The 57,671-nt window shown below is 63.7% G+C and carries 46 protein-coding genes (2 of these 46 cut by a window edge); 24 read left to right on the top strand and 22 right to left on the bottom strand.

Features of this window, described 5'->3' with window-relative positions; translation table 11 throughout:
* The 3 genes from GE253_RS18895 to nirB all read right to left on the bottom strand — a co-directional run.
* Positions 1 to 2,191: the 5' portion of a nitrate reductase gene (locus GE253_RS18895; RefSeq protein ID WP_153205707.1), read on the bottom strand. 458 nt of this gene lie to the left of the window's left edge; 2,191 of the gene's 2,649 nt are visible here — the first part of the coding sequence; its start codon is at positions 2,189 to 2,191; its stop codon lies beyond the left edge, outside the window.
* A 287-nt stretch (positions 2,192 to 2,478) separates the two neighbouring features.
* Positions 2,479 to 2,802, bottom strand: a complete 324-nt coding sequence (gene nirD, locus GE253_RS18890; protein WP_153205706.1) for a nitrite reductase small subunit NirD — start codon at positions 2,800 to 2,802, stop codon at positions 2,479 to 2,481.
* 5 nt (positions 2,803 to 2,807) lie between these two features.
* A complete protein-coding gene (gene nirB, locus GE253_RS18885; RefSeq protein WP_153205705.1) occupies positions 2,808 to 5,288 on the bottom strand; it encodes a nitrite reductase large subunit NirB in 2,481 nt (826 codons plus the stop codon).
* 686 nt (positions 5,289 to 5,974) lie between these two features.
* Here nirB and GE253_RS18880 point away from each other — a divergent pair.
* The 3 genes from GE253_RS18880 (at position 5,975) to GE253_RS18870 (ending at position 9,205) form a co-directional block, all read left to right on the top strand.
* Positions 5,975 to 7,345: a NarK family nitrate/nitrite MFS transporter gene (locus GE253_RS18880; RefSeq protein WP_153205704.1), complete on the top strand. Its 1,371-nt coding sequence runs from the start codon at positions 5,975 to 5,977 to the stop codon at positions 7,343 to 7,345.
* A 244-nt stretch (positions 7,346 to 7,589) separates the two neighbouring features.
* The gene (locus GE253_RS18875) at positions 7,590 to 8,177 is read left to right on the top strand and encodes an ANTAR domain-containing protein (RefSeq protein WP_029013390.1); all 588 of its coding nucleotides are present in this window, start codon (positions 7,590 to 7,592) and stop codon (positions 8,175 to 8,177) included.
* Between the two features lie 2 nt (positions 8,178 to 8,179).
* Positions 8,180 to 9,205 carry a CmpA/NrtA family ABC transporter substrate-binding protein gene (locus tag GE253_RS18870; RefSeq protein WP_153205703.1) on the top strand — a complete coding sequence of 342 codons (1,026 nt, stop codon included), beginning with the start codon at positions 8,180 to 8,182 and terminating at the stop codon, positions 9,203 to 9,205.
* 142 nt (positions 9,206 to 9,347) lie between these two features.
* Here the strand turns inward: GE253_RS18870 and GE253_RS18865 are convergent, their stop codons facing one another.
* Complete coding sequence (locus GE253_RS18865) at positions 9,348 to 9,947, bottom strand: TetR/AcrR family transcriptional regulator (protein WP_153205702.1); 600 nt, start codon at positions 9,945 to 9,947, stop codon at positions 9,348 to 9,350.
* Positions 9,948 to 10,074: 127 nt separating this feature from the next.
* Between GE253_RS18865 and GE253_RS18860 the strand changes: the two genes are divergently transcribed.
* The 9 genes from GE253_RS18860 to GE253_RS18820 all read left to right on the top strand — a co-directional run bounded on the left by GE253_RS18860 (position 10,075) and on the right by GE253_RS18820 (position 22,528).
* Positions 10,075 to 10,455 carry a cyclic nucleotide-binding domain-containing protein gene (locus GE253_RS18860; RefSeq protein ID WP_153205701.1) on the top strand — a complete coding sequence of 127 codons (381 nt, stop codon included), beginning with the start codon at positions 10,075 to 10,077 and terminating at the stop codon, positions 10,453 to 10,455.
* 161 nt (positions 10,456 to 10,616) lie between these two features.
* Positions 10,617 to 11,663: an aromatic ring-hydroxylating dioxygenase subunit alpha gene (locus tag GE253_RS18855; protein WP_247878746.1), complete on the top strand. Its 1,047-nt coding sequence runs from the start codon at positions 10,617 to 10,619 to the stop codon at positions 11,661 to 11,663.
* Positions 11,664 to 11,672: 9 nt separating this feature from the next.
* Complete coding sequence (locus GE253_RS18850; RefSeq protein ID WP_153205699.1) at positions 11,673 to 12,407, top strand: GntR family transcriptional regulator; 735 nt, start codon at positions 11,673 to 11,675, stop codon at positions 12,405 to 12,407.
* Between the two features lie 36 nt (positions 12,408 to 12,443).
* Positions 12,444 to 13,418, top strand: a complete 975-nt coding sequence (locus GE253_RS18845; RefSeq protein ID WP_153205698.1) for a PDR/VanB family oxidoreductase — start codon at positions 12,444 to 12,446, stop codon at positions 13,416 to 13,418.
* Positions 13,419 to 13,853: 435 nt separating this feature from the next.
* Entirely contained in the window at positions 13,854 to 16,595 is a 2,742-nt protein-coding gene (locus tag GE253_RS18840; RefSeq protein WP_153205697.1) for a TonB-dependent receptor, read from the top strand.
* A gap of 189 nt (positions 16,596 to 16,784) precedes the next feature.
* Positions 16,785 to 17,297 (top strand): RNA polymerase sigma factor, encoded by a 513-nt coding sequence (locus GE253_RS18835; RefSeq protein WP_173012726.1) that lies wholly within the window; start codon positions 16,785 to 16,787, stop codon positions 17,295 to 17,297.
* The gene (locus GE253_RS18830) at positions 17,294 to 18,283 is read left to right on the top strand and encodes a FecR domain-containing protein (protein WP_153205695.1); all 990 of its coding nucleotides are present in this window, start codon (positions 17,294 to 17,296) and stop codon (positions 18,281 to 18,283) included. Before GE253_RS18835 ends, GE253_RS18830 begins: the two co-directional genes overlap by 4 nt.
* A complete protein-coding gene (locus GE253_RS18825; protein WP_153205694.1) occupies positions 18,264 to 21,263 on the top strand; it encodes a TonB-dependent receptor in 3,000 nt (999 codons plus the stop codon). The genes GE253_RS18830 and GE253_RS18825 overlap by 20 nt, the downstream gene beginning before the upstream one ends.
* 38 nt (positions 21,264 to 21,301) lie before the next feature.
* A complete protein-coding gene (locus GE253_RS18820; RefSeq protein ID WP_153205693.1) occupies positions 21,302 to 22,528 on the top strand; it encodes a histidine-type phosphatase in 1,227 nt (408 codons plus the stop codon).
* Positions 22,529 to 22,606: 78 nt separating this feature from the next.
* On the opposite strand, the gene GE253_RS18815 is transcribed toward GE253_RS18820, so the two are convergent.
* Together GE253_RS18815 and GE253_RS18810 are read right to left on the bottom strand one after the other, a co-directional pair.
* On the bottom strand, positions 22,607 to 23,482 hold the full coding sequence (locus GE253_RS18815) for an ATP-binding protein (RefSeq protein ID WP_247878745.1): 876 nt from the start codon (positions 23,480 to 23,482) through the stop codon (positions 22,607 to 22,609).
* Between the two features lie 188 nt (positions 23,483 to 23,670).
* On the bottom strand, positions 23,671 to 24,420 hold the full coding sequence (locus GE253_RS18810; protein WP_173012729.1) for a response regulator: 750 nt from the start codon (positions 24,418 to 24,420) through the stop codon (positions 23,671 to 23,673).
* 125 nt (positions 24,421 to 24,545) lie between these two features.
* Between GE253_RS18810 and GE253_RS18805 the strand changes: the two genes are divergently transcribed.
* The 7 genes from GE253_RS18805 to GE253_RS18775 all read left to right on the top strand — a co-directional run bounded on the left by GE253_RS18805 (position 24,546) and on the right by GE253_RS18775 (position 34,884).
* Complete coding sequence (locus GE253_RS18805) at positions 24,546 to 25,592, top strand: efflux RND transporter periplasmic adaptor subunit (protein ID WP_153205690.1); 1,047 nt, start codon at positions 24,546 to 24,548, stop codon at positions 25,590 to 25,592.
* A 3-nt stretch (positions 25,593 to 25,595) separates the two neighbouring features.
* Positions 25,596 to 28,634, top strand: a complete 3,039-nt coding sequence (locus GE253_RS18800) for an efflux RND transporter permease subunit (RefSeq protein ID WP_153205689.1) — start codon at positions 25,596 to 25,598, stop codon at positions 28,632 to 28,634.
* A 247-nt stretch (positions 28,635 to 28,881) separates the two neighbouring features.
* Positions 28,882 to 30,270 (top strand): efflux transporter outer membrane subunit, encoded by a 1,389-nt coding sequence (locus GE253_RS18795; RefSeq protein ID WP_153205688.1) that lies wholly within the window; start codon positions 28,882 to 28,884, stop codon positions 30,268 to 30,270.
* A 240-nt stretch (positions 30,271 to 30,510) separates the two neighbouring features.
* On the top strand, positions 30,511 to 31,701 hold the full coding sequence (locus GE253_RS18790; protein ID WP_153205687.1) for a hypothetical protein: 1,191 nt from the start codon (positions 30,511 to 30,513) through the stop codon (positions 31,699 to 31,701).
* Positions 31,698 to 32,480: a glycosyltransferase family 2 protein gene (locus GE253_RS18785; protein WP_153205686.1), complete on the top strand. Its 783-nt coding sequence runs from the start codon at positions 31,698 to 31,700 to the stop codon at positions 32,478 to 32,480. The genes GE253_RS18790 and GE253_RS18785 overlap by 4 nt, the downstream gene beginning before the upstream one ends.
* Entirely contained in the window at positions 32,477 to 33,787 is a 1,311-nt protein-coding gene (locus tag GE253_RS18780; RefSeq protein ID WP_211101516.1) for a lipopolysaccharide biosynthesis protein, read from the top strand. Before GE253_RS18785 ends, GE253_RS18780 begins: the two co-directional genes overlap by 4 nt.
* The gene (locus GE253_RS18775) at positions 33,784 to 34,884 is read left to right on the top strand and encodes a glycosyltransferase family 4 protein (RefSeq protein ID WP_153205685.1); all 1,101 of its coding nucleotides are present in this window, start codon (positions 33,784 to 33,786) and stop codon (positions 34,882 to 34,884) included. The genes GE253_RS18780 and GE253_RS18775 overlap by 4 nt, the downstream gene beginning before the upstream one ends.
* Here the strand turns inward: GE253_RS18775 and GE253_RS18770 are convergent.
* Genes GE253_RS18770 through GE253_RS18740 form a run of 7 tightly spaced genes read right to left on the bottom strand, consistent with a single transcriptional unit; the run spans position 34,865 to position 42,521 of the window.
* Positions 34,865 to 35,746, bottom strand: coding sequence for a formyl transferase (locus tag GE253_RS18770; RefSeq protein WP_173012725.1), 882 nt, complete (start codon positions 35,744 to 35,746; stop codon positions 34,865 to 34,867). The genes GE253_RS18775 and GE253_RS18770 overlap by 20 nt on opposite strands.
* 13 nt (positions 35,747 to 35,759) lie before the next feature.
* Complete coding sequence (locus GE253_RS18765; protein WP_348770898.1) at positions 35,760 to 37,133, bottom strand: sigma-54 dependent transcriptional regulator; 1,374 nt, start codon at positions 37,131 to 37,133, stop codon at positions 35,760 to 35,762.
* A 2-nt stretch (positions 37,134 to 37,135) separates the two neighbouring features.
* Positions 37,136 to 38,878: an ATP-binding protein gene (locus GE253_RS18760; protein ID WP_153205683.1), complete on the bottom strand. Its 1,743-nt coding sequence runs from the start codon at positions 38,876 to 38,878 to the stop codon at positions 37,136 to 37,138.
* Positions 38,875 to 40,023, bottom strand: coding sequence for a GNAT family N-acetyltransferase (locus tag GE253_RS18755; protein ID WP_153205682.1), 1,149 nt, complete (start codon positions 40,021 to 40,023; stop codon positions 38,875 to 38,877). The genes GE253_RS18760 and GE253_RS18755 overlap by 4 nt, the downstream gene beginning before the upstream one ends.
* Positions 40,013 to 40,873, bottom strand: coding sequence for an alpha/beta fold hydrolase (locus tag GE253_RS18750; protein WP_153205681.1), 861 nt, complete (start codon positions 40,871 to 40,873; stop codon positions 40,013 to 40,015). Before GE253_RS18750 ends, GE253_RS18755 begins: the two co-directional genes overlap by 11 nt.
* Positions 40,870 to 41,817 (bottom strand): arginase family protein, encoded by a 948-nt coding sequence (locus GE253_RS18745; protein ID WP_247878743.1) that lies wholly within the window; start codon positions 41,815 to 41,817, stop codon positions 40,870 to 40,872. The genes GE253_RS18750 and GE253_RS18745 overlap by 4 nt, the downstream gene beginning before the upstream one ends.
* A gap of 17 nt (positions 41,818 to 41,834) precedes the next feature.
* On the bottom strand, positions 41,835 to 42,521 hold the full coding sequence (locus GE253_RS18740) for an HAD-IB family phosphatase (RefSeq protein WP_247878742.1): 687 nt from the start codon (positions 42,519 to 42,521) through the stop codon (positions 41,835 to 41,837).
* 301 nt (positions 42,522 to 42,822) lie between these two features.
* Between GE253_RS18740 and GE253_RS18735 the strand changes: the two genes are divergently transcribed.
* The 5 genes from GE253_RS18735 to GE253_RS18715 are packed head-to-tail and all read left to right on the top strand — an operon-like array spanning position 42,823 to position 46,983.
* Positions 42,823 to 44,166: an aspartate aminotransferase family protein gene (locus GE253_RS18735; RefSeq protein ID WP_153205678.1), complete on the top strand. Its 1,344-nt coding sequence runs from the start codon at positions 42,823 to 42,825 to the stop codon at positions 44,164 to 44,166.
* A gap of 11 nt (positions 44,167 to 44,177) precedes the next feature.
* A complete protein-coding gene (locus GE253_RS18730) occupies positions 44,178 to 44,975 on the top strand; it encodes a MipA/OmpV family protein (RefSeq protein WP_153205677.1) in 798 nt (265 codons plus the stop codon).
* Between the two features lie 46 nt (positions 44,976 to 45,021).
* Positions 45,022 to 45,345 (top strand): EamA family transporter, encoded by a 324-nt coding sequence (locus GE253_RS18725; protein WP_247878741.1) that lies wholly within the window; start codon positions 45,022 to 45,024, stop codon positions 45,343 to 45,345.
* Entirely contained in the window at positions 45,345 to 45,728 is a 384-nt protein-coding gene (locus tag GE253_RS18720; protein ID WP_153205675.1) for an EamA family transporter, read from the top strand. Before GE253_RS18725 ends, GE253_RS18720 begins: the two co-directional genes overlap by 1 nt.
* Positions 45,709 to 46,983 (top strand): aminotransferase class I/II-fold pyridoxal phosphate-dependent enzyme, encoded by a 1,275-nt coding sequence (locus GE253_RS18715; protein ID WP_211101515.1) that lies wholly within the window; start codon positions 45,709 to 45,711, stop codon positions 46,981 to 46,983. The genes GE253_RS18720 and GE253_RS18715 overlap by 20 nt, the downstream gene beginning before the upstream one ends.
* Before the next feature lie 13 nt (positions 46,984 to 46,996).
* Here GE253_RS18715 and GE253_RS18710 read toward each other — a convergent pair whose 3' ends face one another.
* The 9 genes from GE253_RS18710 to tssF all read right to left on the bottom strand — a co-directional run.
* A complete protein-coding gene (locus GE253_RS18710) occupies positions 46,997 to 47,632 on the bottom strand; it encodes a hypothetical protein (RefSeq protein ID WP_153205673.1) in 636 nt (211 codons plus the stop codon).
* A complete protein-coding gene (locus GE253_RS18705; protein ID WP_153205672.1) occupies positions 47,629 to 48,378 on the bottom strand; it encodes a hypothetical protein in 750 nt (249 codons plus the stop codon). The genes GE253_RS18710 and GE253_RS18705 overlap by 4 nt, the downstream gene beginning before the upstream one ends.
* 248 nt (positions 48,379 to 48,626) lie before the next feature.
* Entirely contained in the window at positions 48,627 to 49,016 is a 390-nt protein-coding gene (locus tag GE253_RS18700; protein ID WP_153205671.1) for a DUF4280 domain-containing protein, read from the bottom strand.
* 3 nt (positions 49,017 to 49,019) lie between these two features.
* A complete protein-coding gene (locus GE253_RS18695; RefSeq protein WP_153205670.1) occupies positions 49,020 to 49,631 on the bottom strand; it encodes a toxin-antitoxin system YwqK family antitoxin in 612 nt (203 codons plus the stop codon).
* A gap of 12 nt (positions 49,632 to 49,643) precedes the next feature.
* Complete coding sequence (gene tssI / locus GE253_RS18690; RefSeq protein ID WP_153205669.1) at positions 49,644 to 51,656, bottom strand: type VI secretion system tip protein VgrG; 2,013 nt, start codon at positions 51,654 to 51,656, stop codon at positions 49,644 to 49,646.
* Positions 51,653 to 54,304 (bottom strand): type VI secretion system ATPase TssH, encoded by a 2,652-nt coding sequence (gene tssH, locus GE253_RS18685; protein ID WP_153205668.1) that lies wholly within the window; start codon positions 54,302 to 54,304, stop codon positions 51,653 to 51,655. Before tssH ends, tssI begins: the two co-directional genes overlap by 4 nt.
* 31 nt (positions 54,305 to 54,335) lie before the next feature.
* Entirely contained in the window at positions 54,336 to 55,808 is a 1,473-nt protein-coding gene (locus tag GE253_RS18680) for a DUF4157 domain-containing protein (RefSeq protein ID WP_153205667.1), read from the bottom strand.
* 86 nt (positions 55,809 to 55,894) lie between these two features.
* Positions 55,895 to 56,971, bottom strand: coding sequence for a type VI secretion system baseplate subunit TssG (gene tssG / locus GE253_RS18675; RefSeq protein ID WP_153205666.1), 1,077 nt, complete (start codon positions 56,969 to 56,971; stop codon positions 55,895 to 55,897).
* Positions 56,935 to 57,671, bottom strand: partial view of a type VI secretion system baseplate subunit TssF gene (gene tssF / locus GE253_RS18670; protein ID WP_173012724.1) — the end only. 1,093 nt of this gene lie beyond the right edge of the window; the window shows 737 of its 1,830 coding nt (coding positions 1,094–1,830); the start codon falls outside the window, past its right edge; its stop codon occupies positions 56,935 to 56,937. The genes tssG and tssF overlap by 37 nt, the downstream gene beginning before the upstream one ends.

The raw sequence follows: 57,671 nt of genomic DNA, 5'->3' as shown, positions 1-57,671 counted from the left end.
ACGGGCCGGCATCCCGGCGCACCCAATAGGGAAAGTTGGACAGGTCCAGGGCACGGCTGGTCATCAGCAGGGCCTGCCATTGGGTGATCAGCCGTTCCACCCGCACCGACACATGCTTGCTTTCCGGCTGGCCGGAAATGGGGTCGACATGGCCGGCGAACAGCCGCCCGATCCCGCCATGGCTGGCGTAACTATCGTTCCAGTGCATGGGCAGGAAGATCTGGCCTTGGGCTTGCGCCTCCGTGACGGCAACCCGCATCAGCACGGCGCCCTGCAGGCTGGTGACGCGGGCAATATCGCCCTCCATCAGATCGGCCGCCAGCGCATCCAGGGGGTTGATCTCCAGCAGCGGTTCAGGCCGGTGCGCCGACAGGCGGGCGACCAGCCCCGTGCGGGTCATGGTGTGCCACTGATCGCGGTAACGCCCGGTATTGGCAATCAAGGGGAAGCGCAGAGAGGCGCGTTCCACCGGGGCCTGCTGGCGCACCGCCACCATGCGGGCCTTGCCATTGGCATGGCTGAACCGCCCGTCGCCATAAAGCCGGTCGGTCCCCCGCTTGGCTCCCGCCGGCAGCGGCCATTGGAAGGGGGCCAGCTGCTGGTACTCGCCGTCGCGTACCCGCGCCATGGCGCCGATATCAAAGGCACGCAACCCATCATTTTCAAAATCCGACAGGGCGGCATGTTCGCGGAAAACCTCCACCGCGGCGCGATAGGGAAAGGCCGCACCGAAGCCCATGGCCTGGGCCACCTGGGTCATGATCCACCAATCCGGTTTCGCCGCCCCCGGTCCAGCCCGGAAAGTGCGCTGGCGGGAAATGCGGCGTTCGGAATTGGTGACGGTGCCGTCCTTCTCCCCCCACCCCAAGGCCGGCAGGCGGATATGGGCGTGGCGCAGGCTGTCGGTATCATGGACGATATCGGAGACAATGACCGTGGGGCACAAGGCCAGTGCCTCCCTTACCAGATCGGATTCCGGCAGGCTGACGGCGGGGTTGGTGGCCATGATCCACAGCGCCTTGATCCGCCCGTCGCGGATGGCGCGGAACATGTCCACCGCCTTCAGCCCCTGGCCGCCCTTCAAAGCCGGTGCCTTCCAGAACCGACGCAGCCGTTCCACATCCAGCGGGTCATCAGGGTTCATATGGGCGGCCAACTGGTTGGCCAGCCCCCCCACCTCCCGCCCGCCCATGGCGTTGGGCTGGCCGGTGACGGAGAAGGGGCTGGAACCCGGCTTGCCCACCCGGCCCGTGGCCAGATGCACATTCAGGATGGCATTCACCTTGTCCGTCCCGCGTGAGGACTGGTTGACCCCCTGGCTGAACACAGTGACGGTGCGCGGCGTGGCCGTGAACCAGTCATAGAAACGCGCCAGATCATCCGGGTCCAGTCCGCAGGTCTCCGCCACATCGGCGGCATCTGCACGGGCTGCTTCCAGCGCTGCCTCCAGCCCCTGTACATGGCGCAGCGCATAATCCCGGTCGATGGCACCGGCCTGTTCCAGATGGGCCAGCAGGCCGTTGAACAAAGCGACATCGCTGCCGGGTTTGAGAGCCAGATGCAGGTCGGCTAAGTCAGAACTGGCGGTGCCACGCGGATCGATCAACACCACGCGGGTGCCGCGCTGCTGACGCGCCGCGCGCAGCCGCTGGGCCAGCACCGGATGGCACCAGGCGAGGTTGGAGCCGACCAGCACCACCAGATCGGCCAGTTCCAGATCCTCATAACAACCCGGCACCACATCGGCCCCGAAGGCGCGTTTATGCCCGGCGACGGTAGAGGCCATACAAAGCCGGGAATTTGTGTCGATATGCGGGCTGCCGATGAAGCCTTTGATCAGCTTGTTGGCGACATAATAATCCTCTGTCAGCAACTGGCCCGAGACGTAAAAGGCAATGGCGTCGGGGCCATGTTCGGCCAGGGTGGCGGACAGCCGGTCGGCCACGGCGTGGATGGCGCTATCCCAGGGGGCGGGCTTGCCATCCACCATCGGCTGGGTCAGGCGCACATCGCCTTTGGCTTCCGCCGCGACGGTATCAATAAGGGCCGCCCCCTTGGAGCAGAGCCGGCCCTTGTTGGCGGGATGGTCGGGATCACCACCCACAGCCCAGCCATCGCGCGTGGCACTGACGATCACGCCACAGCCAACGCCGCAATAAGGACAGGTGGTGCGGATTTCGGGGTTGGACATGGGGGGGCTCCGGGTTGGGGGGAAGGGGACACTTGTGCCTCGTTTTCCCGGCACTCAGTCAAAAGCCGTTCACTCCACTCCCGTCTCTCCACCGTCACCCCGGCGAAGGCCGGGGTCCTGGCTCACAAGCACCATGCTCTACGAACTGGACCCCGGCCTTCGCCGGGGTGACGGTAGATGATGACGAAAAGGGAAGCCTGCTTAAATTCGCGTCTGAGGCGAGAGCTGAGATAACGAGCAAAGCGAATAAATGGGAAAGAGGTTGTCGCTACGGAAAGCCCCCCCCCCTATCCCGCCAACCCCAGCAACACCCGCTCGCCCTCCACCCGCACCGGGATATGGCCGGTGCAGCCCTCATCCGGGCCGGTCGCCTCCCCCGTCGCAAGGTCGATCACCCAATTATGCAGCGGGCAGGTCACGGCGTGGCCGTGGACAATGCCTTCCGACAAGGGCCCCTTCTTGTGCGGGCATTCATCGCGCAGCGCGAAGACCTGATCATCGATGGTGCGAAACACGGCGATGCGGCCAGCCGGGTGTTCCACCCGTCGCGCGCCCTGCACCGGAATGTCGCAGAGCTGGCCGATATCTTTCCAATCAAGCGGACGGTGCATGATGGTCACTCCACAGTAGCAAGCGTGCGGAAGTCACGGGCGGCGGCGGCCGTGCCGGGGGCGCGTTCGGCCCAGGGGTCGACCTGGGCATGGCGCTGGCTGGCCAGGAACCGGTCATGCAGGGCACGGCGGTTTTCCGCGTCATCCACCACCCGCGCCTTCACGAAATCCAGCCCCACCCGTTCAATCCAGGGGGCTGTGCGTTCCAGGTAATGCGCCTCTTCGCGGTAGAGCTGCATGAAGGCGGCGCAATATTCCTGCACCTCCTCTTCCGTCGTCACCTTGACCAGCAGGTCGGTGCCGCGCAGCTTGATGCCCCCATTACCGCCGACCAGCAGGTCAAAACCGCCATCGGTGGCGATGACGCCGAAATCCTTGATGGTGGCTTCGGCGCAATTACGCGGACAGCCGGAGACGGCCATCTTGAACTTGTGCGGCGTCCAGGAACCCCAGGTCATGCGTTCCAGATTGACGCCGACCTCCAAGGATTTCTGCGTGCCGAAGCGGCACCAGTCAGACCCGACACAGGTTTTCACCGTGCGCAGCGACTTGCCATAGGCATGGCCGGAGACCATGCCCGCCGCGTTCAGATCAGCCCAGACGGCGGGCAGATCGTCTTTCTTGATGCCCAGCAGGTCAATACGCTGGCCGCCCGTGACCTTCACCGTGGGAATGTCGAACTTCTCCACCACATCGGCGATGGCGCGCAACTCGTTGGCATTGGTCAGCCCGCCCCACATGCGCGGCACAACGGAATAGGTGCCATCCTTCTGGATATTGGCGTGGACCCGTTCATTCACGAAGCGGCTGGCGGCGTGATCGACGTACTCACCGGGCCAGGAGGCCAGCAGATAATAGTTCAACGCCGGGCGGCAGGAATGGCAGCCATCGGGCGTCTTCCATTCCAGCGCCTGCATCACATCGGGGATGGATTTCAACCCCTGCACCCGGATCAGGCGGCGCACGCTGTCATGGTCGTGATCGGTGCATTTGCACATCGGCTTGACGCCGGCAGCCTGATAATCCCCACCCAGCGTATGGGTCAGCAAGCCCTCCACCAGACCGGTGCAGGAACCACAAGATGCCGATGCCTTGGTACAGGCCTTCACCGCATCCAGGGTCGTCAGGCCCTTCTCATTGATCGCCTTGACGATGGTGCCCTTGCAGACGCCGTTGCAGCCGCAGATTTCCGCCGTATCAGGCAGCGCCGCAACGGCGGCGGTAGGGTTTGCCGCACCGCCTTCCGACGGGGCGAACCCCTGGCCGAAGATCAGCGTATCACGCAGCGGGGAGACATCCTCCCCCGCCTTCAGCAATTGGAAATACCAGCCACCATCACCGGTATCGCCATACAGCACCGCCCCCTTGACGCGGCCTTCTTCCAGTACGATCCGCTTATAGATGCCGCGCCCAGCATCGCGGAACACGATATCTTCGGTCCCCGGCCCGCCGCTGAAATCCCCGGCGGAGAAGACATCCACGCCGGTGACTTTCAGCTTGGTAGAGGTGACGGAGCCGGCATAGCCAGCCCCCTTGCGCCCAGCCAGATGGTCAGCCAGCACCTTGGCCATGTCGAACAGCGGCTGCACCAGCCCATAGCAGGAGCCGCGATGCTGCACGCATTCACCCACGGCCATGATGGCGGGGTCGCTGGTGACCATATGGTCATCCACCATGATACCGCGCCCGACCTCCAGCCCGGCCGCCGCCGCCAGCCTTGTATCCGGGCGGATGCCCACGGCCATCACCACCAGATCAGCCGGCAGTTCGGTGCCATCCTTCAAGGCCACGCCGGTGACATGGCTGTCGCCCAAAATGGCGGCAGTGTCGGCCCCGGTCAGCACGGTCAAGCCGCGCCGTTCCAGTTCCTTGGCCAGCAGATGGCCGGCAGAGGCATCTAACTGGCGTTCCATCAGATGGCCGGCCAGATGCAGCACCGTCACATCCATGCCGCGCGCCTTCAGGCCGACGGCAGCTTCCAGCCCCAGCAAGCCACCGCCGATCACCACGGCATGGCCGCCCTTGGCGCTGGCGATCAGCATGGCATCCACATCATCCACATCGCGGAAGGTGACGACGCCAGGCAGGCGGGCACCGGGAATGGGAATGACAATGGGCATGGAGCCGGTGGCGATCAGCAACCGGTCATAGGGGCATTCCAAGCCAGATTTGGTGATGACGACCTGCCGCTGGCGATCAATCGTCTCCACCGCATCGCCGGCGTGAAGGGTAATGCCATTGGCCGTATACCAGTCCCGATCATTGATGACGATCTGGTCGAAGGTCTTCTCCCCCGACAGCAGCGGCGACAGCATGATGCGGTTGTAATTGACCCGTGGTTCAGCACCAAAGACGCTGATCTGATAAAGGCCGGGAGCCCGGTCCAGCAATTCTTCCACGGCGCGGATACCGGCCATGCCGTTGCCGATCACGACAAGGCGGGGCTTGTGGGTGCCGTCGGGGGGAGAAGAATGGTTGGTCGTCATGTCGGTCCATCCTCGCTCGCGCAAAAAATGCGCAATAAAAAAGGCGTCCGACCATGCAGCCGACCCGTTGGGGTCAATCACATGTTCGGACGCCATTATCCGGTGGGGCCCGGCCTTGGGCACCCTATGTCGCCACCCCTTCCAGGGCGGCAGGGGGTCAGCAGCGTTGCTGACCTGCCCTGCTTATAGCGAAAGCCATGCCAACCGGGATGCTAGACGCTAACCGTTTGATAAGGCTTGATCCTTAAAATAAGACGCTGAAAGCAGGGCAGTGAGCGCTGATGATTATTGCGCAAAATCAAGGCACCTGCCGACGAAAGCCTTTAATTTATGCAATGGCGAACAGTCTCCCCTTGCACCGATCCAGGGCCGAAAGCGTGATTACCCTTATCCATCAAACCCCTACCGCAGTGCGCCGGAATTGGCATGACCGTTGCTGAGAGTGCAGCACTCCCGACGCAGGGAGAGAAACGACATCGTCCAATGGCGGACGACCAGGCAATGGTGCCTGAAACCGATCACACGGCCCCCCGGCCGGATCGGCGACAGGTGCCTTATCGCATGGCCGCCCGCAGCGAGGATGATATCGTGGATATCGTGACGGTGCGGATGGCCCGACGGGTGAACTCAAGTGGCCGCGCGCAGACAATCAAGCGCCAGCGGCCCGGGACGTAGGGGCTCGCACGATGGAAATCCGGCATAAAGCAACGCGCATAGACCTGTTCTCCTTGAAGACAGTGCAGATGCGCGCCTTTCACCTGACGTGGTTAGCGTTCTTTCTCTGCTTTTTCGGCTGGTTTGGCATTGCGCCCTTGATGGCAGTGGTGCGCGAGGATTTAGGGCTGACCAAGGCCCAGATCGGCAATACCATCATTGCCTCGGTCGCCATCACGGTGCTGGTACGGCTGGTGATCGGGCCGCTTTGCGACCGGTTGGGGCCGCGCAAAACCTATACGGGGCTGCTGGTGCTGGGCTCCATCCCGGTCATGTGCATCGGTCTGGCCCATAGTTACGAAACGTTCCTGCTGGCCCGGCTGGCCATCGGGGCGATTGGTGCCTCTTTCGTCATCACCCAGTATCATACCTCGGTGATGTTCGCCCCCAATGTGGTGGGTACGGCCAACGCCACCACGGCGGGCTGGGGCAATCTGGGCGGCGGCATCACCCAGATGGTGATGCCGCTGATCATGGCCGCCATCGTTTCGCTCGGCGTGGAACAGACCATGGGCTGGCGGTTGGCCATGGTGGTGCCGGGGCTGGTGCTGCTGGTCGCCGCCTGGCTTTACTGGAACTTCACCCAGGATTGCCCGGAGGGCAATTTCGCTGAACTGAGGTCCAGCGGCGCGCTGGCCGCCGGGCGCGACGGGTTGGGCGGTCTGCACAGCTTCGCCGTGGCCGCCCGCGATATCCGCGTCTGGGCCCTGTTCATCGCCTATGGTGCCTGCTTTGGCGTGGAACTGACGCTGCACAATATTGCGGCGATCTATTTCTTCGACAAGTTCAAGCTGGATCTGGCCACTGCCGGCATGATCGCCGGCCTGTTCGGCGCCATGTGCCTGTTTGCCCGCACGCTGGGCGGCTTCATCTCTGACCGGCTGGCCACCAAATCGGGCCTGCGGGGCCGGGTCCTGCTGCTGTTCGCCGTGTTGTTCCTGGAAGGGCTGGCGCTGATCCTGTTCTCCCAGATGGGTGTGCTGGTGGCCGCCGTGGCCGCAATGATGATGTTCTCCATCTTTGTGCAACTGGGCTGTGGTGCCACCTTTGGCATCGTCCCCTTCATCAACCGCAAGGCGCTGGGGGCCGTGGCGGGTATTGTTGGGGCGGGCGGCAATATGGGGGCGGTGCTGGCCGGCTTCCTGTTCAAATCCGAAAGCCTGACCTATCAGCAGGGCCTGTTCTATCTGGGGATCGGCGTTACCGTTGCTTCTTTCGCGGCCCTGGCCATCCGCTTCTCGCCCGAGGTGGCGGCGGAGGAAAAGCGCCGGCTGGAAGCGGCATTGGCCGAACGGGATGCGGCATCGCGCCAGCCGGGTGGCGTGGTGGTGGCCGCGGAGTAAGGGGAATGGGGTGGCATCGGCGGGTGCCACCCCATACACAGATAGCCCATCGTCACCGTCACCCCGGCGCAGGCCGGGGTCCAGATTGCCAAGCACTTCGCTCTACGAACTGGACCCCGGCCTGCGCCGGGGTGACGGTAGAAGAGCCAAAATATTTCCCGTCAAATCATCCGTACCTTATTGCACCCGAAACACTCTACGATCTCCGCAAACAGCCAACCAAACAGGCACCAAAAAACCGACCATGGGCAATGCCGATCTTTCCATCCTGATCATTGATGGCAGCCCCGACCGGGCGGCAGTGGTGGAACGTGGGCTGGTGGAAGCCGGCTGGGTACGTGTGTCCACCATCGGGCCTTCGGTCAATCTGCTGGCCCGCATCCAGGCGCTGGCCCCGGATGTCATTATCATCGACCTGGAAAACCCCGACCGTGACACGCTGGAACAGATGTTTCAGGTCAGCCGGCTGGTGCAACGGCCCATCGCCATGTTCGTGGACCAGAGCGACAGCCAGATGATCCACGCCGCCATCGAGGCCGGCGTGAGCGCCTATGTGGTGGATGGCCTACGGCAGGATCGGATCAAGCCGATTGTGGAGACGGCGGTCAGCCGCTTCAACGCCTTTGACCGGCTGCGACGGGAACGGGACGAGGCGCAGGCCAAATTACAAGATCGCAAGCTGGTGGAACGCGCCAAGGGCCTGTTGATGAAAAACCGCGGCCTGTCGGAAGAGGATGCCTATACGCTGATGCGGCGCACGGCCATGAAGCAGAACCGCAAGCTGGCCGACATTGCCCAGAGCGTAATCACCGCGTTCGAGATGGAGTTGTGAGGATGCCCGACATCGTCAAGCTGGGCTTCGCGCCGCTGGTGGATTGCGCCATTCCCGTGGTGGCGGCGGAACGGGGGTTCGCGGCAGCGGAAGGTATTGATCTTGTGCTGGAACGCTCAAATTCCTGGGCGGCCCTGCGTGACAAGCTGGCCTTTGGTCTGGTGGATGGCGCGCATCTGCTGGCACCCCTGGCCCTGGCCATGCACCAGGGCATCGCCGGAATACCCGCTGTACCGCTGGTGGTGCCGGTGACATTGGGCCTGGGCAATAATGCCATCACCCTGTCGGCAACACTCCATGCCCGCATGGTGGCGGTGGCACCGGCGATCATGGCCGGCCCCCCGGCGAAGCGGGCACGCGCGTTGCAGCTGGTTATCGAAGCCGACCGGGCACGCGGGCAGGTGCCATTGTCCTTTGCGACAGTCTTCCCCTTTTCCTGCCATCATTACGAATTGCTGAGCTGGCTGTCCGACGGCGGGATCGATACACGGACGGACGTTAATATCGGCATTGTTGCCCCACCGCGCATGGTGGAAAGCCTGACCAGCGGCTGGATCGATGGCTATTGCGCCGGGGAACCGTGGAACGCGCTGGCTGTGGCGCGCGGTGCCGGCCTTGTCGTTGCGACCAAGGCCGATATCCGACCCGGCGGCGTGGAAAAGGTTCTGGCCTTGCGGGCGGACCAGGTCACGCCGCACCGGGATCGAACGGTTGCCCTGGTCCGGGCCATGGTGCGTGCGGCTAACTGGTGCCATGACCCGGCCAACCATGGGGCGCTGGCGCGACTATTGGCCGAACCCTGCTATGTCGGCCAGCCGGCCGAGCTGATCGCCGCCACCTTGGTGAAGGCAGAGGCAGCCAAGGCTGAGGATTGCCGTCCGGACCTGGTACAGGCGCAGCAACTGGTGGCGGATATGATGCGCGCCGGCCAACTGGCCCCGGATACTATGCCCGATGCCAATATGTTGGCTGCCCTCTGGACCCCCGCCTATCACGATCTGGCCCAAGGCACCTTCAACGCGGGCTGATCCTGACACATCCTATTGATCGTGACCCAAACCCCTCATTATTTCACAATAATACCAATCTCCCTTGATCGTGACCGATCCAGGGAGATTGGCGTTCCCACAGGCGCCGGGCGGGCGCATAAGGCACCCTTGGCTTACGATGTTAAGCCCCGCCCCTCCGGCTGCGCTCAATCAACCGATTGATGGCCGTTCGTACCCAAGCCTCAGCCCTTGGATCTTTCAGCAGGCGATAGGTCTGGGTGAAACCGAAGCACAGCGAAATCCCCTCAAACGCGAACTGTTCCACATCCAGGTCAGCGCGCAGATGGCCTTCATCCACGGCGCGCTTCACCGCCCCGGTCACCAGATGGCGCAAATCCTCCTGATGACGGATGATCATGTCGCGCAAGGGGCCGGGCCTGTCGTCAAACTCAATCGATGCGGCCTGGATCGGACAGCCGCCGGGCAACACTGGGGCCAGCGTCCAGGCAATCCAATTTTCAAACAGGCCCAGCACACGCGGCAACCCGCGCGGTAAAACCATCGCGGGGCGCACCACTGTATCGGCATAAAGCTCCGCCGCCCGCTCCAAGACGGCGGCCTGCAACATCTCCTTGCTGCCGAAATGCGCGAACAGCCCGCTTTTCGACATGCCCAGCCGTTCCGCCAGCGTGCCGATGGTCAGGCCGGTCAACCCGTCCGTGCTGGTCATGGCCAGCGCTTCGTCCAGGATGGCGGCGCGTGTGCGTTCCCCTTTGCTCATGAGGAAAATAATACGAACGGTCGTTCTATTGTCAATCCCCTACGCTCGGCATGGCAGCCTATAGCCAAATGCCGGTGCCGGGCGTAATGATGGCGCAGTCGTTAATCATTGCGGGAGCGCCTTGCCTATGTCCGCCGCGTTCGAACGCCGTACCTTCGCACCCGGCGAGATGATCTTCAAGGAAGGCGATCCCGGCGACAGCCTTTATGTGGTGGAAAAGGGCCGGGTGCGCATCTGGCGGGGGGAGATTGAGCATCCCACCATCATCGGATCGGTCGATGAAAAGGGTGTGTTTGGCGAAATGGCGATTTTCGACCGCAAGCCCCGCATGGCCAATGCCTCGGCCGAGCTGGAGTCGGTGCTGATGCGGATGCCGGCCAGCGTGCTGCGGGAAAGCCTCTATGGTGCCGACCCGCTGCTGCGCCAGCTGGTGCAACTGCTGATCGACAATATCCGCACCATGGCCAAACGGCTGGATGAGCTGGAGGCTAATACTCAATTGCCTTGATCAGAACCTGTCGGCTCTGATCAAGGCCCTCAGACCGCCGCGGCCACCGCCCTTTAGATTTCTGCCGGGTGAATATATCAGCCTGAAAATCATCTCTCGACTCATGCCCCGGAAAGCTGTATACAGTTATGAATAATAACATACACCCAGGGAGAGTTATGATGACGGGCTTCCCCCTTAACGCCTGGTATGTCGCCGCTTACGATGTAGAACTGGGGCGCAGCCTGCTGGCGCGCACCATCTGCAACAAGCAGGTGGTGATGTATCGCAAGCTGGATGGCACTCCGGTCGCCTTGGCCGATGCCTGCTGGCACCGTTTATTGCCGCTGTCGCTGGGCCGGCTGGAGGAAGACCGGGTGGTCTGCGGCTATCACGGGCTGAAATTTGATGATACCGGGCGATGTGTATACATGCCGTCGCAAGATACCATCAACCCGTCGGCTTGTGTGAAAAGCTATCCGCTGGTGGAACGCTATCGCTTCCTGTGGATCTGGCCGGGCGATCCGGCCCTGGCCGACCCGGACCTGATCCCCGATATCCATTGGGCCACCGATCCCGCCTGGGCCGGCGATGGCAAGGTGATTCATGCCAAGTGCGATTACCGGCTGGTGGTCGACAATCTGATGGATCTGACGCACGAAACCTTTGTGCATAGCAGCTCCATCGGCAATCAGGCCGTGGCGGAGGCCCCCTTTACCGCCACGCACAGCCAGAAGACGGCCACCATCACCCGCTGGATGATCGATATTGATGCGCCCCCCTTCTGGGCAGAAAATCTTGGCCAGAAGGAACATGTGGACCGCTGGCAGATCATCAATTTCACTGCCCCCTCCACCATCATCATTGAGGTGGGTGTCGCTCCCACCGGCACGGGCGCACCGGAAGGCGACCGCAGCAAGGGCGTGGATGGCCGCGTCATCAACTGCCTGACGCCGGAAACCGACAAGACCTGTCACTATTTCTGGGCCTTTGCCCGCAATTTCGACATTCACAACCAGGCCCGCACGCACAAGATCCGTGAAGGCGTTTCCGGCATCTTCCGCGAAGATGAACGCATTCTGGAAGCCCAGCAGCGGGCCATCGACGATAATCCGGGCCATGTCTTCTACAATCTCAACATCGATGCCGGCTCCATGTGGGCGCGCCGGCTGATCGACAAGATGATTGCTGACGAAAACCGCCCCGTCGCCTCACTGGCAGCCGAGTAAGATCCCCTCATGAGCTACAACAAGGACGCGGCGCAGACGGTGCGGGCCCTGGCCGGCATCCGGGATTTGATCTTGCGCGGGGCGGTGGAACCGGGGGAACGCCTGTCCGAACCGGGGCTGGCGGAAAAGCTGGGTATCTCCCGCACGCCCATTCGCGCCGCCCTTGCCCGGCTGGAACAGGAGGGTCTGCTGGAACGGGTGCCGGCGGGGGGCCATATCCCCCGCCGTTTCACCCTGGACGAGGCGATTGACGCCATTGAGCTGCGCGGCGTGCTGGAAGGCACGGCCGCCCGGCTGGCGGCCGAGCGGGGTGTGGAACCGCGCCGGATGCTGGCCATCAACCGGGTGCTGGATGCTATTGATCTGGTGGTTACCCAGAACCCGGCCGGCCCGTCGATGGAACGCTATATCGCCTTGAATGAGGAGTTCCACGACCTGCTCTCCGGCCTGTCCGGCAGTGTCACTATTGAGGGGGAGATTGAGCGGATCACCCGCCTGCCCTTCGCCTCCCCCAGCGCCTTTCTGGAAAAGCTGGGGGCGGAACCGGTGGTGCCGCATTCGCTGGTGCTGGCCCAGGCCCAGCACCGGGCGATGGTGGAGGCGATCAGCCTGCGCGAAGGGGCGCGGGCGGAATCCGTGGCGCGAGAACATGCGCGGCTGGCCCGCCGCAATCTGGAAACCGTGATGCAAGGGGGCAGCGAGGCGTTGCGCCGCTTCCCGGCGCTGGCACTGGTCGCCGGCTGACGCCGCACCCCACCAACAATACAGGGAGGAAATATAATGAAGAATGACGTCACCTGGCTGGATGCGCGGGTAACGCGCGTTGACGATATCGCTGAAGGCATCCGCCGTTTTGAATTTGCCGCCCCCATCGTGCTGGCGGCGTTCGATCCCGGCTCACACATTGCCATCCGGGTGGCGATCGAGAATGGCCACGCCCTGCGCACCTATAGCTGTCTGCCCGACGCCGCCCCCGGCCATGTTGCGGTGGCGGTGAAGCTGCATCCCCACAGCCGGGGCGGCTCCCGCTTCATGTTCACGCTGAAGCCGGGTGATGCGGTGCGCATCACCACGCCGGAAAACCGCTTTGATCTGTCCTGGCGGGCCACCGACTATCTGCTGATGGCGGGCGGTATCGGCGTCACCCCGATTTACGGCATGGCGCTGGCGCTGAAGGCACGCGGGGCCAAGCTGCGCATGGCCTATGGTGGACAGAGCCTGGGGGCGATGCCCTTCCTGGAACCGCTGCGCGCCGCGCTCGGCGATGATCTCTCGATCCATCCGCAGGACCAGGGGTCCATGGTGGATATGGCGGGGGAGATCGCCAGGCTGGCCCTCGATGGCGAGCTTTATATTTGCGGCCCTTTGCCCATGCTGGAAGCGGCGAAGAAGGCCTGGACCGCCGCCGGCCGCCCGATCAGCCGCCTGCGGTTTGAGGTGTTTGGCGATACTGGCCGCTTCACCGAAACCCCTTTCCAGGTGGCCGTGAAGGGCTATGACCTGACGGTCACCGTCCCGCCCGACCAGTCGCTGCTGGATGCGCTGATGGAAGCGGGTGTGGCGATGATCCATGATTGCAAACGGGGGGAATGCGGCCTCTGCGCCGTGGAGGTGCTGGACCATGACCAGCCCATCGACCACCGGGATGTCTTCCTGGGCGAGGAAGAAAAGCACGAAGGCAAGCGCATGTGCGCCTGCGTCTCCCGCATCGCCGGCGGCCATGCTGTGATTGATACCGGCTATCGTCCGGTTTGATGGATAATACGTCCCGGTAATCGGCTCTGATCACCGCCCCCGCACCAATGGTCATGATTGATGACTGTCGGTGCGGGGGCGGACTTGTTTCAGAGCCCGTCTGAGAACTTTCTCTGCTTTTCCAATCTTTCCACCGTCATTCCCGCGAAGGCGGGAATCCATACAACAGCGCGGGTTTTGGATTCTCGCCTTCGCGGGAATGACGGTGGGGAAAGGGTAAGGTTTCGAAAGGCACGATAACTTTCCAGACAGACACTCTGGGATAAACGATTGCTTTGCAGAAACCAGCATACCTGAAGATGTCAGTTTCGTTACGTCTTGATTTGATTTAAGAAAGTTCTGTGACACGCGGTTATTGCGGTGCGGGATGCGTCTTGGCTGATGAGGGGTGGTGACATCCCTCCAAACCCAAGTACGGAGCCTTTGAGGATCATCATGCATCGCCCCGCCCTGAAATCGGTGCTGCTGGCCACCGCCGTCGCGCTTGCCCCTTTCGCCGCCGCCCATGCGGATGAACCCCTTGTCCTGGAAGAGATCCTGGTCGTCGCCACCCGCTATCAGGCGAGCGACGCGCAGATGCAGTCCAAGAACAGCGTCGCCATCCTCTCCAACGAGGATCTGGAACATACCGCTGTGCACAATGTGGCCGAAGCGCTGGGCCTGCTGCCGGGCGTGACGGTGGTGAATACCGGCCAGTCCTTCTTCGGCGGCATTGATGGTGCGGCCCGTGGTGAAGGCATGTTCGCCGCCGTGCGCGGCATGAACAGCGAATATAATGTCAACATGATCAACGGCATCACCGTGGCCCAGGGGATGCCCTACAGCCGCGGCGTGAAGCTGAGCCTGCTGCCGCCGTCGGGCCTGCACACCATCGCGCTGAACAAGACCTCCACGCCCGACATGGATGGCGATGCCATCGGTGGCACCATCGATTTCCGCACCCCCACGGCCTATGATTTCAAGCAGGATGTCCATGCCAGCATGACCGTCTCCGGCCGTATGGAAAGCCGGGCGCGTGATTATGGCGATAGCGGCCTGGGCGGTGGCACCGCCGGCGACCTGGCCTTCAAGTTCGGCCAGGATGACCAGTTTGGCGTCTATGTCAGCGCCTATTATGACAAGCGCAACTATGCCAACAGCCAGATGGCCGGTGCCATGGCGGCCCGCAGCGATGGCGGCTGGGCCTATGCGCTGACCGGCGATGGCAAGGGCTCCAACAGCGCGCCGGGCCTGGACCCGCTGTCCAATGTGGTGCAGACGGGTGTGAATCTCGGCGTGTCAAATGGCAGCACCGCGCGGTACGGCGGCAACCTGTCGCTGGACTGGCACCCGGATGAAACGCTGCAGGCCTATTTCCGTGCCTCTTACGCCTTTGCCAAGACGGTGCAGAACAGCACCTTCAGCCAGATTGTCAGCACCAACAAGGGCCGCATCCAGCAGCCCAGCGGCCTCTACGGCCTGGATATCCAGAAGTTCCGCACCTCCATCTGGTATGAAACCAACCCGGAAAAGGCGGACCTTTCCACTTTCCAGCTGGGGGCGGAAAAGAAGATCGGTGCCTGGACGATCTCCCCGCAGCTTTTCTACAGCATGGGCAACAATAACCGCCCGGACCATCTGGAGGCCTCAGCCCGTAACGACCAGTTCAGCTCCAACGACCGTTGGAACTATGGCGGCGGCGTCTCCATGGGCTATGAGAATAACTTCCCCATCCCGCTGCTGACGCCGGAAATGTATAATGCGCTGGATAATGCCGGCACCGCTCTCTATGCCCGCCGCGCTGGTCAGTTGACCTCCCAGGCCAGCGGCCAGGACAAGCGCGGCGGCAAGATCGACCTGCAGCATGATTTCGATGAAGGCAGCCTGCAATTCGTCAAGTTCGGCGCCAAGTACATCGATAGCCAGCGCAAGGTGACCAACCGCGACTGGACCAACGCTTATTTCTCCGATCTGGTCGGCGGCCGTCCCACCTGGTCCAGCCTGGGCATTGCCAAGGACAGCTATGACGAGATTTTCCCCGGCAAATATGGTTGGTCGGTGCCGAAGATCGATCATAACCGGATGCTGGAACTGTTCCGCAAGTACCAGAATGCCGCCAGCTTTGACAGCTGCGGCGGTGATCGCCCCTATGTCGACAATATGAACTGCAACACCCAGAAGGGCAGCGAGGCGGTCAGCTCCGCCTATGTGATGGGTCAGTGGCAGTTGGGCGATCTGGAACTGATCCCCGGCCTGCGCTTTGAACATACCGAGATCAAGAACACCTATTGGGAACTGCCGGCCAGCAGCAAGGTCGGCGGCAACTGGGCCAAGACCGAGACGACCTATAATGAATGGCTGCCCAGCATCCACGCCAACTGGCGCCCGGATGACAGCAGCGTTTACCGCGCGGCGGTCTGGACCTCCTACACCCGTCCGGCCTTTGTGCAGTTGGCCGGTGGTGCGCGCTATGACCTGTCGGATGACGGCGTCACCACCATCACCATGGGCAACCCGGACCTGAAGCCGATCCGTTCGCTGAACGCCGACCTGTCGGGTGAATGGCGCAGCGATTGGGGCGGCTATGCCTCCTTCGGCGGCTATTACAAGCACCTGTCGGATTATCTCTACGAGAACGGCTCTGACGGCGTGAATGCGGCCCTGGGCGGCAGCGGCCGTACCCGGACCCTGACCCCGCAAAATGGTGGCAAGGGCGATGTCTATGGCTTGGAACTGACGCTGCGGCAGAAGTTCAAGGATCTGCCGGCACCGTTCGATGGTTTCGGCATCGGCGGCAATCTCACCCGCCAATGGACCTCGGTGGACCTGGGCAACGATACGGTGGGCCGTGACCAGCGCATCCAGAACGCCCCGGAATGGCTGGCCAATGCCCAGCTGTTCTATGAATATGAAGGCTTCACCTTCGACGTCATCTATAATTACACCGGCAGCTACGTCTCCGTTTACAACTTCCTGAACCAGCCGGGCACCTGGGACAATCTCTGGGTCCGCCCGACCACCCGCCTGGACCTGCATACCGGTTACCAGTTCGAAGGCGGCTTCAGCGTCGATCTCTCCGTCTCCAACCTGCTCGGCGACTACACCTATTGGTCGCATGTGGGCAAGAACAGTCTGGCGATCTCCGACGTGGTGGATAGCGGCACCACCAGCCTGCTGACCATCAAATACACGTACTGATGCCAACCCCGGTGGTCGGAGACGATCACCGGGTCTCACGCGCCGGTGCAGGGTGGTGTGCATAGCACATCCGCCCTGCACCGATGGGGAGCTGCCATGTCCGCCACCGTCATCAAACTGCAACCCACATCCGCTAGGACCACACACGCCAATATGCATGGCCGCAAGGCCCAGGCTGGATGCGGAAGAATGGCGGATAAATCCCGAACCCTGGCGGATGCCGAGCATCGATCGATGCTGCGGGCCTATTTCACCCGCCAGATCGGTGGCGGCAGCGATGTGGAAGATTATGTGCAGGACGTCTTTGTCCGGGTGCTGAGTGCGGCCCCGGCCGAACGCGTTGGCAATTGGCGTGGCTTTCTGCTGCGTGTTGCCTCCAGCCTGGTGGTGGACCGCTTCCGGCGCGACCGCGCCCGCCTGCGCGACCAGCATCAGGAATTGGAAGAAGCCGGCGAGTTGATCGACGATCAGGCAATCAACCCCGAACAGGCGCTGATCGGCCGTGAGAATCTGGAACGCCTGGAAGAGGCGTTGAAGCAGGTTGATCCCATTGCCCGCAATGTGTTCCTGCTGGTGCGTGTCGATGGGATGCGCCATCGTGACGTGGCAGAACGGCTGGGCATGGATACGCGGACAGTAACAAGGCTGGTTGACCGCACGCTGGTGCATCTGGGCCGTCATCTGGCGGAGACGGAACAGTGATAACGGGCGACCCGGAACAACGAATTTTGGATCAGGCGGCGGAATGGATGCGGCTGTCGGCCTCTGGCAAGCTAGGCCCCGATCAGCAGGCCGCCTTGAAGGAATGGCTGCGGGCCAGCCCGGACCATGTGGCGGCGATGGATATCGTGTCGCGCGCCTGGATCGCCTCTGGCGCCATCAATGACCGGGGCCGGATGCGCCCGGACATGCTGCGCGCCCGTAATTTCCGCATCGCCCGCAACAGCAGCACCGGCCGTTCCTGGCGGGGGCCGCTGCTGGCCGGGTTCGGCATGGCGGCGGCCTGTCTGCTGGCCGTGATCGGCTGGCAGGGATCGGTGACGGAGGCCGATTATGCCAGCGGCCCCGGCGAGGGGCACAGTATCATGCTGGCGGACGGCACATCGGTGCGGCTGGATGCCGGCACAAGGCTGCATGTGCGCATCGATCCCCTGTCCCGGCAGGTGACCCTGCATCAGGGGGAAGCCGAATTCGACGTGATGCATGAGAAAATGCGCCCCTTCACGGTCGCGGCCCGCGGTCTGGTTGTGCATGATCTGGGGACGCGCTTCACCGTCCGCCACCGGGCGGACAAGGTACGCGTCGTGCTGCTGGAAGGGGCGGCCGATGTGCGCGACGCCCAGAATGGCCGCGTGCTGACGGTGCTGAAACCGGGCCAGCAGGTGGAAAGCCAGGCCCAAGGCGCGCCGTTGCGGCTGTCTGCCGCCAATCTGGGCCGGGTGCTGGCTTGGCGGGACCGGCAGGCCGTGTTTGAAGATACACCCCTGACGGAGGCGCTGGCGGAGGTGGAGGCCCGCACCGGTGTGCGGATGCGGCTGGCCGATCCCGCCCTTTCCGGGCTGAAGGTCAGCGGGGTTTTCCATACCGCCGATATCAGTGGCTTCCTGAACGCCCTGACCCTGCTGCACCCGCTATCCTGGCGCCAAACGGCACCGGGGGAGTATCAGCTTGAGCCGCGCCGGCGCTGATCCCTGCCTGGGCCGCAAGGTGGCGGCCATCGCGCTGGGGGCCGCCCTGCTGGCGGCGGGTACGGCCCCTGCCGCACCAGTGCCGCAGCGGAACAACCTGTCGGATGCGCTGCTCTCCCTGGCTCGGCAATCGGGGCGCAACCTGCTGTTCCAGGGTGCCGCCCTGCCCCCGCGTCCGGCCCCCGCCATACCGGAAGGCACTGGCTTTCTGGCCGCCCTGGATCTGCTGCTGGCCGGTACCGGGCTGGTCCATCGTGAACAGCCGGACGGCACCATCGTCATCCTGCCCGTCCCATCCCGCCGCCCCAGCCTGCCGCCACCGCCCAAACCGCCGGAACCGGCAGAGGAAATCCTGGTGACCGGGCAGCGCATGCAGGACCGGTTTGCCGCCGAACTGCGCTCCCCCCTGCCCGTGCATATCCTGCCGGCGGCGGAGTTCAACCGGGCGGCCGACCGTAATATGGCGGAGCTGCTGGGCCGCCTGCCCGGTGTGAATGTGATGATGACGTCCCTGCAAGGCGATCTGGGCGGCATCGACCGGGCCGCCCGGGCAGAGGGCCAGTCCATCGCCATCAGGGGGCTGGGCGGCGCCTATAGCCAGTTGCTGATGGATGGCGTCAATATCGCTCAGAGCCTGCCCTATAGCCGCGATGTGCAACTGAGCCTGCTGCCCCCCTTCGGACCGGACGCGCTACATCTGGAAACCGCCCTGACGGCGGACAAGGATGGCGATGCCATCGGCGGCATCATTGATTTCCGCAGTGCCAGCGCCTTCGATCTGGGGGCAGAGCGCACCCGTATCAGCCTGCGCGGCAACTGGACAACACGGACAGGGGATTATCAACTCTCCGGCGCTGGTGGCGGGGGCGAGGTGGAATGGTCCCGCCTGTTCGGGCGGGATAATGCGCTGGGGCTGGTGCTGCGCGCCCATGCCGACAGCCGCCCCTTCGCCAGCCAGCAGCAGACCTATCAGAGCGGCCAGTTCGATTATGCCATCACCGATGCCGCCGGCCATAATCCGGCCGGTATGGATGCGGACCGAAACCTGCTGGCCACCTCCTTGAACGCGCAATTCGTGCGGGGGCGCACCAAGCGGGGCGGCGCCTCGGCCGCACTGGACTGGCGGCCCGATGCGCCCTACAGCGCCTTCCTGCGCGCCGGCTGGAGCCGCGCCGACACCGAACAGGATGTCTATCAGGTAGGGTTCCAGGGCGGACGGGATGCCAGCTTCACCCGCCGCATCCCGCTGGGCAACGGGCTGTACCGGACGCAGAGCATCAAGAACCAGTTGCACTACTGGTTCCAGACCAACCCGGACGAAGCCGAATTGCTGACCCTGCATGGCGGCGGGGAGATCAAGGCAGGCGCCCTGACCCTACGCCCCTATCTGTTCCATAGTTGGGGCCGTAACGACAAGCCGCGCCATATCGAAGTGTCGTTTTGGAACAGCAATGGCACCACGGTGGATGAGGGGCTGGAGGTGGTCGACCAGGGCGGCTATCCGGTGCCGCTGCTGGGGCCGAAGATGCAGGCAATGCTGGCGGATGCCGCCGCCATTCCCGCCTCCAACCTGGGTGAATATACCAGCCTGACCAGCCGGCAGCGCAAGGATGGCGGCGGGCTGGACCTGGAGACAGGGCCAGACGGCATGAAGCTGCAAGCCGGCCTGAAGCTGGTGCGCAGTGACAACAGCGTCACCCGCCGCAACCAGCGCCCGCAGAATAGCGGCGGCGCTGCTGCCCTGCCGCCCAGCACCCGCATGGGCGATCTGACGGCACTGGGCCTGTCCGATGGCACCTGGGTGACGGTAGCCAAGGGGCTGTATGATTATCAGGTGCCCTTGATCGATCAAGGGCTGCTGCTGGAACGCTTTCGCGCCAATGTCGGTGACTTCGTCTGGACCCCGGACGATTATAACGGCAACAGCATGAGCGGACATGAGGAGGTCAGCGCCGCCTATCTGCAGGCCGATCTGCAGCGCGGCCCCTGGCAGCTATTGCCCGGCCTGCGGGTGGAACGGGCAGAGATCAGCACGCGCTACTGGCTGTCGGGGAACCAGGGGGTGCCGGCGGGCGGCATAGCCTATGGCTGGAACCATGGCGAAAGCCGCTATAGCGCCTGGCTGCCGCGCCTGCTGGTCAATTACACGCCGGATGAGGATCAGCGGTACCGGCTGGCCATCTGGACTGGGCAGGTGCGCCCCGCGCTTTACCAGCTTTCCGGCAGCGCCACGGCCAACCGCGACGCCAACGGCACCATCACCCTCATCCAGGGCAATCCCGATCTGAAGGCGGTGTCGGCGCTGAATATCGATCTGGGCGGGGAATGGCGCTGGGCCGGCGGCCATGCCGGCCTGTCGCTCTATCACAAACAGTTGCGGCATTATCTTTATGATGCCGGGGCCAATTATAATGGTCTGGCCGATGGGGGCGAGACCAGCTTGCCCCTTGTCAAACCCTACAATGGCGGCACGGCGCGGCTGTGGGGGGCAGAATTGGCGGCGGCGCAGGAACTGGAATTCCTGCCCGATCCGTTCAATGCCCTGGTGCTGGAAACCAGCCTGAACAGCCAGCACAGCCGGGTGCGCCTGAACATGCCGGAACTGGCCCCGGTGGAACGGCTGCAATATGCGCCCGACTGGCAGGTGAATGGCCGCCTGCGCTATGCAGCGGACGATTGGTCCCTGTCCGTCAGTTACAGCTGGGCGGATGCCTATATCCAGAAATACGGGCTGCACGGCCTTTCCGGCAGCGGCAGCCGGATGAATGGCAGTGCCTTGGATGTCTGGGTCCGGCCGTCGCAACGGCTGGACCTGCAGGGCGACTGGCAGATATCGCCCAGCGCCACCCTGGAATTCTCCATCCGCAATCTGCTGAACGACCTTGCCTATCGCGCCACCATCGGCCGGCAGAGCGATGCCGTGCCGGAAACCATTTCCAGCGGTCGCAGCGCCCAGTTGGTGCTGCGGCTGGAATTCTGATCCCCCCATTTTTCCCTTAGCTCAAGGAAACTCTTGTCTTGAAACGCCTTGTCCTGGCCGTGCTGGCCACCCTGCTTGCCGCCCCTGCCCTGGCCGCCAGCGACCCCGCACCAGGGCCAGACTGGAAACTGGAACGGTCGGTGCTGCTGCTGCGCCATGGGCTGCGCACGCCGCTGGAAACCGAGGCCGCCATCACCGGCCTGAACGAAAAGCCGCTGCCAGCCTGGAAAGAACCGCCCAGCCTGCTGACGGCCCACGGCGTGGCGGCCACCCGGTTGCTGGGCAGCTATCTGCGCGGCTGGGCCGCCAATGGCCAGATCCTGCCCACCGCCGGCTGCCCGGCGGACGGCACGGTCGATATCTGGACCAACAGCGCCGCCCGCACCATCAGCACCGGGGAGGCGCTGGCCGACGGTCTGGCCCCCGGCTGCAAGGTCAAGGTTTCCCATCTGGAACCCGGCACCCGCGACCCGCTGTTCAGCCCGCCCAATGAGATGACGGGCTTCACCCCGAAGGCAGCCATTGCATCCATCCGGGCGGAAAAGGGCGACCCGCAGGGCATCACCGCCCCCTACAAGGCGGAAATCGCCTTGATGGAAAAGGCGCTGGGCTGCGACCGCCGCAACCCGCCCTGTGATATTGCCGGCAGCAAGGCCACCCTGTCTTTGTCGGCCGATGGCAAGGGCATTGATCTGCTAGGACCGATCTACATCACCTCGGGCACGGCACAGGTCTTCCTGCTGCAATATCTGGAAGGGATGCCGATGAAGGATGTGGCCTGGGGTAAGCTGGATGCCGCCGAACTGGCGCGGATTTCCCGCCTTCACGCCCTGCTGTTCGAGGTCTATGCACGGCCGCACTATATGGCCCGCCACACCGCCTTCAAGATGGCACCGCGCGTGCTGGACGCCCTGTCGGCAGACAAGGGGCCGGCCCTGACCCTGCTGATCGGGCATGACAATAATGTCGCCGCCCTGTCCAGCCTGCTGGATGTGCATTTCCAGGTGGATGGCTATGGCCAGGATGATCCGCCCATCGGCGGTGGCCTGCGCTTTGAACGCTGGCGCGATCCGGCCGGTGCGGTGTGGGTGCGGCTGGCCTATCTGGCGCAGACGCCGGACCAGATCCGCCATTTGGCCCCACTCTCAGTAGCCCAGCCGCCTTTCACGGAAATCCTGCCCATTCCCGGCTGCGCCGATACGGGGGATTTCTGCCGGCTGGACCGGCTCACCACCCTGATCAATCAGGCATTGGCGAAATCCTGATCGGCCAGCTGACAGCCCCTGCCGGCGCCACTGCGCCGACAGGGGCTAAGCGGCACGTCGGCAGACACGGGCGGGCCGTCAATCGGGCAAGGTCAAATCAAAGATCGTACCGCCCTGGCCGGATGGCAGGCAGCGCACATCGCCGCCATGGGCCCGGGCAATGGCACGCACTACGGCCAGCCCCAGCCCGCTGCCCTGCCCGGACCGGGATTTCTGGCCCCGGTGAAAAGCATCAAACACGCTTTCCCTAAACGCAGCCGGAATGCCCGGCCCCGCATCCTCTACCTGCAAATGGTACAGACCATTGCGGCGGAAGGACCGGATATGCAGCGATCCGGCTTCGGCATGATTGATGGCATTGTCCAGCAAGGCCATCAGGGCCTGGCGAATGCGCACCGGGTCGCAAACCACCTCGTCCGCGTCCATTTGCAACACCGGGACCAGCCCGGCGGCACGGAGATTGGGCTCCAGCGTTCCCACCGCATCGCGCAGGCTGGCGGCCAGATCGCCTTGTTCCAACTGGATATCCAGCCGCCCACTCTCCCCCAGACCCAGCACGCGCAGATCTTCCACCAGCCGGGCCAATCCTTCCACCTGGCTCAACAAGCCCGCCAGCAGGGCGGGTGTGGGCTGAAAGACCCCTTCGGTCAGACCCTGCAGCCGGCCGCGCAGCACCGTTACCGGTGTGCGCAGCTCATGGGCGATTGCGGCGTTCCAGAAGGCCCGGTCGCGGGCCATGCTTTCCATCTGTTCGGCCAGATTATTGAAGTCCAGCACCAGCCGCGTGGCTTCCCCAATGGGGCTGCCATCCATTGTCGCCCGGGCAGAAAGGTCGCCCTCCGCCACCCGGCGCAGGCTGGCCGCCACGGAATTCAGCGGTGCCAGGATGCGGCGGGCCAGGTTCACCGCAACACCTGTCGCCAAGATCAGCGCGACCAGCAACGTGCCCGCCATCCAGATGATTTCCACCGGGTTGGGAACGATGTCATCGGAAATGCTGGAAGGAAAATATGTATAAAAATAAGCATAAAAAGCATAAGAACCCAGGATAACAAGCAGTACCACACTGGTTGCGACGGCCGCCATCGACAGGATGATCTGACGCCGCAGACCGGAGCCCTTTGGAGGCACGATCGTTGGCGTCATACATCACCCAGCCGGTAACCGACGCCCCGGACATTTGCGGGCACACCCGCAACACCTTGCGCCTCCAGTTTTTTGCGCAGCTTGCTCAGATGGCTGTCCACCGTGCGTTCCAACGCCTCGCCTTCCGGCAGGCAAGCCTCCAGCAGTTCCATGCGGGTAAATACCCGCTTCGGCATCCGGGCCAGATGCACCAGCAGCCGATATTCGGTCAGGGTCAGGTCCAGGGGCAGGCTGCCGCCATCGGCTCTTTCAATCAGCGCCTGATGGCCGTCCAGGTCGATGCGCAGGGGGCTGAAGCGCAGGACACGCTGGGAACTGGCGCTCCCCTCCCCGCCACAGCGCCGCAGCACGGCTTGAACGCGCGCCACCACTTCCGCCGGGTTGAACGGCTTGACGACATAATCATCCGCGCCGATGCGCAGCCCCATCAGCTTGTCGATATCCTGGTCGAGCGCGGTCAACATGATGACGGGGGTATTGCCGCGATGGCGGATTTCGGCCAGCACCTGCCAGCCATCCAGCCGCGGCAACTGCACATCCAGCAGCACCAGATCGGGGCGCAAGGTCATATGCAGATCCAGGGCCCGCCGGCCATCCTCCGCGCGGACCACGCGCAACCCCGCTCGTTCCAGATAGGCGGTCAGGATATCGGCAATCTCCGGTTCATCCTCGGTGACGAGAATGAGCGCCTCGCCCGGCCGCCCCCGACCGGGTGCCGCCGCATCGTCATGCGCATCCAGTATCATCATTCTTTTTTGCCATCTCCATCATTTCTCCACACACCCTCGATTAAAACACAACGGTCCTCTCAGACTTTCCCGGCGAGCGCCAGTCGGCCGTCATCGCATCAATCGCGAGGCAAACAGAGAATATGTACCGTAAATTGGCAATAACCGCTCTGTTGTTGGGCGGGGCAGCCGCTGTAGGCTTCTTGATCCTGCACAAGGGGACGAAAACCCATGCCGAAGTCGCCAAGAAGGAGATTCTGAGCGTCACGGTCACCAGTCCCCATACACAGACAATCATCGACCATACCGGCGTTGCCGGCACATTGGTGCCGCGAGAAGAGACAACGGTGATGGCCGAGCTTACCAATGTGCGCATTCTGGATGTGTCGGCCGAGGTGGGCGATCACGTCAAGAAGGGCGATCCGCTGGCCGTGCTGGATAGCGAGGGCCTGCGCCTGCAGCTGGCGCAGATGGAGGCGGATTATGCCAAGGCCCGCGATGAGGCGACGCGGACCCTCTCCATCAAGGATACCGGCGCTGTCAGCGAAAGCCTGATCATGGAAAAGCGCAGCGCCCTGGCCACGATGAAGGCCAAGGTGGAGGAGGCCAAGCTGGCCATCCGGCGCGCCACCGTGCACGCGCCCACGGGCGGGGTGGTGTTCGAGCGCCGGGCCTTGGTGGGGGGAATCGCCAACGCAACCGATCCGCTGTTCCGCATTGCGCGCGACGGTGAAATCGAAGGCGAACTGCGGGTTCCCGAAGGCCAGGCCAACCGTGTGAAGCCGGCCAGCAATGTGCATCTGACGGTCCCTGGCGTGCAGGGTTCCCTGCTGGGATCGGTGCGGCTGGTCTCGCCGCGCATTGATGCATCCGACCGCGCCGCCGCGGTGCGTGTCACCATCCCCAGCGCCCAGGGGCTGATGGTGGGCGGATTCGTCCATGGCGATATTGAACTGAACCCGGTGACGGCCCTGGCCGTACCGGCCACGGCCATTCAGCGCGATGGCGAGGGGGCCTTTGTCTGGGAGGTGGATGCCAGCAACCATGTCGTCCGCCATGCCGTCACGCCCCTGCTGCAACGGGATGGTATGGCCCTGGTCGAAGGGGTCGCACCCGATCTACGGGTGGTGCAACGCGCGGGAACGCTGATCCGCGCGGGTGATTTCGTGAAGACGGTGGAGGCACGCTGAGCCATGTCCATGCCGATCTCTACCTGGGCCATCCGCAATCCGATTCCGCCCATCGTCCTGTTTCTGGTGCTGACAGTCGCCGGCCTGATCGCGTTCCGGCAGCTTCCCGTCACCAATATGCCCAATGCCGTGGTGCCGGTCGTCAGCGTCATCATCAACCAACCCGGGGCCTCCCCCAGCGAAATCGAAATCCAGATCACCCGACGCGTCGAAGGCGCCCTGGCGGGGCTGTCGGGGGTGAAGCACATCACCTCCACCATCGCCGAGGGTTCGTCCATCACCAATGTCGAATTCCATCTGGGCACGGATTACGACCGGGCCACCAATGATTCGCGCGACGCCGTGGCCAGCATCCGCGACCAGCTGCCGCGCTCCATCCTGGAACCGCAGGTGCGGCGGGAAGAGGCGGATGGCGGGGCCATCTTCTCCTTCGGTGTCGAGGCGCCCTCCATGCGGCCGGAGGAACTGTCCTGGTTCGTCGATGACACGGTCAATCGCCGGCTGCTGGCCTTACCCGGCGTTGCCAAGGTACAGCGCTATGGCGGCATCAACCATGAGGTGACGGTGACGCTGGACCCGGCCCGGCTGGCCGCCTTCGGTGTATCCGCCGCCGATGTCAGTCGCCAGCTGGCCCAGACCAATATCGATCTGCCGGGCGGCCGGCTGGTGCAGGAAGGCACGGAATACAGCCTGCGTACCCTGGGTGGCGTCCAGTCCGTGAAGGCGCTGCGCCAGACCTGGATCAATCTGGGCAATGGGCGCGGTGCCCGGCTGGGGGAGATTGCCACAGTGACCGATGGTGGGGCCGAACCCCGCTCCATCACCACCCTGAACGGCAAGCCGGCTGTCACCTTCGCGGTGTTCCGCGCCAAAGGGGCAAGCGAGCTGACGGTGGGTGCCGCCGTGCAGGAAGCGCTGGCCGATATTGCGGCCAACAACAAGGCCGTGACCTTCACCGAGCTGTTTTCCCTGGTCGATTTCACCCAGACCAGCTTCAGTTCCACCCTCTACACCTTTTTCGAAGGGGCGGTGCTGACGATCCTGACCGTCTTTTTGTTCCTGCGCGACGGGCGGTCGACGGCGCTGGCGGCCATCACCATCCCGCTCTCCATCATCCCCAGCTTCCTGGCGCTTTATTTCCTGGGCTATTCGCTGAACCTTGTCAGCCTGATGGCGATCTCCCTGGTCACCGGCGTGCTGGTGGATGATGCGATTGTGGAGATTGAGAATATCCATCGCCACATGGCGGATGATCCGAGCAAGACCCCCTATGCTGCCGCCATGATCGCCGCCGATGAGATCGGGCTGGCCGTGGTGGCGACCACGGCGGTGATCTGCGCCGTCTTCATGCCGGTCAGCTTCATGGGCGGCGTGGTCGGTCAATTCTTCGTGCAGTTCGGGGTGACGGTGGCTGTGGCGGCCTTCTTCTCCCTGGTGGTGGCCCGGCTGCTGACGCCGATGCTGGCAGCCTATCTGCTGCGCGCACCGGCCACCCATCAGGGCCCGGTTGAAGGGCGCTGGGGTGCCCGCTATCGGCGGCTGGTGGAATGGACGCTGGATCATCGCGCCGTGACCTTGCTGATCGCGGCGGCCAGCGTCGCCCTGTCCTTCGGCATGATCCCCCTGCTGTCGACCGGCTATCTGCCCTACGAGGATTATTCTCAGTCGACGCTGACCATCGAACTGCCGCGCGGTTCCACCCTGGCCCAGACGGATGCCACCGCGCAGCGTATGGCCGACATCCTGCGCGAACGGCCGGAAGTACTGTATGTGCTGACCAATGCCGGGGCTGAGCAGGGGGTGAATGTTGCCAGCCTGCAGATCAAGCTCGTTCCGCCCAAGGAGCGCGATATCAGCCAGCGTGAATTTGAAGGGCTCGTCCTGCCAGCCCTGTCGGAAGTGCCGGACGTCCGCGCCCGCTTCTCCAACTCCTCCGGTGGCAAGGATATCAGCATCATCCTGACCAGCGAGGATACGCAGGCCCTGGACCGGACGGCCAAGGCCGTCGAACGCGGTATGCGCGGTATTGACGGCATCAATTCGGTGGGCAGCACCGCTCCGGTGTCACAGCCGGAAATCGTCATCACGCCCGATTTCGCCAAGGCAGCCCAACTGGGCATCAGCGTTCAGGCACTGAGCGATGCCGTGAATATCGCCACCATCGGCGATACCGACGCCAACCTGGCCAAGTTCAACCATAGTGGCCGCCAGTTGGTTGTCCGGGTCCGGCTGGCGGCAGCACCGGAGACGACGCTGGAGACGGTGCGCGAATTGCGGGTTCCCACGGCCGGCGGCGGGTCGGTGCCGCTTTCTGAGGTCGCCAGCATCCGGTTCGGGGCGGGCCCTGCCAGCATCGAACGCTATGACCGGCGCCGTAAGATCGCGGTGGAAGCCAATGTGGACGGCCTGTCGCTGGGGGACGCGCTGGAACTGATCAATGATCTTCCGGCCATGGAGAATCTTCCCCGCAGCGTCGATGTCCGCAATGGCGGCGATGGGGAGGAGATGACCGATCTGTTCAACCGTTTTCTGGAAGCCATCGTCGCCGGGTTGATGCTGGTCTATGTCATCCAGGTTCTGCTCTACAAGGACTGGATTCAGCCGCTGACCCGGATGGCGGCGCTGCCACTCTCCGTCGGGGGGGCCTTTCTGGCCCTGTTGCTGACCGACACCGATCTCAACATGTCAGCCGCCATCGGCATCCTGATGTTGATGGGCATTGCCGACAAGAACTCCATCCTGCTGGTGGATTACATGGTGGAGCGTATCCGCAACGGGGTCGACCGGCGGCAGGCCATTATCGAATCCTGCACCGTCCGGGCCCGGCCGATCATCATGACCTCGCTGGCCATGCTGGCCGGGATGCTGCCCATCGCGCTGGGCATCGGCCTGGATACGGCTTTCCGCGAGCCCATGGCGATTGCGGTGATCGGGGGGCTGATCTCCTCCACCGCGCTCAGCCTGATCTTTGTACCGGTCCTGTTCGATTACGTGCGTGATGCCGAGGAGTGGCTGGTGCCGCGTCTGCGTCGTCTGCTCTGATACTCTGTTTCCATGATCAGAACCGATCGGTTCTGATCATGGCCCTCAAACGCCGGCGCCAACATCCGTTGGCTTGGCTTCACGCGGCACGGGCCGCGCGGCGGCGGTCGCCGCCGTACCAAGTTGCGATGCGTTCTGCTCGTCGCAACTTGGTATGACCTGCTCCTTCAGACCTGCCGCCCGGCGGACCCAATCCAGGGTCACCGGGCGGCAGGTGGCCCCGTTCCCTGGTCCAAGGACCGATCCCATGCGCCTGCCCATCCTGGTCGCCCTGATGCTGACCGTCTCCGCCTGCAAGACCGTGGCCCCGCTGGAAAAGCCGGAGCCGCCCATTCCCGCCGCCTTCACCCCGGCGCTGACAGCCAATGAGAATGCCGGCAGCAACCGGCTGGCGCGGGAGGAGATGTTCCACGACCCGCGCCTGCTGCGGGTGATCGATCTGGCCCTGGAGAATAACCGTGACCTGCGACTAGCCCTGCTGAATGTCGAAACGGCGCGGGCACAGAACAACATCCAGAATGCCGCGACCCAACCCGATATCGACCTCCAGACCTCCTCCAACGTGGAACGCACCCGGGTGCAGCGCAAGGGCAAGCCGGAGATGATTCTGCAGAACAATCTGAGCATTAACCTGAATGCGTTCGAGATTGATCTGTTCGGCCGCGTCCGGGCCATGACGGAGGCCGCCGCCGCCCGTTATCTGGCTAGCGAGGAAGGCTACCGGGCGGCACGGGCCACGCTGATCGGGGCTGTGGCCGATAGCTATTTTGCCCAGAGGCTGGCCGTTGAACAGCAGGCGCTGGCACAAAGCACCCTGGCGGACTGGCAACAATCGGCGAAACTGGCCAGCGCGCGCTGGCGCAGCGGCACTGGGAACGAGGTGGATGTTGTCCGCGCCCAGGCCCAGGTCTCTGCCGCCGAAGCGGATCTACGCGCGCGCGAACGGGCCGTGCTGCGCGCGGACAATGCGCTGCGCCTGGTGGTGGGCGCCGACTTGCCGGCCGACCTGCCCCCCGCCCTGGCGCTGGACCAGAATCCGGTGGTGACCCGGCTGCCGGCCGGTCTTCCCTCCGACCTGCTGCTGAACCGGCCGGATATCCGGCAGGCCGAACAGGTGCTGCAGGCAAGCAATGCCGATGTGGCGGCCGCCCGGGCCGCCTTCTTCCCCCGCCTGTCCTTGACAGCCGCTGTCGGTTTCACCTCCTCGGCCCTGGGATCGCTTTTCAACCCCACCAACAATACCTGGAGCTTCGCCCCCCGGCTGGCCCTGCCGATTTTCAATGGTGGCCGCCTGGAGGGGGAACTGGACCTGGCAAAGGTGCGGCGCAACGAAGCCGTCGCCCAATATGAAAAGGCCATCCAGACCGCCTTCCGCGAGGTTGCCGACGGGCTGGCAGGCAGCGCCACGCTGGACGCCCAGATTGATGCCCAGCAGCGCACCGTGGCCGAGGTGAAACGCGGCGTGGCCATGGCGGAAGCCCGTTACAAGGCCGGGCTGGAAGGCCGGCTGGAACTGTTGGATGCCCAGCGGCAGCTGCAGATGACCCAACAGGCCCTGCTCGCCCTGCAAGCCGAAAATATCGTCAACGCCGTCGCCCTCTACAAGGCACTGGGGGGAGAAGAGACCTGGAAATAATCGGAAAAAGGATCACAAGGGGCCGCCATGCCGGCCCCTCTTTTCTCCTGCCGATATTATGAATTGTTTCCAATCTGGGGCATTTTTTCGCCCCCAAAAGAGGGGGTGACTTTTACGAAGGGCGCGATATAAAGTCCGGCGGCGCAATGGATATTGAAGGCGGTGCTGTTCTTAGGAATTTTTTCTCCGACAGAATAAACTGCCCGCAATCACATTGAAATACCCGGTCAGAGAATCACGATGCGTATCGGCTTTCTTTTCAACCATGACCAAATTCATCAGGTCGCGCACAGCCTTCCTATCGCCATTGCGCTGGCCGATGCTGGTTTCGCCGGTGAGATCATTGTTGCCACCACCACAGAACGGATGAAGCGTGAGGTTCTGCGCCTGGGCGGCGACCGGATCGGGCGCAGCATCCAGCATGTGGCGCTGGAGTTGAAGGGAAAATCCCAGACCCTGTCGCGCCTGCTGGAATTCGCCATACCGTCCCGCAAGCTTTTGATCTATGGCGATAATCTGGATTTCTTCCGCAGCCTGGACATTATGGTGGTGGCGGAAAAGACCTCCCTGGTGCTGAAAAAGCACTACGGGCTGACCAATCTGAAAATCGTCCATACCCGCCATGGGGCCGGCGACCGGGCCATCGGCTTTGACAAGGCCAGTGCCGGTTTCGACCATGTGCTGTGCTCCGGCCCCAAGATCAAGGAACGGTTGATCGCGGAGGCGGGCGTTCCGGCGGAACGGATCAGCATTGTCGGTTATCCGAAATTCGACACGCTCAATCCCAGCGTCACCCGCTTTCCGGTGCAGAACGACAAGCCGGTGGTGTTCTACAATCCGCATTGTTCCGCCCATCTCTCCTCCTGGTTCAAACATGGGCGGCAGGTGCTGGATTTCTTTGTCGGGAATGATGATTACCAACTGATCTTCGCCCCCCATGTCATGCTGTTCGAGCGCAAGTTCGTGATGACCATCGACAAGCTGCGGCTGGATCGGCCGGGCCGTATTGACGAGCGCTATCTGAAGTCGCCCAACATCCATATTGATCTGGGCAGCCGTGCTTGCACGGATATGAGTTACACATTGATGGCCGATCTTTATCTGGGGGATGTCAGCAGCCAGATTTATGAATTCCTGCTGCGGCCACGCCCCTGCCTGTTCTTGAACAGCCAGGGCGTGGATTGGCGGCAAGACACCAATTACACCCACTGGCAGGCCGGCCCGGTGATTGACAGCCCGGCGCAACTGGCGACCGGGCTGAAGCGGGCGTTCGAAAGCCATGCGGGCGACTATCTGCCCGTGCAGCAGCAGATGTTCGCCCGCAGTTTCGATCTGGATGATCGCCCGTCCTCTCACCGGGCGGCGGAGGCTCTGATGCGACTGGCGGACCAGGCATCCGGGCGGCCTGGGTCATCTGGCGCTATTGCATGAGCGCGCTGATCACCATCCTGCTGCCCTTCTTCAATGAAGAAGGTTGGATCGGGTCGACCATCGACAGCCTCATCGCGCAGAAGGATCAGCGTTTCCATCTGATTTTATTGGATAATGGCTCCACCGACGGCGGGCGGCTGGAGGCGGAGCAGCATCTGGCCGGCTGGGATGCGGGCATGTCCAGGATCGTGCCGGTGGCCACACCGGGGAAAACCAATGCCCTGACCGTCGGCCTGTCACTGGTCACCACCCCCTATGTGGCCATCTGCGATGCCGATACCCATTACCCGCCCTGCTACGTCGCCAATTGTTTGAAACTGTTTGCCGGCCGCGCCGATGCGACGGCCGTCATGGCGATTGACCTCTACGATCCGGCAGACAGCGCGGCGGCAAAAAGGCGGATGAACCGTATCCTCGGCAAGGCCCGCCTGCACCGTGACCGCTGCCATGCCGGGGGCTATGCCCAGGCCTTCCGTACCGACGCGCTGCGGGCAGTCGGCGGCTTTGATACACAGCGCTGGCCCTTTGTGCTGGAGGATCACGAGGTCATCCATCGTGTTCACCGGCTGGGCATTTCGCTTTATGATGCCAGCCATTATTGTCACCCGTCGCCCCGGCGGGGTGACAGGCGCTGTGTCAGTTGGACAAGGTTCGAACGTTTGCTCTATCGCTTCATGCCCCGGTCCCGGATGGATTGGTTCTTTTACGAATTCCTGTGGCGGAGACTGGAACACCGCCGCGCCTTTGCCGCCGCTTTGCGAGAGAAGAATTGGACGTGAACCAGGGTGGGGCACCGCAGGGCACGCTGCGGCGCATTTTCGGCGGGCTTGGGCTGGTGCTGGGGGGTAAGGCCGGGGCGGGGCTGATCAGTCTGGCCTATCTGGTCATCGCCACCCGCGCCCTCGGCCCGCATGATTATGGTGTGCTGGTGCTGATCCATGGCTATGTCACCACCGTCTGCGGCATTGTGGAATTTCCCGCCTGGCAGGCCGTTGTCCGCTATGGGGCGGAGGCACGCCGCGATGAAGCCACACACCGGCTGGCCCGGCTGCTGCGCTTTGGTGCGCGGGTGGAATTGCTGGGCGGGCTGGCCGCCATCCTGACGGCAGCCATCTGCGCGCCGTTGATCGGCCCCCGGCTGGGCTGGCCGGAAACGGCACTGGTGCTCTCCCTGCCCTACAGTCTGGCCGTGCTGGGCTCCGTCCGCTCCACGCCGGCCGGATATCTGCAATTGATCAACCGGTTCGATCTGCTGGGGCTGCATAATCTGGTTCAGCCGCTGGTGCGGCTGACGGGTGCGGGTCTGGCGGCCTTTGCCGGCTGGGGGCTGACCGGCTTTCTGGTGGCCTGGCTGCTGGCGGCACTGGCGGAATTCGCTGTGCTCTGGGCACTGGGCCTGTGGTTCGCGCATCAGCATCTGGGGCGCGATCTGCACCACCCGGAGCCGGGCAATGCGGTGGCCGATAATCCGGGCATCTGGCGCTTCCTGCTGGCCAGCAATGCCGATGTCACCTTGAGCGAGCTGGCCGGGCGGGCGGCCCCGCTGATCGTTGGCTGGGTGCTGGGGCCGACGGCGGCGGGCCTGTTCTCCGTGGCGCAGCGCGCCACCGTGCTGATCGCCCAGCCGGCGCAGATATTGGGCAATACCGCCTATCCGGAGATGGCCCGCATGGTGGCCGGCGGACAGGGGGGCAGTGCCCTGCGCCACACGGTGCTGCGCGTCACCGGTATCGCGCTGGCGGCCAGCCTGCCCATCATTGCCCTGGTCTGGCTGTTCGCGCCGCAAATCGTCCGGCTGATCGCCGGGCCGGAATTTGCCGGGGCGGCGGGGTTGATGGTGGTGCTGGTGCTGGCCCGCGCGCTGGCCCTGGCCGGGCCGCCGGCCACGGCAGCACTGACGGCACTGGGCCGGCCGGGCTGGTCTATGTCGGCCAATCTGACGGCCAGCCTGCTGTTTTTGCCCATCCTGCCACTGCTGTTGAAGCTGCAGGGGCTGGACGGGGCCGGCCTCCAGGCCATCGGGCAGGCGGCCACCGCCAGCCTTTTGCTGCTGATCCTGGCCTGGAAACGGAGCGCGCAGGCATGAGCACCGCCCCCCGCATCGCCTATATCATCAATTCCGTGGAAGGCGGCGGGGCCGCCCTGCCCGTGCCCGCCGTTACAAAGGTAATGCGTGATGCCGGGGCCAGCGTGCGCGTCTTCGCCCTGACCCGCCGCGACGGCCGTGCCTTGCCGCCGATGCAGGCGGCCGGGCTGGACCCGCTGGTGCGCGAGGGCGGTACCGGCGACCATGGGCAGGCACTGCGCTGGCTGCACCGGGAAGTGCGGGCTTGGGGCGCCACCCATCTCTGGACCTCGCTCAGCCGCGCCACCATCCTGGGGCTGCTGCTGGGGCCCTATCTGGGCCTGCCCGTCATCTGCTGGCAGCACGCGGCCTTTCTGAAACCCTGGAACCGCCGCTTGATGCGGCTGCTGCAATCGCGGGCGACATTGTGGGTGGGGGATTCCGCCTCTGTCTCCGCCTTGACGCGGCAGCGGCTGGCAGTGGGCGAAGATCGGCTGATGACCTGGCCGATCTTTGCCGCGGACCCGGCCCAACCCGTCGCCCCGCCCTGGCAGCCGGGGCAGACGCTGGAATTGGGCAGCCTCGGCCGGCTGCATCCGGTCAAGGGCTATGAAGGCTTGATCGAAGCCCTGGCCCTGTTGCGCCAGCAGGGCTTCACCCCACCCTGCCCCATCCGCCTGACCCTGGCCGGCGAAGGCGATGAACGGGAAAGGCTGGCCGCCCTGGCGGCACAGGGCGGGGTGGCAGATATCGTGCTGCCCGGCTATGTTGACCAGCCGCAGCAATTTCTGGCCGGCCTGCATCTCTATCTGCAGCCCTCCCGGTCGGAAGGTTTCTGTATCGCTGCGCATGAAGCCATGGTGGCGGGGCTGCCCGTGCTGGCATCAGCCGTGGGGGAGATCCCCTTCAGTGTTCAGGAAGGCATTACCGGTCACACGGTGCCGCCACGCGATGTGCCAGCCCTGGCCGACCGGCTGGGAAGAATGCTGGCCGAACCGGGGCGGCTGCACGCCATGGGCAGTGCCGCGCGCGCACATATCCTCGACCGCTTCGCCCTCAGCCGCTTCAACGCAGCCGGTCAGGCCATCATGCAGCGGATCAGCGGAACCGGCGCCTGAGTTCCAGCCAGAGGCCGGCCAGCGAACGGTCGATATATTTCACGTCGATCACGGTAACCCCAGCCCCGCTGCTCAACGTGTGGAACCCCTCCCGGTAGCGCCCGGCCGAGGCCGGCACCACCAGCGGCGCGCCCGACGTGGCCGTAAACCCCGTCTCATCCAACCGATCGATCCAGAGCGGACGCAAGGCGCCCCCATAGGTGTGGCTGCAATCTTGCGTCGGCAGCATAATCCGCCCGTCGATCAACACCGCCGTACCGCCAGGGCGGGATGAGGCCATGTCGATGCGCACCGGGTTGCCCGGATGCGGATACCAGGGGCCGGTGATGCGCTCCGCCCAGGCAACATGCAGATGCCCCATGCGGGTTTCCCGCCGGTCGGCCGGGGAATAGAACAGCCACCAGCGCCCCTCATGGTAAAGCGGGGTGGCATCCACCGGCACCCGGTCCAGCCCGATCTCTGCTTCCCGCACCCAGTCATGCAAGCCGTCGCGCATCCGGTAGAGATAGAGGCGGCCGGAGCGGTGCGCCTCCGGTAGCATCCAGACAGCACCATCAGCCGCGAACACGGTGGGGTAGGAAAGGTGCCAGGGTTCCGCCAGACAGGGCCGCCGCTCCAGCAGCCTGAAATCAGCATCAAGCGTCAGCAGATCGATGGTGCCGTGCCGGCTGCTATAATCATAGGCCTCGGCGAACAGATGCAGTTGCCCATCCTGGCGCCAGGGAAAGGGATCGGCCAGGAAATGAAAACGGGGTTCTTCTGGCAGCCAGTGGACCGGCTGATCCGCCAGCCCCTGGCGCAACACCTGTTCCACAGGCCGGTCGATGATACCGCATCTCCAGATATCCTTGCGGCGCGGCATCTCTTCCCTCCCATCACCCAGTGCTGCGGGTGATGCGGATACCCAATTTCTTCACCCGGTGCCAGAGGCTGCGTTCAGTAATGCCCAGCCGCTCCGCCGCACGGGCCTGAATACCGCCACATTCCCGCAAGGCGCGGGTGAGGATTTCCTTTTCCACCCGCGCCAGTTCGGTATCCAGGTTGGCTGGCAGGGCCGCACCAGCACCGCTGGCCAGTCGCGGCCGATCCTCGAACAGATAGGGGGGCAGGTCGCCCACCTCCACCATCGGTCCCTGGGCCACAATAACTGCCCGTTCGATGCAGTTCTGCAGTTCCCGGATATTGCCCTGCCAGCGATAGGCCTCCATCGCCGTCAGCGCCGGCTTGGAAAAGCCGGTCAGCTTTTTGGACATGAAGCGGGCATGACGGGCAAGAAAATGGGCCGCGAGTGCGGGAATATCCCCCGGCCGATCCCGCAGAGCCGGCACGGTGATGGGGAAGACATTCAGCCGGTAATACAGATCCTCCCGGAAGCTGCCCTTCTCCACCTCCTTGCGCAGGTCACGGTGGCTGGCGGCAATGAAGCGGACATCCACCTTGATGGAACGGGTACCGCCCACCATCTCAAATGTCTGTTCCTGCACAGCCCGCAGCACCGTGGCCTGCAAAGCCAGCGGCATATCACCAATCTCATCCAGGAACAGGGTGCCGCCATTGGCCAGGGAGAAACGGCCATCGCGGGCAGCAATGGCACCGGTGAAGGCCCCCTTCACATGGCCGAACAGCTCGCTCTCCATCAGGTTTTCCGGGATGGCGGCGCAGTTGACGGCAACGAACGGCTTGTCGCGGCGCTGGCTGTTATCATGGATGGCGCGGGCAATCAGTTCCTTGCCAGTACCACTTTCCCCATGCAGCAGCACCGTGGCCCGGCTGTCGCACACATCGGTGACCTGTTTCAGCACCTGCTGAAACGGGGCGCTGGTGCCGATCAGGCTGCCGAAATCGAACTTGTCGCGCAGCTCCTGGCGCAGACGACGATTATCATCCTCCGCATCGCGCAGTTTAAGCGCCCGGCTGATGGTGGCGACGACATCGTCCATTTCAAAGGGTTTGGCGACATAGTCGAAGGCCCCCTCACGGATCAGCGCCACGGCATCGCGTACCGAGGCATAGGCCGTCATGATGATGACGGGCAGTTCCGGCCGCGCCACCTGCAACTGGTTCAGCAGATCCCGTCCGGAAGCACCCGGCATCCGCAGATCGCTCAGCACCAAGCGAACATCATTTTCATCCAGAAATGCCAGGGCAGCGGCCACATTATCCACGGCATGGGCTTCAAAACCGCGGGCTTGCAGCCCTGCCGCCGTCACCTCCCCCAGCCGCGTCTCGTCATCGACGATCAGGATCACGCCTACCTCCCCTCCTCCAGCGGTGCTAAAGGCAGCCGCAGGGTGAAACAGGTGCCCACACCTGATTCACTTTCACAAAAGACGGTTCCGCCATGCTGTTCGACAATATGGCGCACGCGGGCAAGGCCCAGGCCCGTGCCGCGCGGCTTGGTGGTGACGAACGGTTCGAACAGGCGCTGCCGCACCTCCGGATCGATGCCTTTGCCCGTGTCAGTGATACTGACCAGCACCAACTCCCCCTCCCGTTCCACCCGCGTGGTCAGGATACCCCCCTGGGGCATGGCATCCATGGCATTCAGGATGATGTTCAGAAAGACCTGGTGGAGTTGTTCGGCATCGGCCTGGATGATGAAGGTACCGGGCTGGCCGGCGCTTTCCACCACAATGCTGCGCTGCTCCAGATCATGCTTAGCGAAGGTCAGCGTATTGCCCAGTTCCAGCGCCACATCGACCGGCCGACGCAAAAGGACGCGCGGGCGGGCGAAATCCAGCAATTCCTGCACCAGATGATCGATCCGCCCCACCTCCTCCAGCACGAAGCCGACCAGCCGGTCGCTGTCCGGTGGCAGGGCAGATTTCATCCGCAGCACCTGGCTGGATGTCTTGATAATCCCCAGCGGGTTGCGGATTTCATGGGCCAGAACGGCCGCCGCCTCACCCAGCGTCGCCAGCTGTTCGCGTCGCCGCACCAGGGATTCACGCTCGCGCATCACCTCCAGCCGGGACGCCATGGCATTGAAACCTGCCGACAGCTCAGTCAGTTCCCCACCACCGGCCACGGGCACACGCGCCTTGAAATCCCCCTCCCGCACATGGCGCAAGGCCTGGTTCAGCAGCGCCAGGGGGCGGGAGATCAGTTTGGACAGCGTCAGCGCCACCAACAGTGAAATCAGCGCCGCACCACCGGACAGGGCGAGAAACAGTTCCAGCGTGCGCACATGGGCCAGCATGGACAACTGGTTGGCCAGCCGGCTGGAAACGATGCCCACCAGCGCCCCATCCAGATCACGCAAAGGCGCAAAGCCGGTAGCCAGATGGCCATCATCTTCCACCGGGGGTGCCAGCAGACTGCGCGCACCCGATGCCAACCTTTCCCGCACCCCTGGCGGCAGATGTGCCGTCACGCCATTCGCCAGTACGGTGCCATTACTGGAAATGGCAAAAACCTCGATCATCAGGCCGGGGACGCTGTCCGACATATTGATCATGATGCCGTCCCAGCGGTCGGCCACCAGGGCGTAATAACGTTGCCCATCCCGTTCGAACCGGCGTGTGGCCCCCATCAACAGGACGGGGCGGCCTTCATCATCGCTGACCAGAAAAAAGCCGCTGCGTTCTCCCTTGGGCAGGCTACTGCCACGCCCGACGGGGCCGTTGGAGAACAGCAGATTGCCACTGGCATCGTAGACGGCCACCGCATCGAAGCCGGCCGAATTCAACAGATGCGCGCTGAAATTAAGCGGCCCCTTATCCAGGCCACGGTTCCCCAGCGTCGCCGCCATGATGCTGGCGGCCTGTCGCGCCTCCGTCTCATCGCTCACCGATTGTTCGGCAAAGAAACGGGCCGATTCCTCCAGCCAGTTCTCCATGTTGGAGGCGAAGGACGCCGAAATAATGTCGGCCGCGATATAGCAGGCCAGCAAGACCGGTACGACGCTGACCAGGACGAAGGCAATGACCAGCCGCCAGCGCAGCCGCATATCCGGCAGGAATGACAAGACAAACGCCTTCCAGCCGATCTTCATGCCCCTTCCCCGCTGGCGTTGCGTGCCTTCAACTCCGGATCCCAACGATCAAAGGCCAGCCAGGGGGCGAGCCGCCGCAGCAAACGGTTCAACAGGCCGATACGGCAGCGCACCAGGATGGCAGAAGGCACCAGCCCGCTGCCAAACCGAAGCTTGGACGCGTAGGCGGTCTGGCCGGACTGGAACAGGCGGCGCCTCGTCTTCAATGTGAACCGCACATTTTCCATCCAGCTGACGGCATAGAGATTGTGGTCCCGCGCCAGGGGATATTCCATCCCCAGAAACTTGTCGATCACCCGGTCGTCACCCAACAATAAAAGGTTGAATGCCGCCAGCCGATCCCCCACCCAGTAGAGCACGAAACGCGCCCTGTCTCCCAGGGCTTCTGGAATTTTCCGGAAATATCCGGCGGGCAGTTCCTCAAAATCGCCATAGCTCAGGTTGGAATGGGTCCGGGTGCTCTCGTAAAGCGCCTCGATGCGGGGTAACAGGTCACCAGCCGACATCCGGTGCTCAATACGCACCTGGCTGCCGGCCGCCTTGAGTTTGCGCCGGATATCCTTGCGGGTGCCTGACGAAAGGCGTTCCAGATAGGCGGTCTCGCTGGCCACCCCGTCCAGGTCCAGGGCGGCAACGGGCAGGCTGTTGATATGGGTATAGCCGGCCGCCGCCAGCAGAGGGGAGAGCCAGCCCGCCTCCGGTGCTGCCATATCCTTGAACGCCAGCAGCCGCGCCTTGCGCCGCGCCGCCTCCCGCTCCAGCAGGTCCAGAAAGGCGGTCACCGCCCGCAGGCGCTGGTCGGGCGAAAGGCCGGGCCGCAAGGCCACTGGGCAGCGCTCCGTCAGTGCCGATCCCACACCCAGCAGGCGCCAGACCATCAGGCCCGGCAGCAGGCGGGACAGGAAACCGGCCACCGCCGCGGCCCGGCCTTCCTGGAAGGGCGTGTCCAGCCTGTATTCCATCTCGAACAGCGGGGCGGCCATCAGCAGGCCATCGGCATCCATAACGGCGGCAATCTCGCCGCCGCAGGCTTTCAGATAGGCCCAGCCCTCCGCCTCGCCGGTGAAACAGGCATCCCATTCCGCCTGGGGCAACCGGTCGATCCCGGGGAGAACCAGGGCGCGCAGACCGGTATCAACCGCCATTGGCCACCTTGGCGCGCACGGACGGGGTCGCACACACCCCGGAGAAGCCCCTCAGGAAACTGTTGACGCGGGCGGCCACCAGATCGCGCTGCCCGTCGACAGTCACCAGATGATAGCTGTCATCCAAAATCAACGCCTCCACCCGCCCGGCCAGATGGCGCTGAATGTGGAACGCATTGGACAGGCTGGCAATATCATCGTTGCGGGCATGAACCAGCAGGGTCGGCTGGCGCACCTGCCCCAGACGCGGCTTCACATCATCAGTCAGGCGCCACATCTCCCGAATAGCCCCGGACGGGGTGGAAAGCAGGCCGGCGGCCGAGCTGTCGCCACTGTGCATCGCCCGCACCACGGCGGCGCGGATACGTTCATCCTTGATGCCATAGGGCGGCTTTTCCACAAAGGAAAGCCGCGGCCCAATGGGGGTGTGGATCAGGATACGCAGCAGGAAACCATACCAGGGAATGGACCAGCCATCATAACGCAGCGTGGGCGCCAGCATCACCAGCCCATGCACGCGGTCCGGCTGCAAGGCTGCCAGCCGGGCGGCCAGCAGAGCCCCCATCGACAGGCCGCCGACAATGATCCGGTCGCAATCCTGTTCCAACCGGGCCAGACCCTCCTCAACCGAGGCATACCAGGACTGCCATGGAGTGGCGGCCAGTTCCTCCCCCGTGCCGCAATGGCCAGCCAGATGGCAGCACAGCACATCGGCCCCGCCATCGCGCGCCTTGCGGGCCAGCGGCTTCATTTCCACCGGCGTCCCGCCCAGCCCATGCACCAGCAGCAGACCCAGGCGCCCGCCATTGATCCCGTTGCCGGTCATATGGATGCTGCGATCGGTTGTCATAGTGGCCAAATCCTTTCACGGGCCATTTCATCGGCCATCGCCAGGATGCGCCGGTTGGTCCCGTCATTGATGCTCGATGTATTGTCAGGCGGCTGTACGGAATCGCGGTCGGTGGCCGACAGGAACCAGCGGAATGGATCACGGAAGACAGGGGGCGAATAATCGCCGCAGACATCCATGCCCAGAAGACGTCGTTTTTGCGCCAACCGGCGCACCAGCCCCAGCACGGCATCCAGATTCATGCCGCCCTGGTCCCAGTTGGTCACAGCCTCTTCCGGGGTCAGCACGTCCTTGTCCAGCGATACCCACAGGCCACCCGAAGGCAGCCGGCGGTCCAGATCGTCGCAGAACGCGTCCCAGTCGGCATTGTCCAGATTATGCCAGTGGATGGCCCCGTCACGCGTGCCACAGCCCGGACCATCGACCGGCCGGCCCCAGATGCGGCTGGGTTCGGCGTGCCAGGGATGCACCTCCAGCCGACCCGAACGGACTGCCTCCAGATTGGCGAACTGCCATTCCGGGCGCACGAAATCATCACTGGCCGGCCCGATGGTGACGATGCGCTGCACCAGCGGGTTCTCCAGCGCCCGGTTCACCCAGGCGCCGCAGTTCCAGGTGGCGGGAAAACCCGTCCAGTCCGGGTGATTGTCGAAATGCAGCACCGTGACCGGTTCGCGCACCGTCTGCAGGAAAAACGCCGCCAGATGGTGGAAGTCGCCCGACCCGTAGAAGATCAGCGGGGCAGCGCCATCCTTTGGCGAAAAGGCCGCATCAATCCGCTGCCGCAATGCCGCCAGACGGCGGCGCCCACCGACAATACGCAGACGCGGCCCCAGATCGCGGGCGGACACCAGCACAGCCTCCCCCTGCTGCACCTGATGCGCCAGCGCTGGTTGCGTGGTGAGCGACCCATCCAGGTCCAATATCAGGCACGGTACGCCCAACCCCATTGTCCCTGCCCTTATTCCGCCGCTGCTGCGGCCGGCGATGCGTTCCGGACCAGCCAGTCATGGAACAGCGCCGTCAGATCGGCGAAGCCGGTAAAGGGTTGATGCGGAATGGCATGGTCACGGCAATGCGCGGCCAGCTTGCCCTTGGCAAAAACCTGATCGGCGCTGCCGGCGCCGCAGAAATCCGACCGGCCATCGCCGATCAGGATGGTCAGACCGCCCGTCCGGCGCTGGCCGGCTTCCATGCAGGCGCATTTGCAATTGCCGGCCGCCGTGGCACAGCCGGCGCTGGAATAGGGGAAGGTCAGGCGCCATTCATCCTCGCCCACCGGTTCCATCCGGTTGGACAGGACCGGGGCGTCAACCCCCAACCGTTGCAGCACGCCGCGCGCCACCACATCCAGCCCATCGGACAGGATGGTGAAGGGCAGGTTCCATTGCCGGCACAGCTCGACAAAACCCATGAAGCCGGGATCGACCGCGATCTGCTGCACCATTTCAGCCATCGCCGCCGGCGTGGCGCGCAACAGGGCCACCTGCCGGGCCATGCATTCCCGCGAGCCCATTTCACCGCGTTCCCAGGCCGCTTCCACATCATGCCATTCCGGCAGGGCGAACCGTTCCAGGATCAGGTCCGTGGTATCGGTGGCGGAGATGGTGCCATCGAAATCGATATAAAGCTGGGGCAGCGCGCGCATTTGGCTATTCATCCGGGAAGTGAGGACGCTCTTTTCATTCCGCAAACTCTGTGCCAAAGCCAGTATTGGCGGATTTCCGCGCTTCACGCCGCCTGTACTACCCCTTCCTCCAAAATTGGAGCTACAAATTTTGTAGCTTCCCCCGCCTTTGGAGGTACCGGACGATGTCGAATGGCGGGGGCAAAGCAGGTGGAAACATAGATATTCCGCCATAAGCGGACGGCTGGCACGGCCAATGCAGTAGGGGGTCACCGCCCGGCCGATGGCCCGGCGCTATCCACTTTCTTGCAGGTGTCGCAGCATGACCCAAAGCTACTGTCAGCCCGACCGTTATCGTAAGAGTGCCGCCCTGTTCGACAAGGCGCGCGCCATCATCCCCGGCGGGGTCAACAGCACGGCGCGGGCAACCTGGTCCGGGTGGGATCCCCATCCGCTGTTCATTTCCCACGGCACCGGCTCACGCGTTACCGACGTCGATGGCAATGAATATATCGATTATCTGCTGGGTCTGGGGCCCATGCTGCTGGGCCACCGCCCGAAGGCTGTGACGCAGGCTGTCATCAACCAGATCGAACAGCATGGCACCGTCTTCGCCCTGCCCGCGGCTGACGAGACGGCCCTGGCGGAGAAAATCCGCCGCGCCGTGCCCAGCATGGAACGGGTACGTCTGTGCAATACCGGCACCGAGGCTGTGCTCTACACCATTCGTCTGGCCCGCGCCTTCACCGGCAAGAACAAGATCATCCGGTTCGAGGGCATGTATCACGGCTTCTCCGACGGGATTTACTGGAGCAAGCACCCCAACCCGGAAACGGCCGGCCCCGACCGCGCACCGCGCCCCGTGCCGCAGGGTCCGGGGATGCCCAACGGCATCGGCGACAGCTTGATCATCCTGCCCTGGAATGATGTGCACGCCCTGCGGGAGACGCTGGAGCGCGAAGGGGCGAACATCGCTGCCATCATCACCGAACCAATCATGTGTAATACCGGCTGCATCCTGCCGGAAAATGGTTACCTGGAAGCCATGCGCACGTTGAGCGAGCGCCATGGCGTGGTGCTGATCTTCGACGAAGTGATCACCGGCTTCCGTATCGCGCTCGGCGGCGCGCAGGCCCATTATGGCATCACCCCTGACTTGTCCGTTTTCGCCAAGGGTCTGGGCGGCGGCTTCCCGGTCGCCTGCATGGGCGGCCGCGCCGACATCATGGCCCTGGTCGAACAGGGCCGTGTTTCCATGGCCGGTACCTATAATGCCAACGGCATTGCGGTCGCCGCCGGTAATGCTGCACTGGATGAACTGGCCAAGCCCGGCATGTACGAGCACCTGTACAATGTATCCGACCGGCTGCGGGAAGGGCTGTCCAGCCTGATCCACGATCTGCGCGCACCGGCCCATGTCGTCGGCCTGGGCCCGGTCTTCCAGCTCTGGTTCTCCCGCGAGCCGATCCGCAATTACCGCGACGCGGCCCGCCATGCCGACCATGATGCCTTCCGCCTGTGGTGGGAAGGCATGTTGAACCGGGGCGTCATGTTCCATCCCGGTGCTTATGAAAACCTCTTCGTCTCCTTCGCGCACACGGTGGATGATGTGGATCAGACGCTGGCCGCAGCGCGTGAAACACTGACCGACATGCTGTCGCGTTGACCAGGACAGGCATGGTGAAGCGTCTGCTTTTGCTGGCAGCCCTGCTGGGCTGTACCCCCCTGCCTGCGCAGGCCGGGTCACTGGCGGACGTCTTTACCATGCCGGATATCCGGCTCTCGGCCGGACCCGGCATGGTGCTGGGCCCGCATTATCCGGGGGCATCGGGCAGCCATCTGCAGCCCTATCCTTATGTCGATGGCCAGATCGGCAATAGTATCAGCTTTGACAGCGAGAACGGGTTGCGCCTCACCCTGTTGTCGCTGGAGGGGCTGGAGGCAGGGTTGGCGGCCGGCTATCGTGCCGGCCGCGCCACCCACGATATGCCCGCCGACCTGCGACCCCTGCAGGGGGTGGATGAGGCGATCACCCTGGGCAGTTTCGCCAGTTACAGCATCGGCCCCTTCTCCCTGGATGTGGAAGCCTGGCGCGATGCGGTGCCCGGGCGCCAGCGGCTGATGCTGGAAATAGAAAGCGCCATCAACATTCCGTTCGGCGATCCCGCGGAACGCAAAGGGATTTCCTTCGGTCCCTATCTGGAAATCGCCAGCGACGGCTTTCAACAGACCTATTTCGGCATCGATGCCGGACAGGCCGCGGATAGCGGCTTTCGCCCCTTCTATCCCAAGGGGGGCCCGCTGATGGCGGGCCTTGATCTGGAAAGCTCCTTTCGACTTTACCAAAGCTGGTCGCTGGCAGGCTTTGCCAATTGGGGCCGGATGCTGTCGGATGCCGCGCGCTCCCCCCTGGTACGTCAGGGCGGATCACGGGATCAGCTCAGTTCCGGCCTGTTCCTTGTTTATGATTTCTGACGGACATTCCATGTCAAATCTCGCCATCATTCTCTGGCTTTTAAACATGGTGCTCGATACCGGCGGGCAGCTGGCCTTCAAGAAAGCCGCAACCGCCCCCGGTGACGGGTTGGCGCGCTGGCGCGCCATGGGGGGCCAGCCCTGGATCTGGCTGGGTGTCCTTTGTTATGGCGGGGAATTCCTGGCCTGGACGGCCTTCCTGTCCACTGTTCCCCTGTCACAGGGTGTGCTGCTGGGATCGGTCAATATCATCATCGTCATGATCGCCGGGCGGCTGTTGTTCGCTGAACGGCTGAGCCGGATGCGGATTGCCGGCATCCTGTTGATCGCCATCGGGGTCGCCCTGGTGGGTATGGGTGGAGGGGCGTGATGCGGCGCGGGATCATTATCGGCTTTATCTTCCTGCTGGGTTTCGACGTGCTGGCCCAGATCGGCTTCAAACTGGCCGCCGAGGCCGCCCTGCCCGTGGCGGCCAATGTGGATTGGCTGCTGCGGTTGCTGGCGCATCCCGGTGCCTATATGGCGGTGGCCGGCTATATCGGTGCCTTCTTCACCTGGATGTCCCTGCTGAAACATGCCCCCATCGGCCCGGCCTTTGCCGCATCGCATCTGGAGGTGGTGGCTGTCATGCCCTTCGCCGTGGTGCTGTTCGGGGAGGTGGTCAGCCTGCCGCAATTGCTGGGGGCCATCATCATCGTGGCGGGGATCATCTGTCTGGCGTTGGATGAAGACCATGCCGCCGGCCCAGCCTGATCCATTCCGCGAATTACCGCCCACGGCGGGGCTGCCCATCGGCTGGCGCGACCTGCTGGCCGGTTTCACGGCAAGCGAGGGCGGCTTTGCCCGCGCTGCCGCCAGCTTTCTGGGGGTAGACCAGCTGCTGCTGACCTGTTCAGGCACGGCCGCCCTGGTTATCGCCCTGAAGACATTGGCCCGGCGCAGCCCCCGACGCGAGGTGATCGTGCCGGCCTATACCTGCCCACTGATGGCCATCGCCGTGGCCCATTGCGGGCTGCGGCTGGTGACCTGCGATCTGGCCCCGGCCGGCATCGGCCTGGATCTGGACATGCTGCGGGGGCTGATCGGGCCGCAGACCCTGGCCATCGTCCCCACCCATCTGGCCGGCCGCGTGGTCCCCGTGGCCCCGCTGCGCCAGCTGGCCGCCCAGCACGGCGCCTTTGTGGTGGAAGACGCCGCCCAGGCCTTCGGGGCGTTTCAAGATGGCCAGCCGGTGGGCACCCTGGGCGATATCGGCTTTTTCAGTTTCGCCGTCGGCAAGGGGCTGACGCTCTATGAAGGCGGGCTGATTTCTGCCGGCGATCCGGCCCTGCGGGCGGAGCTGGCGCGCAGTGCGGCGGAGATCCTGCGCCCTGCGCCCCTGATGGAACTGCGGCGCAGCCTGGAACTGGCCGCCTATGCGCTCTGCTACCGGCCCCGGCTGCTGCCCTGGGTCTATGGGGCGTCGCTGCGCCGGCATCTGCAGCAACGGGATATGGTGGCTGCCGCCGGCGACGATTTCGGCATGGACATCCCGCTGCACCCGGTGGGACGCTGGCGCCAGGGCGTGGGCGAAAGCGCCCTGGCCCGGCTGGCGGATTTCCTGGAAGCCGGGCGGGAGCGGGGGGAACGGCTACGCAAACAGCTGGAAGCGATCAGCGGTATCAAGGTGATCACCGATGCGCCGGGGGCCAGGGGAAACTGGCCTGCCCTGATGGTGCAATTGCCGGACCGGCAAAGGCGGGATCAGGCCCTGCAAGCGCTCTGGGGGGCCGGGGTGGGGGTTTCCTGCCTGTTTGTCCATGCGCTGAATGATTATCCCTATCTGACCCCCATCGTCCCTGCCACCAGCCACCCCCGCGCCCGCCGCTTTGCCGGCACCAGCCTGTTGATCGGCAATTCCCCCTGGATGCGGGATGAAGATATGGAGCGGATTTTTGCGACATTGGCGGCGCTGGCCGCCCTGCCGCCACAGCCGCCAGAGCGCGCCGATCAGCAGGGACAGGACTGATCCAGCCGGCCGTTCACGGGGCCGGTTTCGGCCAGCTGACCACGCGTGCCGCCAAGCCAGTCGCCCGCGCAGCCTCAATCGCCAATTGGTGGGCTGTCTGCTCATCCGGCTGCGGCCCCAGCGTCACCACGTGCCAGGGCGGCATACCGGGAAAACTGGCCGTCACCGTCTCCGCCGTGAAGCCTTGTTTTTTCAACTGCACCACCAGATCGGCGGCGGCCGATGCCAGCAGGAACCGCGCCACCTCCACCGATATGACGCGGCTGGAGAGCGGCAGTTCCCCCGGTCCCTGCGCCGCCAGCGCCTGGGTGGCCAGCGGGCCCAGCGGGGTGCCGGGCAGATCCGTCACCGCCCCGCTGCGCAACCCTTTCACCATCGTGCCACCTTCCGCGACGTCTGGGCTGACGGCCGCCATCTGCGTTGGTGGGACGCTGGTGGCCTCAATCGGTGGTGTCGGTGTGGTGGTGGCTGTTGCGCTTGGATGCGGCGCCACCCCGGCCGGCGCCGCTGTGCCATGCGCCGCCTGTGCACGCCCCTCCTCTGGCTTATCCGCCAAGGACAGCCCCAGCAGCAGCCCGGCCAGAAAGGTCAACAGGCCGAACAGGGCCATCCCGGCGATAATCCATAAGGGATGCAGGCGCTGCGTCACCGCGTCCTCCCCGGCGGGGCGGGCGGCTGGGCCGCCTGTGGTGCCGGCTGGGGAACGCTGCGGGTGGGCGGCGCGGCCACGTCCGGTTTGCTAGCTGCAACCGCCGGCTTGGCCGGGGGCACCTGCGGTTGTCGCAAGGGGGCAACGGGCTTCTGCGCCCTTTCCTTGGGTGCGGCCTTCACCGCCGGCGTCGGCTTCAGCGGTGCAGGGGCTGCGGCGGCTGGTTTGGCCGGCGCCGGCACCTTCGGCTTCTCTGGTTCCTGGGCGCGGCGCTGGTCACGGAAAGTGTTGCGCTGCATTCCGATGCCGCCCATCTGCAGGCCCTGCCAGGGTGTGAAACGGTCTTCCGGCAGATTGGCCTGACCACGGAAGGCCGCGATGGGCTGATAGGTGCCGGAATAATTGCTCCACCAGTCCAGCACGCCATTGTCAAACCGCATGGTGCCGGCATAGAGCACCGGGCGGCCGGCGGCGATGGCGGCATGACCCGCCTTGGCCGAGACCAGGGTTTGCGACTGCGCCCGCGTCTGGCCCGCCACGCGCACGAAATTATAGGTGCCGTTGGGCCGCACCATCACGCCCCGGTCGGGCTGGCGCAGTTGGAACATGTCACGGGCGGCCTGCACCAGTTCCTCCCCTGCACTCACCCGCGCGCCGCCATGCTGGGCGGTGCGGATGGCATCGAAGGTCTTCATCGGCTGGGCGATAGCACCTTGTGGCGCGAAACGGCGATTGGGCGGGCTCATCTTCACCCCTTGCGGGTTGCTCTCCTATGGTAGCGGAGGGAGCATTCCGCTTCAACCATGGCAGATTCTGAGAGTCCGTCTGAGAACTTTCGCTTCTTTTACAATAGCTTAACCGTCATTCCCGCGAAGGCGGGAATCCAAAATCCGCGCTGTTGAATGGATTCCCGCCTTCGCGGGAATGACGGTGGGGAAAGGTCAAGGGTTCGAAAGACGCGATAACTTTCCGGACAGACACTGAGGGAAAGAGATCAAGGTACTTGCACCGTTACCTGTCCGGCAAAATTGATAGAGATGACCCCACCCCAGGCGCACATGCATTTGGAGCTGTTATTCAGCGCCGGCATATTACCAATCAGCACAGTGGGCGCACCGGGTGCCCAGGGGGCCACCGTCACCGGCATACAGGGCATGGGGGTCAAGGCCCCCAAGGCCGCTGCGGTCGCCGCTGCCACCATCGGATTGGCTACGCTGTTGCACATGGCAAAGGGCGGAATATTCAAGCCGGGGGCGAAATCCATGATATTGGCGGCACAGGGCCCGCCCGCCATGGTGCGATTGATCGGCAGCACGGACAAGGCCGCCGGAGCCGCCCCGAAGCTGCATTGCAGCAACGCACCCGCCACCACCTCCTGGCCCATCGCTTACCCCCCTTTACCAAACAACCGATCCATCAGGCCTGGCTTGCTGGCCGCCACCTGATCACCCAGCGGGTTCTGCCGCACCCCATCGACATAGAGGGCGCGTTCCAGCACCTGGCCCGCCGTATCATAAACGATCAATTCGCCGCTCAGCACACCATCGACATAGCTGGCCTTCTGCCGCAACTGTCCACCTGGATGGTAATCCAGCACCGGGCCTTGCAGCAGATCATCCTGATAGGTTTCCACCCGCATGGGCCGACCATCGGGATAGAAGATGGTGGCCGTGCCATGCTTGCGCCCTGCCAGAAAGGGAGTGACGGCCACCTTGCGCCCGGCGGGGTCAAAGGAATGCACCTCCCCCGCCAGCAACCCATCCTGATAGGTCATTTCCAAGGACAGCCGTCCGGCCTGCCAGATGGTGGCCGGCCCATCCAGCACGCCCAGGCGAAAAGATTGCCTTGTTTCCGGCCGCCCCTTGACGTCGAAAATCTCCATCACCCCATCCAGCAGCCCGTCGCGCAGGGTGAAACGGCGGCGCAGCGTGCCGGCTGCGTCAAATTCCTCATGCAGGGCCGGTGCGCCGGCATCGGGGGCGGTTTGCGCCTCAGCCATGGAGCATCATCCTCAATTGATCTTCACCAGGCCGCCCTTCAGGGTCAACATGCCGCCGCCATCAATGGTGCCGCTGGCGCTGCCCTTCACCTCTGCCGACACGCCCCCTTGCAAGGTGGCGCCGACGTCAGCCTTGGCGGTGACATTCAGCCCCTTCACCGTGGCATCGGTACCGGCCTGCATGGTGGCTGCTGTGCCGGCCTTCACCGTCGCTTCGGTACCGGCTTGCACAGTCGCGCTGGTGCCCCCCTTCAAGGTGATGGAACCGCCGGCCTGGATGGTGATGTTGCCATTCACCTTCAAGGTGAAATCGCCCGTCACGTTCCAGGTCACATCAGCCTTGCTGGTATGGGTCTCATCGCCTTCCACCGTCACCGACCGCGTGCCCTTCACCGAATGGGTCTCCTTGCCCTTGGCAACCTGGGTGGTCAGGTCGCCTTCGGAAATGGTCAGCGTGTCATTGCCCTTGGTGATACTGGTCGTGCGGTTGCCCTTATCGATGGTCAACAGATCGTCAGCTTCATTGATCGTGGCCTTTCGCTGGTTCTTTACCAAAAGGGTAAAGTCCTTTTCCGCCTGCAGGTAAACCTCCTCCTCCCCCTTTTTATCTTCGAAGCGGAATTCGTTATAGCCGCCGCCGCCCTTGGAAGCGTTGGATTTTACCGTGCTTTTGGTCTGGTTGTCCGGCAGGGCATAGGGGACGGGCTGTTCCCCATTATAGACCGATCCCGTCACCAGGGGGCGGTCGGGGTCGCCATCCAAGAAGCTGACCACCACCTCCTGCCCGATGCGGGGCAGGAAGAAGGAACCCCAGTTTTTGCCTGCCCAGCCCTGGGCCACGCGCACCCAGCAGGATGAATTCTCATCCTTCTTGCCTTCCTGGTCCCAATGGAACTGCACCTTGATGCGGCCATGCTTGTCGGTCCAGATCTCCTCCCCCGCCTTGCCCACGACAATCGCCGTCTGGGTACCGGCGATGCGCGGACGATGGGCCGTGCGCGGTGGGCGAAAGGTGGCGCTGGCCGGCAGGACGGCGAAGCTGTTGGAATAGATCCCGAACCGGGCCTGATGTTCCACCTGATGCAGCACATAGGCGGCGTTGGCCGCCGATTTGGGGTGGCCAGACAGGGTGAATTTCAGCCCCGCCGCCATGGCCCGCGCCGACCCGGTGCCGCTGGCCCGGCTGGCCGGCACTTCCAGTTCCGCCAGCCGGATCTTGGCCAGGGCGTCGCCCTGGCTTTTCTTGCTGTAAAGGCCGGGATATTCATAGACCTGCAATTTTCCCTGACCGGACACGCTGGTCTTCAGCTCTGTCGACGGCGTATCGAAAGCGAAATCATCGGCCTGATACTTACCGCTGACCATCATTGTTTCGATGGTGAAACTTTCAACCCGGTCCAGATCGACCCAGCCTTTTTCCGCCGGCAGCGGGATATAGGGCAGTGTCGCCGTGCCGGGAATATTGCTATGGGCGGAGGCATCATCGGCCAGCACCAGCGTATGTTTGCCATCCGCATGGGTGAAGAACCAGAAGATGCCTTCATCTTCCATCAGCCGGCAGACGAAATTCAGCGCCGTTTCATTATATTGCACACAATATTCACGCGCCTGATATGTCGCCGTCAAACTATCCTTGAAATCGCTGAAGCCCAGATCGCTGAAGACGGCCTTGATGATCTCCGGCGCTGTCTTGTTCTGGAAGATGCGGCAGCTGCTGGTCAGCGATAATTGCCACAACCAGGGGCGCAATTGCAGCTGACAGGTGCTTTCCATCTGCACCGCCCGCACACAGACCCCGTTAATATAGCGCTTGGCCCCGTCCGGGCCGATCAGCGTCACCGTCGGCGACTGGCCGATCAGGCTGGACAGGTCGGTATCGGCCGTTTCCGCCGTGGCCGTAATGTCGAAGCTGAACAGGGAGCAGACACCCTCCTGCCCCGTCAGTTCCCGCAGGACCAGCTTGTCCTTGCCCAGCGATGTCGATAGCGACAGCGACTGGCCATCCTGCGTCCAGGCATCACTCATGCACCCTGCTTCCCAAACCGAACCACCAGCCCGGCCCCGGCCGGATCGGTGGCGACATGCACCAGATCAATCGCGGCACCATTGGCCAGCCTTTCCAGCACCTCCCCCGACAATTGCGGCAGCAGGTTATTGGTCAGGATCTGGTCGATGGCGCGGGCACCCGCATCGGCCGCCCGGCAGCGGGCAACGATATGGGCCACCACTGCTTCATCATAGGTCAGTTCGGCCTGATAGGCATCGGCCATGCGCGCCTGGATGCGCGATAGTTTCAGGCGCACAATCTCCCCCAGCCGGGCCGGCGGCAGCGGCAGATAGGGCACCACCACCATGCGGCCCAGCAGGGCCGGCTTGAAATGCCGCACCAGGGCGGGGCGGATCGCCTCCACCAACGTGTCCGCCTTGGCCCCGGCGGCGGCGCGTTCATGGATGATGTCGGCCCCCAGATTGCTGGTCAGCAGGATCACCGTGTTTTTGAAATCAACCGGAACGCCCTCGCCATCCTCCAGCACGCCCTTATCGAACACCTGATAGAACAGTTCCAGCACATCGGTATGGGCCTTTTCCACCTCGTCCAGCAGCACCACGGCATAGGGGTTGCGGCGCACCGCCTCCGTCAGCACCCCGCCGCGCCCATAGCCGACATAGCCGGGCGGGGCACCCTTCAGGCCGGAAACGCTGTGCGCCTCCTGATATTCCGACATGTTGATGGTCACCATGGCCCGTTCACCGCCGAACAGCAGGTCGGCCAGCGCCAGCGCCGTTTCCGTCTTGCCCACGCCGGACGGGCCGACCAGCAGGAAAACGCCGGTGGGTTTTCCCGGTTCGGCCAGGGAGGCGTAATAGGTCTGGATGCGGCGGGCCACGGCGTCCAGCGCATCATCCTGCCCCACCACCCGCTCGGCCATGCGCTGGCGCAGGCGGCGCACGGCGGCGATATTGTCGGTCAACATCCGCCCCACCGGAATGCCGGTCCAGCCGGAAACGACGGCGGCAACGGCGCGGTGATCGACCGACAATGGCACCAGGGTTTCATCCTGCTGGATCTGCTCCAGTTCCAGCCGCAAGCCTTCCAGGTCATCCAGCGCTTTGCTGAAATCGGCCCCGCGCAAGGTGCCGGCGGCCAGTTTCTCCTCCAACTCCCGCACGCGGGCGGCCAATGCGCCTTCCTGCACCCAGCGCTGGCGCAGCCGTTCCAGCCGGTCCTGGGCCTGCTCGCGGCTGTCTTCCAGCGCCTCTATCCGCTCCCCATGGTCGCGGCCACGCGCCTTTTCCCGGCCCAGCAGGGCGATTTCATCGGTCAGTTGCCGCACCTCCCGCCGGGCTGCCTCCAGCGCCGGCGGCTCCCCATTCTGGGCGATGGCGACACGGGCACAGGCGGTATCCAGCACGCCGATGGCCTTGTCCGGCAATTGCCGCCCGGTGATATAGCGGTGGGACAGACGCACGGCATCGGCCACCGCCTCATCCAGCACCCGCACACCATGATGCGCCTCCAGCTTCGGCACCAGCCCGCGCAGCATCGCCACCGCCGTCGCCTCATCCGGTTCATCCACCTTCACCACCTGGAAGCGGCGGGCCAGTGCGGGGTCTTTCTCAAAATATTTCTTATATTCAGCCCAGGTGGTGGCGGCGATGGTGCGCAATTCCCCGCGGGCCAGCGCCGGTTTCAACAGGTTGGCGGCATCACCCTGCCCCGCCGACCCGCCGGCCCCGATCAAGCTATGTGCCTCATCGATGAACAGGATGATGGGTGCCGGGCTCTGCGCTACCTCCTGGATCACCCGTTTCAACCGATCCTCAAACTCCCCCCGCACGCCGGCACCCGCCTGCAACAGGCCAAGGTCGAGTGACAGCAGCCGCACCGGCTTCAGCGGCGGCGGCACCGACCCTTCAACAATACGCTGGGCCAACCCCTCCACCACCGCCGTTTTGCCGACACCGGGATCGCCGGTCAGGATGGGGTTGTTCTGGCGCCGCCGCATCAGCACGTCAATCAACTGGCGGATTTCGCCATCCCGCCCCACCACGGGATCGGATTTGCCGGCCCGCGCCTGGGCGGTCAGGTCAATGGTATAGGCATCCAGCGCCGGGCTGGGCTGGGCGGTGCTGGATGGGATTGGGCCATTTGCCCCCTTGGCAGGTACGATGGGCAACGCCACCCCCAGCCCCGGCACATCCTCCGCCGATCCCTTGATCAGCTCGGGCAAATCCTCCACCAGCCGCCCGCGCGGTATTTTCGCCAGCAGCGGCACCGGTTCCAGCAACAAGCCGCGCAGGGCATCATCCTCCAGCAACGCCTTCAGAATAGCGCCCGAGCGCACCAGCGGGGCCGACAGGTCCAGGCTGGAGACGAGCCAGGCCGATTGCAGCAGCCGGACGATATGGTCAGAAAAGGCCGGCGTGCGGCTGTTGCCGCGCTTCAGCCGGTCCAGCGTGGCCGTCAGTTGGGACTGAAGCGCGCCGGTGTCGATCTCATAATAGCGCAGGATCGGCGGCAGATCGCCATCCCCCTGCTCCACCAGTTTCAGCAGCAGATGCTCCACCTCGACCGCAAAATGCGTCTGCGCGAGACAAAGCTGGGCCGCCCCCTCAAGCGCCCGCTTGGTGGAGGGGTTCAGGCGGGCGATCAGCGTGGCGAGGGTGGACATGAATCAGCCATTAAGTGAGACAAAAGAACCATCAATCGTCGTAATCATCTTCATTATCGCTGTCTGTATCATAATCATAAACCTCCTGCGCTGTTGCATTTTCGTTATAAAAATGCTTGATTTGCTTTATCTTATTGCTTTCGACTAATTTTTTGAATCTTTCTCTGCTTTGTTCAGATATTCTGACATACGATTTCAAGGCTGTATTTGAATCCCAATACGCGCCATAATGTGGATTGTATTTACTCTCATGCACTCCATGCAGCTTGAAAAATAATGTACAGGCGAAGCAAGGTCTTCTTGTCCCGCCGATGTAATCAAACTGCTTGCCAGCTCCAACAATTTTTGTTTCAGCGTGTTGGCCTGCCAGACCACGGACAACATATATTTTATATCCAGAATAAGAGGCGCTAATATCTTGTGGCAATTTTTTGACATGACGCGTCACCCTGGAGCGTTGCGTCACTACATTGGAGAAGTCAATATCATCAACCGTTTCAGCGTCTCCAATAAATTTTAAAAGATGAGATTCTTTTGTATTGCACGCCACATAAACACATTTTCTTGAATTGTTTACCGCAGATTGCACCTCCACCATTTCTCTGTTTGTTTCCAACAAAGCAGATGACAAATGGCGGACAAAAAGTCTGTCCTTTGTCATTGATTTTGCGGCGACTGGAACGCCAATAGAACCGACATACAAGTTTGACCGGTGAATTTTTTTCGCCAACCGCATCATTTTCAGATCAACAAATTTCTCTCTTAATTTATCTCGAAACCATGATTCTTTATGCTTTACAATTCTTGGTTTTTTTCTTGTGTTTTTCTTGGCAACCATCTGTACGGATTTCTGCAAGTTCCCGAATCCTGCTGCCGGCAAGGGGTGGTGGCAGGTCGGCGATGTGCAGGAATGGGTCAGAATGGGGCTTATCCGTGAGGATCCTTTCAATTCATGCGGATGGGGCTTCATTTGACCGGCGGCCAAAAGGGGTGGCCGGGTCACAGCCGGGGGAGGATTGGTTGCCGGTGCACGCGACAAGGCTGCCCGCTGGCCCATACGGTCCGCCTCAGCTTCCAGGTTTCGGTCCTGAACGACGGCGATGCCATTCCCAAAGGGATTACGCACCCGCCCTTGGCGCTGTTGAATCACATGGGTCAGTTCGTGGCCCAGCAAAGCCTGCCCTTGCGGGGTATCGGGGTTATACTGACCAGGGGCAAAATAAAGATTACTGCCCGTCGTAAATGCCAGGGCACCGATACTTGGCGCTTCCGGCCCCACATGCACGCGAATATCTGAAAAATCAGCTTTGAAAAAAAACTCCATTTTTGTGCGCACGACATCCGGTAGCGCACGACCGCCAGCCGTTGATCGAAGGAATCCGGGCGGTAATTGCTGCGCGCCTGCGATCGGTGCACCTGTCTTGGGCTGCATCACTGGCTTGCCGAATACCGGCAAGCGGGGACCGCTTCCCTGAAAACGTCCTTGAATGACTTGGCCTGACATGGAACCTCCACCATCACAAGTGGCATATTATGATACATTCATAACAGGGCGGGGACGTCAAGCGTCCCTCCCTCTCTCATCAGCGCTCATTGATCTTTGCATTGTCCCCCTGCCTCCCCCGGTCGGATGGTCACCACCATCTCCCGTTCCGGCGACCGCCCGCCCAGCAGGGTGGTGCGGCCCAGGGCGCGGCCGGAGGCGTGTTTCAGGTGCAGTTTCGGCACCTGATCCCCCCGCAGGCGCAGGCGTAGCGTCACTTCCAACTGCGGGCCGGCATGGAAGGCGACCAGGGCCAGCAATTCCCGCAAGGCCGGCTTGCCCGGCATGAAGGAGAGGTAATGACGCAGGCCCAGCGGCCCCAGTTCCACCAGAATGCCGGCCGCCTGATCCCAGACACGCGTGCCCAGCACGGCCCCCCGGCCCAGCCGGGTGCTGTCGGCCGCGCGGCCCAGCCGCGTATGATCTTCCGGCTCCAGCGCCATCCAGTTGCCCTGCAAGGGATGGATGCGCACCGGCAATCCGAAATGCCCCGCCAGCAGCCGTTCCAGCCCGTGCTGGCTGGCCGGCTGGTGACCCAACAGGCCGACGAAACGGTAAAGCCCCCGGTCCGCCACCGGCAGCCGGCCTTTCAGGGCCGGCGTGCCGATACCGCAGAGGGCAGCTGCGAATTCAGCCAGATTGGTCTCCCACGGCGCCAGCCCGGCCAGTTCTGGCCGGTGCGACCGGCGGGAACGCATCTGGATGGAAACCAGCCGATGGTTGAACAGGTCCAGGAAATCGCGCATGGCGAAATCGCCCGCCCGCGCCCGCTCCGTCACCAGTTCCGCCATTGGCTGTGGCAATGGACCGAAGGAGCCGGCCAGCCCCAGCAGGCTTTGCCGCAGCGTATAGCGCACGCGGCCGGACGGGCTGGCCTGCTCCTTGATCTCCTGCACCTGCCCGCCGGGCAGCACCACGCCGAGCGATGACCGGAAACGGATCGCCTCCGCCCCGGCATCATTGCCGCTGGCCGGGGGAACGAAGCCGCGCGTATGCGCACGCTCTGCCCTGCGCGCCGCATCCAGTTCCAGGATGCGGACCGCTTGCAGCGCCTCAAACCGGCCGGAATCCGCCAACAGCTGGCGGATCAGAGAACGTTTCGCGCGCCAACCCGGGCCGGCCATGTCTTCCACACTCCATCACGCTGGCGGCTTTTCAGCACCAGCTGGGTAAAGCTGTTGATCCCGGCATAAAGCGCCAGGAAACGGTCCAGCACGGTGGCCAGCAGAAAGGCGCTGCCGCCGATGAACTGTGTTTCATCCAGGGTCAACGTCACCTCCGTTCCGCGCACAAAGCCGCGCCAGGCCTCGCTGCCGATGCGGCGCACCAGGGAACGGGCCGACAGGCTGTAAAGCCCCGCCGCCTGCTGCTGCACCTCTGCCCCGCCACCATGGCCATAAAGGATCAGGATTTCCCGCAGCGCCCGCAGCGATGCCTCCGGCGCCGTCGCATCGCCCAGGGAGAGCTGGTTCAGCGACAGGGAGGAGACCAGCTGCCATAAAGTCTCCCCCTGTTGCGGGGCGGCGATCTGACGGGTGGGCCGGTTCAGGCAGCTGACCCGCGCCACCGGGGCATCCACCTCCAGATTCAACAGGGTACCCGGTGCCAGCTGTTCCGCCATGCCCCGGCTGGTGCAAAGCGTATGGGCATAGAGCGTCTGGGACGGCGGCTGGCCGGGATCGAGTTTCAAATCCACCAGCGACAGCCAGATATCGCTGCCCGGCATATCGGCCCGCACCGCCGGCCGGCGGCGGGCAATCCAGAAACAATCCGCCCCGGCACGGGCGGCATGATGGTCATAGGAAAAGAAGGGCCGCACCAGCC

The organism is Niveispirillum sp. SYP-B3756 (assembly GCF_009495745.1).
GTDB lineage: Bacteria > Pseudomonadota > Alphaproteobacteria > Azospirillales > Azospirillaceae > Niveispirillum.
The sequence above is the reverse complement of the archived record's forward strand: the minus strand, read 5'-3'. Positions and strand labels throughout refer to the sequence as shown.

Excerpts from the sequence above, each read along its gene's own strand:
- GE253_RS18705 (WP_153205672.1), bottom strand. The coding sequence starts at position 48,378 with ATGAGCCCGCCCAATCGCCGTTTCGCGCCACAAGGTGCTATCGCCCAG.
- GE253_RS18760 (WP_153205683.1), bottom strand. The coding sequence starts at position 38,878 with ATGAAGATCGGCTGGAAGGCGTTTGTCTTGTCATTCCTGCCGGATATG.
- GE253_RS18790 (WP_153205687.1), top strand. The coding sequence starts at position 30,511 with ATGCGTATCGGCTTTCTTTTCAACCATGACCAAATTCATCAGGTCGCG.
- GE253_RS18775 (WP_153205685.1), top strand. The coding sequence starts at position 33,784 with ATGAGCACCGCCCCCCGCATCGCCTATATCATCAATTCCGTGGAAGGC.
- GE253_RS18850 (WP_153205699.1), top strand. The coding sequence starts at position 11,673 with ATGAGCTACAACAAGGACGCGGCGCAGACGGTGCGGGCCCTGGCCGGC.
- GE253_RS18845 (WP_153205698.1), top strand. The coding sequence starts at position 12,444 with ATGAAGAATGACGTCACCTGGCTGGATGCGCGGGTAACGCGCGTTGAC.
- GE253_RS18755 (WP_153205682.1), bottom strand. The coding sequence starts at position 40,023 with ATGGCGGTTGATACCGGTCTGCGCGCCCTGGTTCTCCCCGGGATCGAC.
- GE253_RS18880 (WP_153205704.1), top strand. The coding sequence starts at position 5,975 with ATGGAAATCCGGCATAAAGCAACGCGCATAGACCTGTTCTCCTTGAAG.
- GE253_RS18715 (WP_211101515.1), top strand. The coding sequence starts at position 45,709 with ATGCCGCCGGCCCAGCCTGATCCATTCCGCGAATTACCGCCCACGGCG.
- GE253_RS18810 (WP_173012729.1), bottom strand. The coding sequence starts at position 24,420 with ATGATACTGGATGCGCATGACGATGCGGCGGCACCCGGTCGGGGGCGG.
- GE253_RS18700 (WP_153205671.1), bottom strand. The coding sequence starts at position 49,016 with ATGGGCCAGGAGGTGGTGGCGGGTGCGTTGCTGCAATGCAGCTTCGGG.
- GE253_RS18785 (WP_153205686.1), top strand. The coding sequence starts at position 31,698 with ATGAGCGCGCTGATCACCATCCTGCTGCCCTTCTTCAATGAAGAAGGT.
- nirB (WP_153205705.1), bottom strand. The coding sequence starts at position 5,288 with ATGACGACCAACCATTCTTCTCCCCCCGACGGCACCCACAAGCCCCGC.
- GE253_RS18750 (WP_153205681.1), bottom strand. The coding sequence starts at position 40,873 with ATGACAACCGATCGCAGCATCCATATGACCGGCAACGGGATCAATGGC.
- GE253_RS18855 (WP_247878746.1), top strand. The coding sequence starts at position 10,617 with ATGACGGGCTTCCCCCTTAACGCCTGGTATGTCGCCGCTTACGATGTA.
- GE253_RS18695 (WP_153205670.1), bottom strand. The coding sequence starts at position 49,631 with ATGGCTGAGGCGCAAACCGCCCCCGATGCCGGCGCACCGGCCCTGCAT.
- GE253_RS18870 (WP_153205703.1), top strand. The coding sequence starts at position 8,180 with ATGCCCGACATCGTCAAGCTGGGCTTCGCGCCGCTGGTGGATTGCGCC.
- GE253_RS18860 (WP_153205701.1), top strand. The coding sequence starts at position 10,075 with ATGTCCGCCGCGTTCGAACGCCGTACCTTCGCACCCGGCGAGATGATC.
- GE253_RS18795 (WP_153205688.1), top strand. The coding sequence starts at position 28,882 with ATGCGCCTGCCCATCCTGGTCGCCCTGATGCTGACCGTCTCCGCCTGC.
- GE253_RS18805 (WP_153205690.1), top strand. The coding sequence starts at position 24,546 with ATGTACCGTAAATTGGCAATAACCGCTCTGTTGTTGGGCGGGGCAGCC.
- GE253_RS18725 (WP_247878741.1), top strand. The coding sequence starts at position 45,022 with ATGGTGCTCGATACCGGCGGGCAGCTGGCCTTCAAGAAAGCCGCAACC.
- GE253_RS18865 (WP_153205702.1), bottom strand. The coding sequence starts at position 9,947 with ATGAGCAAAGGGGAACGCACACGCGCCGCCATCCTGGACGAAGCGCTG.
- GE253_RS18680 (WP_153205667.1), bottom strand. The coding sequence starts at position 55,808 with ATGTCAGGCCAAGTCATTCAAGGACGTTTTCAGGGAAGCGGTCCCCGC.
- GE253_RS18835 (WP_173012726.1), top strand. The coding sequence starts at position 16,785 with ATGGCGGATAAATCCCGAACCCTGGCGGATGCCGAGCATCGATCGATG.
- GE253_RS18740 (WP_247878742.1), bottom strand. The coding sequence starts at position 42,521 with ATGCGCGCGCTGCCCCAGCTTTATATCGATTTCGATGGCACCATCTCC.
- nirD (WP_153205706.1), bottom strand. The coding sequence starts at position 2,802 with ATGCACCGTCCGCTTGATTGGAAAGATATCGGCCAGCTCTGCGACATT.
- GE253_RS18840 (WP_153205697.1), top strand. The coding sequence starts at position 13,854 with ATGCATCGCCCCGCCCTGAAATCGGTGCTGCTGGCCACCGCCGTCGCG.
- GE253_RS18720 (WP_153205675.1), top strand. The coding sequence starts at position 45,345 with ATGCGGCGCGGGATCATTATCGGCTTTATCTTCCTGCTGGGTTTCGAC.
- GE253_RS18730 (WP_153205677.1), top strand. The coding sequence starts at position 44,178 with ATGGTGAAGCGTCTGCTTTTGCTGGCAGCCCTGCTGGGCTGTACCCCC.
- tssH (WP_153205668.1), bottom strand. The coding sequence starts at position 54,304 with ATGTCCACCCTCGCCACGCTGATCGCCCGCCTGAACCCCTCCACCAAG.
- tssI (WP_153205669.1), bottom strand. The coding sequence starts at position 51,656 with ATGAGTGATGCCTGGACGCAGGATGGCCAGTCGCTGTCGCTATCGACA.
- GE253_RS18800 (WP_153205689.1), top strand. The coding sequence starts at position 25,596 with ATGTCCATGCCGATCTCTACCTGGGCCATCCGCAATCCGATTCCGCCC.
- GE253_RS18875 (WP_029013390.1), top strand. The coding sequence starts at position 7,590 with ATGGGCAATGCCGATCTTTCCATCCTGATCATTGATGGCAGCCCCGAC.
- GE253_RS18770 (WP_173012725.1), bottom strand. The coding sequence starts at position 35,746 with ATGCCGCGCCGCAAGGATATCTGGAGATGCGGTATCATCGACCGGCCT.
- tssG (WP_153205666.1), bottom strand. The coding sequence starts at position 56,971 with ATGGCCGGCCCGGGTTGGCGCGCGAAACGTTCTCTGATCCGCCAGCTG.
- GE253_RS18815 (WP_247878745.1), bottom strand. The coding sequence starts at position 23,482 with ATGGCGGGCACGTTGCTGGTCGCGCTGATCTTGGCGACAGGTGTTGCG.
- GE253_RS18735 (WP_153205678.1), top strand. The coding sequence starts at position 42,823 with ATGACCCAAAGCTACTGTCAGCCCGACCGTTATCGTAAGAGTGCCGCC.